The following is a 55390-nucleotide window of genomic DNA, read 5'->3' as shown; positions in this document are numbered from 1 at the left end:
ACGGCGGCGAGCTGAACGAGCGCCGCGTCGTTGTCGGGCCTCAGCGCCAGCGCGTATTGCAGATAGAGCCGCACGAACGGCTCGCCGCCGCCGCGGTTGAGCGCGGTGGCGAGATCGAGCAGGATTTCCGAGGCGCCGTCCGACGGGCCGGCAGCGAAGGGTTGGATCTTTTTTTCGCCCTTGTTGATCTTGTCGCGAAGCGCTGCAATCTCGACCTTGCCGGGCGCAAACGTCTCGGCCTTGTCGAGCACCGACAGCGCCTTGGCCTTGTCGCCTTTGCGGGCGAGGAAAGAGGCATAGGCCTGCGCGCTGCGCATCCATGTTTCGGGGGCGGCACCGCCTGCCGCCGTGTCCTGCAGGGTGGCGGTGTAGAGCGCATCCGCCCTGTCGGGCAGGCCCGAGGCGTCGGCAATCAAGGCGCGGTGGAAGGACTTGAACAGGCTGAACCAGTCGGGGCCCTGCAGCTTGTCGATGGAAGCCATGGCCTCGCCGGCGTCGCCCGCACCCTGCTTGGCCCAGCCGGTCATGACGCCGGAGATCAGGCGGTCGAGATCGGATTCGAGCGACAGCTTGAGCCAGTATTCGGCCTTGGAGAAATCCTTCTTGTGGAAGGAATCGATGGCCAGCGCCAGGCGCGAGAAGCGCTCGACGTCGGGAACCGCCTTGAGCTTGTCGGCATAGACCAGGGACTCGTCGAAGCGCCCCTGCGCGATCAGCGACAGCATCAGGCTTTGCTGCAGTCCCGTATCGTTCGGATCGAACGCAAGCGCCTGCTTGTAATAGGAAATGGCGCTGTCGAGGTCGTTGTCGCCTTCGGCAATCCGCGCGGCGAGATAGGCTCCCGAGAAGGATGTGATCCTGACCGGCTCGGCGGTCTGTTTGGCATGCGCCGGCAAAGCCGAGATCGCCATGCCCGTCGCGATTGCCAGCCCCGTCAGCCAGCGCGCATATCCTTGCCGCATCATATCCCTTTCAGCCAAACGCCATCTCCGCGTCAGCGGGATCGCCGTAGACTCGATCTTTACAGCTAAAGCATGGCCTTTTTGGGGTCGTGCTTCAACCCGGCCCGAATTCACAATCGGGTCAAGCAATTAATAAACCATGCCGAAAGAGGTCGCACGACCGCATTGCCACAATCCGGCAATGAGAAACAGGCGTCACGGCCCTGAAACTCAGGACGTTTGCGAAAGCCTTGCGTCGAGCGCTTGCATGGCGACGGTGACAAGATCGTGCAGCCGCTTTTTCGGCACGCCGTCGCGTGCCTGGACCGAAAGGCCGTGCATCAGCGTGGCGTAATAGTCACCCAGCGCCTCGGCATCGGTATCCGGCTTCAATTCGCCATCGCGCACGGCCTGCTTCAACCGCTCGACGATCGATGCGGTGCGCGCCAGCCGGTGCTCCGCCAGCCATTGCAGCACGGCGTCATTTTCGACGGCGCAATTGGTGGCGGCCGTCACCACCATGCAGCCCTGCGGCCGACCCGGCCTCGTATAGATTTCGACGGCGTCGCGAAGCATGCGCTCGATGACGCGCCGGACATTTGGTTCTTCCTCTAGCGCGCGCGTGGCGAAGCCGCCCTCATTGGCTTCGTAAAGCGCCACCGCTTCGCGAAACAGGTCCTCCTTCGAGCCGAAGGCGGCATAGATGCGCGCCGATGCGAGACCAAGTGCCGATACGAGATCGGCCATCGAGGTGCCCTCGTAGCCGCGTCTCCAGAAGGCGTCACGGGCTTTCTCCAGCGCCTGGTCGCGGTCGAATTCCCTTGGCCTGCCTGCCATGGCGGTCTCCAATTTTTTGTCGATCAACAAATAATCCGCTTGACTTCGGATTGCAAATTTCAATTCTTTGTCGATCATTAAATAATTGTCGACAAGGAGACCGGCATGAGTTCACTCGATCAAGGCGCGCCGCTCGGGGCGATAACGCAAGGAGCAAGCAGGGCGAAACACGGCGCAACTCTGGCGCTCCTCGCCTTCGCGCAGCTCATCATCTCGCTCGACCTCAACATCGTGTTCGTGGCGTTGCCGGAGATCGGCGCCGGCCTCGGATTTTCAGGCCAGACCCTGCAGTGGGTGGTCAGCGCCTATACCGTGTTCACCGGCGGCTTCCTGCTGTTCGGCGGCCGGGCTGCCGACCTGATCGGCCAGCGCCGCGTCTTCATCTTCGCGCTCTGGCTCTACGCGCTTTCGTCGCTTGTCGGCGGCCTCGCATGGTCGCCGGAAATCATCATCGCGGCACGCGCGGTACAAGGCATCGGCGCCGCGTTCCTGTTTCCTGCGACGCTGTCGCTGATCAACCGCCTGTTCGCCGAGGGAGCGGAACGCAACCGGGCGCTCGCGGTCTGGGGCGGCGCAGGCGCCAGCGGCCTGACGCTCGGTTCGCTTGCCGGCGGGTTTCTGACCAGCGCCTTCGGCTGGCCGTCGGTCTTCTACGTCAACGTGCTGCTGGCTGGGATCGCCATCATCGCGGCTTTCGCCATCATCCCGCGCGATCGCAAGCCGCACGAGCAGCGCAGCTTCGATCTGCCGGGCGCACTGACCGTCACCGCCGGCGCGACGCTGCTTGTCTTCACCCTGGTTCAGGGGCCCGAATATGGCTGGGGCTCGACCGCAATCATCGTCAGCGCGGCACTGGCGGCATTCTTCCTGATCGCCTTCACCGTGATCGAGGCCAACAGCGCCGATCCGCTGATGCCGCTGCGCCTGTTCCACAACCGCAGCCTTGTCGCCGGCATGACGATCACCTTCCTCTACATGGCGACCTTCGGCGCGCTGCCCTACTTCCTCACCGTGCTGCTGCAGAACGTGCACGGCTTCACCGCCTTGCAGACGGGCCTCGCCTTTCTCGTGCCGTCGGTCGCCATCGCCACCGGCACGCAAGCCGGCGAGCGTCTGGCAACGCGTTTTTCGACACGCAGCACGCTGGTCGGCGGCATGATCGTCGGCGCGGTCGGCACAGCATTGATGGTATCAGGCGCGAGCGCGGAGAGCAGCTATCTGTCCCTGGTACCTGGCCTGATCGTCTCCGGCGTGGGACAAGGCATCGTCTGGACCGCAATGTGGATTGCCGCCGCTTCCGGTGTTGCCCATGACCAGCAAGGCGTCGCCTCGGGGATGGCTTCGACGACGCTCAATGTCGGCAACGCCATCGGCATGGCCGTGCTGATTGCGATTGCGAACAGCCAAATCGGCGAATTGTCAGGCGATGCTTTGAAAATTGCCGTCGCCGACGGCATCCAAGTCGCCTTCTGGCTCGCGGCGGCGGGCATCGTCGTCAGCCTGCTGGCAGCAATGGTGCTTCCGGCAAAGGGGCGATGAGAACAGGCGCGGGGGCGCCGACGCCTCTCAGTTCACCCGGCTGATGCAGAAATCGATGACGTCGATCAGCGCCGATTTCTGCGGCGTCGCTTCGAGCGGCGCCAGCGCGTCGCGGGCGATTTCCCCGAAATGGCGGGCGCGCCCGATGGTGTCGGCAATCGCGCCGTGGCGGAGCATCAGGCCGATGGCCTTCTCCAGCCCGGCATCGTCGGCGGCATTGTCCTCGATGGCGCGTTTCCAGAAGCTGCGCTCGGCCTTGGTGCCGCGCCGATAGGCGAGGATCACCGGCAGCGTCACCTTGCCCTCGCGAAAATCGTCGCCGACATTCTTGCCGAGATCCTTGCTGGTGCCGCCGTAATCCAGCGCGTCATCGATCAGCTGGAAGGCAAGGCCGAGATTCATGCCGTAGGAGCGGAGTGCTGCGCGATCGTTGCGCGTCGCCTGGGCGATGACCGGGCCGACTTCGGCGGCAGCGGAGAACAGCGCTGCGGTCTTGGCCTTGATCACCGCGAAATGCTCGTCCTCGGTGGTCTCGAGGTTTTTGGCGGCGGCAAGCTGCATCACCTCGCCTTCGGCGATCACCGAGGCCGCACTCGACAGGATGTCGAGCGCTTCCAGCGAGCCGACATCGACCATCATGCGAAAGGCCTGGCCGAGCAGGAAATCGCCGACCAGAACACTTGCCTGGTTGCCCCAGATCATGCGGGCGGTCTTCTTGCCGCGCCGCATGCCGCTTTCGTCGACGACGTCGTCGTGGAGAAGTGTCGCGGTATGCATGAATTCGACCGATGTGGCGAGCTTGACATGGCCGTCGCCGGAATAGCCGAACATCTGGGCGGCGGCGAGCGTCAACATCGGCCGCAGCCGTTTGCCGCCGGATGAGATCAAATGGTTGGCAATCTCCGGGATCATCTCGACATCGGAGCCGGCCTTCGACAGGATCAATTTGTTGACGCGCCCCATGTCGGCCGCGGTCAGGTCCATGAGGTCCTTTATCGAGGCGGCTTCGCGCTTCCCGTTTTCAATATTGAGAACGACACCCACGGCAAAACTCCCAACCTCGATATGCACGACGGCAACATGGTCCCTGGACAAACTCTAGGGTGTCACCCACCGGCGCGGCAAGAGGCGAATTGGCGCGCCGGCTCTGGTACATGATCACGCCTACGTTTACATCAACGCCGCAAACTGCGAGTTTCATCCGATGATAGAGCTCATCCGCACCAACGACGCCGTCATCATTTCGTTTGTCGAATCGCTGATGCGCGATGCCGGTATCGGCTGTTTCGTCGCCGACCAGAACATGAGCGTGCTCGACGGCTCGATCGGCATCCTGCCCCGCCGTGTCATGGTGGACGCAGACAAGGCCGATGCGGCACGGCGCATCCTGACGGATGCCGGCATCGCCAACGAGATCCGCCAAAAATAATGTCCGCGTCGCCCGCTGCCCTTGTCCCGGACATGCCGGCTCATACGGTCGACGCCTTCCATCGCGGTCGCTTCTGGCTGGTGCAGCCGAGAAAGGCCGGCCACCGCGCCGGCATGGATGCGATGATGCTGGCGGCTGCCGTGCCGTCCTCCTTCGCTGGGCGGCTAGCCGACTTTGGCGCGGGTGCCGGTGCCGCCGGCCTGGCGGTACTGTCGCGCTGCCCCGCTGCCGAGGCCGTGCTTGTCGAGCGTTCCCCGGAAATGGCGGCCTTCGCCACCACCACGCTTGCCCATCCTGGCAATGCGCATCTCAGCGACCGCGCCTCGGTGCTCGTCGCCGATGTCGCGCTGTCGGGCCGGGCGCGAGCGGCCGCCGGCCTCGAGGACAACAGCTTCGATTTCGTCATCATGAACCCGCCGTTCAATGCCGCAGAGGATCGCGCGACGCCCGATCCGCTGAGAAAGGCCGCGCATGTCTCGGAGGACGGGCTGTTCGACAGCTGGATCCGCAGCGCGGCCGCGGTGGTCAGGCCGAGCGGCGGGCTGGCCGTCATCGCCCGGCCGGAACAGCTCGGCGCCATCCTCGATGCCATTGCCGGCCGCTTCGGCGACCCCGAGATGCTGGCCGTCCACCCTCGCCCGGAAGCGGCGGCGATCCGCATCGTCGTCCGGGCAGCACTCGGCGCACGCGGCAAATTGTCGATCCAGCCGCCGCTGATGCTGCATGCCTATTCAGGCAATGGCCCTTCGGAGCGGGCAGAGCTGATCAATAACGGGCTGGCGTCGCTGTTCGGAGACTGATCCATTCTGATTGCCAGGGCGACGGCATTGCCGTTGGCCGGCGAATTCCTACATGCCTCAAGCAAATCGACCGGAGACCGCCCCCTCGTGAAACGTCTTTTCAACCGCCTGCTGCCGAAATCCTGGCGCTCCACCGTCGTCACCATTCCAGTCATCCGGCTGCACGGCACGATCATGCCCGGCGGCGGTCAGTTCCGGCCCAGCCTGTCGCTCGCTTCCACCGCCGGCCTTCTCGAAAAGCTGTTTTCATTCGACGCGCCGGCGGTCGCCATCTCGATCAATTCGCCAGGGGGCTCGCCGGTGCAGTCGCGGCTGATCTTCAGGCGCATCCGCGACCTGGCGAGCGAGAAGAACAAGAAGGTCCTGGTTTTCGTCGAGGACGTGGCGGCATCTGGCGGCTACATGATCGCTGTCGCCGGCGACGAGATCTTTGCCGACCCGTCCTCCATCGTCGGCTCGATCGGCGTGGTGTCGGCCTCGTTCGGCTTTCCGGAGCTGTTGAAGAAAATTGGCGTCGAGCGCCGCGTTCACACCGCCGGCCAGAACAAGGCGGTGCTCGACCCGTTCAAGCCGGAAAAGAAGGAAGACGTCGAGCGCCTGAAGGCGCTGCAGCTCGAGGTCCACGAGACCTTCATCGATCTCGTCAAGGACAGGCGCGGCAGCAAGCTCAAGGACGATCCCGACCTGTTCACCGGCCTGTTCTGGACGGCCAAGAAGGGGCTAGAGCTCGGGCTGGTCGATGCGCTCGGCGACATGCGCAGCGTGCTGAAGAGCCGTTTTGGGCCGAAGACCCAGCTCAAGCTGATCACCGCGCCGCGCGGCCTGTTCGGCCGCTTCGGCCTGTTCGGCTCGAGCTTTTCGGCGCCCGATATCGCCGCCGCCGCGGCAAGCGGCGTCATCGATGCGGCGGAAGAGCGCGCGCTGTGGGCGCGCTTCGGGCTTTGAAAAGCCGGTGAAAACGTCTAGCATAAATCATCAACCGACCCGACCGGCCGCCTTGCCGGCCTTGCGAGGGAGGAGTTTGACATGCCGCAGATCATTTTCTTCGCCGTCGTCGGCATTGCCGCCTATTTCGGCTACCGCTCCTTCGTCAGGGAAGCCGAGCGGGTGACCGCCAAGGTACGTCGGGCCGAAAAGCAGACGGCCAACGGCACCATGGGAACACTGGTCAAGGATCCGAAGACCGGCGAATACCGTCTGGCCAAGGATTGACCGTCGTCCCCCTCGCGGCCGAGCCAATGAATTCCGGGGCCAGCATTCGGGCGTCGCATGCGCATGCCAAGATAAATCTCGCGCTGCACGTCACCGGCCGGCGCGCCGACGGTTATCACATGATCGAAAGCCTGGCTGTGTTCACGCGCTTCGGCGACCGCATCGAGACGGAACTTGCCGACAGCGATGGGTTTTCGGTGTCCGGCAAATACGCCTCCGCGGTGCCGGCCGACGATAGTAACCTGGTGCTGAAAGCGCGCGACGCGCTGCGGCGGGAGGCCGGTCCCCAGCACGCGCCGGCTGTCGCCATCAGGCTCGAAAAGAACCTGCCGGTCGCGTCCGGCGTCGGCGGCGGATCGAGCGATGCGGCGGCTGTGCTGCGCGCGCTGGTCCAGATCTGGGGACTTGATGTCGGCGATGCCGAACTGGCGCGGATCGGCCTGTCGCTCGGCGCCGACGTGCCGATGTGCCTCGCCGCCAAGCCGCTGATCGCCTGCGGCATCGGCGACGAGCTGACGCTCGTGCCGGGTTTCCCGGCGCTGGGTCTGGTGCTCGCCAATCCCGGCACTGCCGTCTCGACGGCCGACGTGTTCGAGGCGCTTGGCCGCCGCGACAATGCGGGGCTGCCGCCGCTGCCGCGCAACCTCGACTTCCACAGCATCCGCAACTGGCTGGAGATCACCCGCAACGATCTCGAGCCTGCGGCGCGCGCAATCCAGCCCGCCATCGGCAAGGCGCTTTCCGTGCTGAACAAGGCCGGAGCCGGTTTTGCCAGGATGTCCGGTTCCGGCGCCACCTGCTTCGGCCTGTTCGAGACCGGCAATGTGGCCAAGCGCGCGGCCGTCGATATTCGCAGCCGCCATCCAGGCTGGTTTGTCGCGGCGACGCGAAGCGTGACATCGGAGGCTGATGCCCATGGCCAGGATTGACGAGAGCCGCCCCTTCGTTCCCGTGCGCATCGCGGTACTGACCGTTTCCGATACGCGCAGCCTCGCCGACGACAAATCCGGGCAGACGCTGGCCGACCGCATTGCCGAGGCCGGCCATATCCTCGCCGCCCGCGACATCGTCACCGACGACCGCGACAAGATCCGCGACAAGGTCCTGGGCTGGTCGAAGGACGAAGCGATCGATGTCGTCATCACCACCGGCGGCACCGGCTTCACCGGCCGCGACGTGACGCCGGAAGCGCTGGAGCCGAGCTTCGAAAAGCGCATGGACGGCTTTTCCGAAGTGTTCCACCGCATCTCCTACGACAAGATCGGCACTTCGACGATCCAGAGCCGGGCAACCGGCGGCGTCGTCAATGCCACCTTTGTTTTCGTGTTGCCGGGCTCGCCGGGCGCCTGCAAGGACGCCTGGGACGGCATCTTGAAGCCGCAGCTCGACTACCGGCACATGCCCTGCAACTTCGTCGAGATCATGCCGCGCCTGGACGAGCATTTGCGGCGCGGCTGAAGCGAGCCAAGGGGGTCAGCCGGCTGATCCCTTCAGCGAATGACCGGCTCACCGTGAAACCGGCGGCGCGAGGGCGGCGACACGCCGAAGCCAACCTCCATCATCAGCCGCGGCGTGCGCGTCGGCACGGTGCCCATATGGAAGCCGAACGGGTCCTCGACAAAGCCGAGGCCGGCCTGCCCGGTCAGCGTAACCGGGCTCTGCTCGCCATAGACGCCCAGCACCTCTTCCGCCGAATGGCCGACTAGCAGCGTCAGCTGGTGCTTCAGGATGCGGCGGTTGTGGGAGCCGCGGACATAGACATGCGGCCCGGTGTCGGCGTCGACCGGCACCAGGTAGAAAAAGAACTTCAGCATGCGCCAGTCGTCGAGGTCGAAATGGTATTTGCCGAGCGAGGCCATGTTCTTGTCGGCGTCCGAGACGCCACCGGTCGGAAAGCTCCACCAGACGCGGGTGGTGATCAGCTTGGCCTGACTGCCGAGATAGTGCGCCGCGATGTCGAGAAGCAGCGGATCGCGCTGCACGGCGACCGCAGCGCTGCAGTCGAGGACCCGCTCGAAATAATGGCCGCTGAGCAGCGGACGGCCGAAATGCTTTTCGGCATCGGCGTGTTTTTCGGGCAGGAATTCCAGCCGGCGGTCGAAATTGCCGAAGCATGGCGTGTGCTCGGCGAAGCTGGCGATCTCCTCATGGATGGCGGCCGGCAGCATCAGGCCCGAATAGAGCCCCTCCGTTTGCAGCGCGCCAACGACGGCATCGCGATCGACGCCGGCGAACATCGTTTCACCGACATTGCGCGCCGGCGGAACGGGCTTCGCACCGCGCCAGTGCAGGCGCCGCGCCGGCATGGTGCGCGCCAGCATGAACATTGGCAGCCATGCCGGATTCTCGCGAAGGTCCGAAAGATAGGTCGGAATGCGGGCGGCGATGCGGCGCAGCGTACCGCCGTTGCGTGCGATCGCCTCGAGGCTTGCAGCGCCGGACTTTCCAGGGCTTGAAAGGGTCATCGGGGTCCTCAAAATGTCGAGGGAACAGCATCGACGTTAGCCGTCGCCGCTCCGGCACACCCCAAACCCTATTCGCCCATATCGCTGGGAATGGTAACGCCCGGCCAGATTTTGTGCAATGCACAATAAACGACGAGCCGCCAGAAAATTTGCTTGGGCCCCTGAACCGGGACGGTAAGCCGTCACTTCCGCGGCGCGACCCAGATCTCGGCGTGGAGCCTCCTGGTCGCCAGGCCGCGGGCGATCGCTTCGGCGCTGCGGGCGTTCTTCGACAGCGCCGCGGCCTGACGCTTGCTGATCACCAAGCCTTCGGCGAGAGCGCGATTTCCGGCAAAGACGCGTGACAGGAAGGGCGCGCGGCTGCCGCGAGCCCGCGAGAACCGCGCCGCCATGGTTTGCCTGGCGGTATGGGCGACGACCTCGTCGATCCAGCCCTCCCCCAGCCGCGCGCCTGGTTCTAGCAAAAGCAGCCAGTCGCCCTTGGCCTGCCTGATGCCGGCGGCGATGCCGCCGCTGACATAGTGGCAGCCGGCATGTTCGGCGACGCGGTGCGTCTGATCGGTCGAGCCGGTGTCACAGACGAGAACGTCGCGCACCACGCCTTCGACCGCGCCACCGATCAGCGAGGCGAGCGTGCGGGCAAGGCCCTCCTCGTCATTCAAGGTTTCGATCAGGACGCTGAGCATGTTTAGCCGAATAGCGGAAAGCGGTGGGCAGCGCCAGTTTTTGCGGCGCGCTGCGAGAAAGTTCTTGCTTTGTTCTCATCGATGCGATAGGAATACATTCATGAGCAGAGCGATTCGACAACGGGCGGACAGTCCCTGGGAAAGGGCCAAAATGGAACAGATCGTGCGTGCCGACATTGCCGCCTTCGGCGCTGGCAGGGCAGAGATGGCGAATGCGATGATCGAGCAGAGCGGCATGCGCGTCCGCCCGGACCGCAATCGCGGCAGGTCGGCGGGCATCAATCCGTCTGGCCGTTTCGAGCCGGTCAGCCGGCATGTGTTCGACGATGGCTGGAATTCGCTGGAGGAGCTGCCGCCGTTCAAGACCGAGGTACAGGTCGAGAAGCCGCGCACCATCATCACGCGCAACGAATCGCCGGACATCTCCTTCGACCGCTCGATCAATCCCTATCGCGGCTGCGAACATGGCTGCGTTTATTGTTTCGCGCGGCCGACGCACAGCTTCATGGGCCTGTCGCCGGGGCTGGATTTCGAATCGAAGCTGTTTGCCAAGCCGGATGCGGCGCGGCTGCTCGACAAGGAATTGTCCAGGGATAATTACCAGCCGCGCACCATCGCCATCGGCACCAATACAGATCCCTACCAGCCGATCGAGAAGCAATACCGGATCATGCGCGAGATCCTCGAAGTGCTGGAGGCGCGCGGGCATCCGGTCGGCATCGTCACCAAATCGGCGCTGGTGACACGTGACATCGACATTCTGTCGCGCATGGCGGAACGCGGGCTGGCCAAGGTGGCCTTGTCGGTGACGACGCTCGACCGCATGCTGGCGCGCACCATGGAGCCACGCGCGTCGACGCCGACTAAGCGGCTGGAGGCGATCAGGCAGCTTTCGGACGCCGGCATTCCGGCCTCGGTGATGGTCGCGCCGATCATCCCCGGACTGACCGACCCGGAAATGGAGCGCATCCTCGATTCGGCGCAGGCAGCGGGCGCGCGCGAGGCCGGCTATGTGCTGCTACGCCTGCCGCTGGAGGTCGCGCCGATCTTCAAGGACTGGCTGCTGCGCCACTATCCCGACCGCTATCGCCATGTCATGTCGCTGATCCGTTCGATGCGCGACGGCAAGGACTACGATTCGGAATGGGGCAAGCGCATGAAAGGCTCCGGCCCCTATGCCTGGCAGATCGGCCGGCGCTTCGAGATCGCTGCCAAACGGCTCGGCCTCAATGCCGAGCGGCGCTCGCTGAGGACCGACCGGTTCATCCCTGCTGCCAAGGCAACCGAGCAGCTGATGCTGCTGTGACAAAGCGTCTCGCGCCAGCCGATTGAAACGGCCGGCAGCAGGCGAAAAAATCCCGTCCGGCCTGTCCTGTCCCCGGGCTTGCAGACGGTAGCCCCCTCCTGGTCCGGTGCCCCGCCCGACCCGGAGGGACTTGCGGAGAATCGGAGCCGATGCGAACCTCGCCGCACCATGGCTCGCCCGCGTTCCGATTCTCCGCTTCTCTTCGAAATCGTCGAGAGACCCGACTTCTCCTTCGAGACGAAGGCGATGGCCGAAGGCCTGTGGCCGGTGGCGGGAACGGACGAGGCCGGCCGCGGCCCGCTCGCCGGGCCGGTCGTGGCGGCAGCGGTGGTTCTCGATCCCGCCAACATCCCCGACGGCCTCGATGATTCCAAGCGGCTGACGCATTTGCAGCGTGAGGCACTGTTCCTGAAAATCCTCGGCTCCGCGCTCGCCGTATCGATGGCCTCGGTCAGCGCCGAAGGCATCGATGCCTCCAACATCCTCAAGGCCAGCCTAGAAGCGATGCGCCGTGCCGTGGCAGGCCTGTCAATCCGGCCGAAGCTGGCGCTGGCCGACGGCCGCGACGTGCCGCCTGGCCTGCCCTGCGAGGGCAGAGCGCTGATCAAGGGCGACCAGCGCTCGCAGTCGATCGCCGCAGCCTCGATCGTCGCCAAGGTGATGCGCGACCGCATGATGTGCGGCTGCGGCAGCCATCATGTGCATTACGGCTTCGAGTTGCATATGGGCTACGCCACTGTCCGCCATCGCACGGCGATCGATCTGCATGGACCAGTGGCGCGGCTGCACCGCGCCTCCTTCGCGCCGTTCCGGTTCGGCGGCACCGAGGTGCTGGAGGAAGAGGGCCTTTCGGGCCTGGATTGAGCGATCCGGCCAGGCGTAATCTCCCCCCTCGAGGGGGAGATGTCGCCGAAGGCGACAGAGGGGGTCGGTACGTCCTGGCGCGACACCATGTTGAACGACAGAAATGGCTGGCGCTCCACGCGCGGCGACCCCCTCTGGCCTGCCGGCCATCTCCCCCTCGAGGGGGGAGATTACGCGCTCTGCTTTCGCTAACAAAAAAGCCGCCAGGTTTCTCAGGCGGCTTTCGATGACTTGTTGATGCAGCCGTTCAGTTCAGCTTCGACTTCAAATCCTGCAGCGAGGCGTTGAACAGGTCGGCGCCGGCCTTGGCGTCGATCTTGCCGGCCAGCAGCGCGCGCGCGGCTTCGACCGCGATGTCGACGGCGCTGGCGCGCACTTCGCCGATCGCCTCGCGCTCGGCCTGGCCGATCTTCTGCTCGGCCAAGGCGGTACGCCGGGCGACATAGTCCTCGGTCTTCTTGTGCGCCTCGGCGGCAAGCATGTCGGCTTCGCGCTTGGCGGCGGCGACGATGGCCGCGGCCTCCTGCTCGGCTTCCTTGCGCTTGCGCTGGTATTGGCCGAGCAGCTGCTGGGCCTCTTCGCGCAACCGGCGCGCTTCCTCGAGCTCGGAGCTGATCTTGTCGGCCCGCGCATCGAGCGCCTTGGCGATCATGCCCGGCACCTTGATGTAGATGGCAATGCCGAGGAAGATTACGAGGGCAACGGTTGCCCAAAGCGTCGCGAGAGATGTGGCGTCCATGATGCGCTCCTCACCCGGCCACGGATTTGACGGCGGCCGCGATTTCGGCCTTGCTGGCCTTGCCGCCGACAAGCGCCTCGACGATGGCCGAAGCGGTGTCCTCGGCGATGGTGCCGACTTCCTTCATGGCATTGGCCTTGATGGAAGAAATACGCGCCTCGGCCTCGCCAAGCTTCTGGTCAAGCGCTGCCTCGATCGTCTTGCGGGCAGCTTCGGCTTCCGCCTTGGCCGCATCGTTGGCTTGCTGGCCGATCGCATTGGCCTTGCCCTTGGCTTCCGCCAATTCCTGCTCATAGGCGGCAACGGCGGCATCGGCCTCGCTTTTCAGCCGGGCAGCATGATCGAGATCCTGCGTGATGCGGTCGTTGCGAACGTCGATGATGCCGCCGACGCGCGGCATCACTACCCGTTTCAAGAAGAGGTAGAACAGCCCGAAAGTGATTGCCAGCCACAGCAGCTGTGACGGGTACGTCGCCGGATTGAATGGCGGGAACGTGCCGTGCGCCTCGGCAGGCACGCCGGTGGCGGCGCTGCCGCCTTCGACGGCGGGCGCGGACTCTTGCGCAAAGGCAGATGTCACGAACATGGACTATCCCCGAAATTCAGGCCCGCCGCAAGATCGCGGCCGGCCTGTTCAATTCTTCCCAATGTTCAGCCGAACAAGTATTCAGCCGAACAGGGCGAGAAGCGCGATGAGAAGCGAGAAAATACCCAGCGCTTCGGTCACGGCGAAGCCGAAAATCAGGCGGCCGAACTGGCCGTCGGCGGCCGACGGGTTGCGCAGCGCGCCCGCCAGATAGCTGCCGAAAATGTTGCCGAGGCCGATGCCCGCGCCGCCCATGCCGAGGCATGCGATGCCGGCGCCGATGTACTTTGCTGCTTCTGCGTCCATTTGTTCAACTCCTTTGGATCTAAAATTCCGTTGCAAAATCGATCCGGCGGCAATGCCGGAAACCTTGTCAGTGCCCGGGATGCAGGGCGTCGTTGAGATACATGCAGGTCAGCACGGCAAAGACGTAGGCCTGCAGGAACGCGACCAGCAGCTCCAGCGCCGTCAGCGCCACGGCCATCGCCAGCGGCAGAACCGAGCCCGCCACGCCGACCGCGCCGAGCGCGCTCAGGCTGACGACAAAGCCCGAGAACACTTTCAGCGTGATGTGACCGGCGAGCATGTTGGCGAACAGGCGAACCGAGAGGCTGACCGGACGCGAGACGAAGGAAATCACCTCGATAAGCACCACCAGCGGCAGCAGGTAGATCGGCACGCCATGCGGGACGAACAGCTTCAGGAAGCCAAGGCCGTGCTTGGTGAAGCCGTAGACGACGACCGTTCCGATCACCAGCGCAGCGAGGCCGAAGGTGACGATGATGTGGCTGGTGATGGTGAAGAAATACGGGAACAGGCCAAGCAGGTTAGCGACAAGCACGAACATGAACAGCGAGAACACGAAGGGGAAGAACTTCATGCCTTGCGTGCCCGCGGCGTCCCTCAGCATATTGCCGACAAATTCATAGGCCATTTCCGAGACCGACTGAAGGCGGCCCGGGACGAGGCTGCGGCTCGACGTGCTGAGGTAGAGAAACGCCGCTGCGACAGCAACTGTTGCAAGCATGAACAGAGCCGAATTGGTAAAAGACAGGTCGTAGCCGCCGATGTGAATCGGAATGATCGGATGGATCTGGAACTGGTGAATCGGATCGACCTTGTCAGCAGCCACTTTAAATCCCCATCAAAGCCGCAGACGGCTTCAGTATCCTGTTCAATGCGCCGGCATGCGGCGCCTCAATTCATTCTTTCGGATCGCGCGGTTTGTCGCCCGTTCCGAAATCCGACACAAGCCCGGCTGAACGCAGGACATTTAGCACGCCGGCGCCAAAACCCAGCAGCAGCCCGACTATCAGACCCCATGGCGATGTCCCCGCCACGCGATCGATAAACCAGCCGAGAGCCGCACCGACCACTATCCCGGCGATGAACTCGCTGGACAGCTTGAGCGCCTGGCCGTACCCGGCCACACTGCCCGCTTTCGCGTCGTCTTTCCCCTCGAGCCGATCCGGCCGCCTTGTCGCAAGCGATGCTTCAAGGTCGCGCCGGCGGCGCTCAAGATCGTCGTCGCGGATGTCGGCTTCATGCTGCTTGCCGCGGCCGGTTTTTCCGGTTCCGTCTGGCCCATTCTTGTCGGCCACGCAACCCCCCTGCCCGGTCAGACCGTCACCGTCCGTCCGCTTCTTAAAGTCGCCGGCAACATAGTTAGAGGGTCCGCGCCCGTCAAGCCACGGGCGGACGTTCAAGCTCAAGTATTTTTTCGTTATAAATCAGCCGCTTGCCTGGGTGCGACATCGTGCCCGACGCCGTCCCCGACGGGCTGTGGCCGAATCCCCGCGGCGATGCGTCTTCGATCGGCCGCTCTCCCGCGAAAGATGCAAGGGCTGCCTGAGCACTCAGCTCCAGCCGCCGCCATAGGTGCGGTAGAAGATGTGCAGGCCGATCCTGGTCATTTTCTTCATCGTCCTCGCCCAGCCCGGATGGACGTAGTTGGCGTAATAATGCGTCGACGAGCCGACTTCCGGAATGAAGATCTTGCCGGCTGTGACGGCCATGGCGACATCCTGGGCGGTCTGGTAGGCGGCGGGGTTGTCGATGCGCTTCTTCCTGCCGTCGCAGGCGAAGGAAAACTGGCAGCGGTTGAACCAATTGTCGTTCTGGTAGACCACGCCGCAGATCGAGTTCGGATAGGCCGGGTTGCGGACGCGGTTGAGGATGACCTGGGCGACGGCGGCCTGGCCACGCACGGATTCGCCGCGCGCCTCGAAATAGATGCCGTTGGCGAGACAGGCCTGCTCCGGTTTGGAAAAGACGCTCGCCGGCAGCGGCGTCTGCATCCAAGAATGATCGCCCTTGCTCAGCGGCGGAATGAAGCGGCCATCGTTCGGGTCCTCGTCCTGCAGCAAGGCCTCGAAAGGCGACGCCTGTGCGTAATCGGGAGCCGACGAGGCATAGGCGGTTGCCAGCACGTCGGGATGATCGTTGTTGACCAGCGCGGCAAGCATCGCCGGCACGCCGGGATCCGGCTTCTTGTCGACGCGCGTGTGGAAGGCGGCGGCGATCTGGATTTCCTTGCCTTTGATCTCGGGCTTGGCGAAGGCCATCCTCAGCCCGCTGTCCATGCTTGGGCGGAGCAGCGAAGAGGTGCGCTCGAAGATCGAGCCGGCGTTGAAGTTCTTCGGCGGCGAAACGGGCGAGACCTGGATGATGCGGCCCTTCTTGTCGGCGCGCATGATGCGTTCCTCGTCCGGCGTCGTGCCGGCGCTGCCGCCCTTGCCGCGAAACGAAACGGTGCCGATGCCGGGCAGTTGGACACCGGAGCCGGACAGCGAGCCGGTGCTGCTGGAATCGAGGAAGGGCATTTCGGCGGCGTGAACGGAGCCGGCGACGGATTTCTCGACATAGGCGTTCCAGCGGACGCTCGGCGCCTCCAGGCCGGAGACCAGGCTGGTCATGTCCTGATAGGCAACGACCGTCGGAAAGCCGACCCAGATGCCAAGACCAATAATAAACGGAGACAGGAAGGAACGCTTTTTCTCACCGGCGGCGGCGACAAGCCGCGTCAAAACACGTCGATGCACGGAACTCTCCAGAAACGCGACGGACCCCACTGGAGAGCTACAATGATGCATTAACCTTGATGGGGCGTTAACAGCTTAGAACGTTGTTTTCCCATCTCGTGTCGAAGTCAGGCGCTTTTGCGGCTATCCGTTGACGGAAGAAAGATCGGCCAGGCGATCAGCGCGCAAATAGCCGCACCCAGCCAGACGCCTGCCCACGAGCCGAGCACGAGAAGCCCGGGAATGGCGATCGGCACCAGGAAGAAGGCAATGAAGACCAGACTGTTGGCGAGGCCGAGCGCCGTTCCGGCCTGGCTCGCGCCGGCCAGCGTCGCAAGCTCGGTGTAGGCGACGCCGTGCCAGGAGGAGACGCAGATGCCGGCCACGACCAGCACCGCAACGATCGCCAGCGAAAGCATCGGCACTTGGCCTGACAAGAATTGGGCCGCCAACAAGACGAGCGCGGCAAGCACGGTGAAGGCGACCACGCTCAGCATGCTGCACAGACGCAGGAACGGCCGGCGATTGCCATGACGGTCGGTGTAGCGACCGCTCCAGACGCGCATGACCATGGCGCCGACCTGCACGGCAGCCAGGCTGGCGCTGATCACGGCTGTGCCCATGCCGGCGAAATCATGCAGGAAGACGGAAGCAAAGGTGAGCACCGCCACCTGCGGAAAGCATAGCAGGCCGATGGCTGTTGCGATGCGCCAGACGGCCGGGTTGCGCAGCGGCGCCGGGCCGGCCGGCAATGCCGTGCTGCTCGAATGCGCGCCGTCATGCGCCGGCGGCTGATGCAGCCAGCGCCAGGCGAGCGAGGTCGAGACGGCGGATGCAGCCGCCAGAAGTCCGAAGACCGCCGTGAAGCCATGGGCTGAAGCGAGCGATGGCAGCACGAGCGCGCCAAGCCCGCCGCCAAGCGGCACCGCCGTCTGCCTGATGCTCATGGCAAAGCCGCGCTCGCCTTCGCCGAACCAGGCCATGATGGCGCGGCCGCTGGAGCCGTTGACGCTGCCGCCGAGCAATCCGGTGACCAGCAGGGCAGCGGCGAGAAGCGCGACGCCGGGAATATGGGCCGGTGACGGCACCACCAGCGCGGCCATGACAAGCAGCCAAACCGCGGTTGCGCCAAGCCCGGTCAGCAGCACGCGGCGGTCGCCCCAGCGATCGGTCAGCAGCCCCCACGGCAATTCGCTCAGCGCCACGCCCAGGCCGAGAAGGCCAAGCGCCAGGCCGAGTTCGCCATTGGAGAGATGATAGCCCGAGCGCAGGAACACCGCCGTCGCCGGAATGCCGGAGAAGGTCGCGGAAAAGCAGGTGTTGGCGGCGACGCCGATGCCCAGCACCTTCCAGCGATGATTGGCTCGAAGCGCCGCCGCTTCCGACGGGGCGGCAACGGCGCCTGGGCGAAGCGGTTTGCAATCTGGTCCTGTGGCGACAGCGGACATGGTTCAGCTCCTGCATGGGCTGGTTGCGTTCGGTCTTGACGCGCTGTCTCTACCGCCATAGCTTCGTACTGAATATCAGGAAATTTTGTACGAAATGTCCCAAATATCAGGACTATTGCCATGCGACGCGTGACATTCGATCTCGACGTCCTGCGCAGCTTCGTCACCGGCATGGAGCTGGGCAGCTTCGCCAAGGCAGCCGACCGGCTCGGCCGCTCGACCTCGGCAATCAGTGCGCAACTGAGGAAGCTGGAGGAGCAGGCGGCGACGCCGATCTTCCGCAAATCGGGGCGCGGCCTGGCGCTGACGGACGCGGGCGAGACCATGCTCGGCTATGCGCGGCGGCTGATCGAGCTCAATGACGAGGCCGCCTCCGCCATCCACGATGTCGAGCTGGAGGGTTGGGTGCGGCTTGGGCTACAGGAGGATTTCGGCGAGGCGGTGCTGCCCGAGGTGCTCGGGCGCTTCGCCCGCGCCCATCCCAAGGTCAAGATCGAAGCCAGGATCGCACGCAGCCATGAGCTCGCCGAACGGATCATTTCGGGCAACCTCGATATCGCGCTTGCCTGGCACAATGGCGCGACGCTGCCTTACAGCCGGCATGTCGCCGACGTCCAGATGCGCTGGATCGGCCCGGCAAAACAGATCGAGACCAGCCTGCGCGAAGGCGAGCCGTTACCGCTGGTGGCGCTCGAGGCGCCGTGCCTGCTGCGCAGTGTGGCGACCGAAACGCTGGACCGTGCCGGCCTGGCATGGCGGATGGCCTTCTCCAGCCCGAGCCTTGGCGGCATCTGGGCAGCCGTCGCCGCGGGGCTCGGACTGACGATCCGCACCGATATCGGCCTGCCGGCCACGGTCAGGGCGATGACGCCGGAGATCGCCGGGCTGCCCGCCTTGCCCAAGATGGCGCTGTTCCTGCACCGCAAGGAGGCCGAGCCCGACCCGGTAGCGGCGCGGCTTGGCGACATCCTGCTGCAGGCGGCGCTGGAAGCGTTGCCAGGAAGTGGCGACGCGGATGGTCTGAGGAAAGCGGCCTAGCGCAGACGAGCCGAAAGGGCCGCAGGGCGCTCTATGACTTAGTCGGTCGAAGAAGCAGTAATGCTGGCGATCCCTCGCGCCCCCCTCTGTCCTGCCGGACATCTCCCCCACGAGGGGGGAGATTAGCAGCTTCGCCGTCCCGCCCGTCTTTCGGCGTTGGAGATTGGCTAAAGCGGAGGGGACGGCCAATCTCCCCCAAGTGGGGGAGATGCCCGGCAGGGCAGAGGGGGGCGCTGTCCCGCCGACGTCTCGCAAGGTTCCGCGAATGATGATCTAACGGCGCTTCTTCGCCTTGCCGGCGAACGGGTTGTCCGAGGTGCGCAAGGCGATGCGGATCGGCACGCCGGGCATGTCGAAAGCCTCGCCTCTATGCTACCAACATGCTTAACGCCAGTCATCGGCGAGCGGTCTCTTGCTTCAACGAGCTTTTTCGGTGGCGTGCTGGTCCCGGTCAGGGGATAATTCCCCGAGGGCCCCGGCGTAGCTGAATCTGGCGGGTACCGCAGCATTTCTTGAACTTCATACCTGAACCGCAAGGACATTGATCATTGCCGCCGCGTTGCAGCCGGCCGACCAGGGGCAGCAGCGCTGCGGAAGGCAGGAGCGCCGCTGCAAGGGCAGCCAACTTGGCCGAGATTCCCGGTACGACGAGGCGACGACCGGATTTGAACCCTCGCCACGCCCGTTCGGCCACATACTCCGGATCCACCTTGGGCAAGATGTTGAAGAGCACCGTCTGATTGGCGCCTGACCTTGCGAGAAACTCCGTCGACACCGGGCCTGGTGCAACGCATGTGACCGTCACACCGGTTCGGCGCAATTCCTGGTGAAGCGCCTCTGAGAAGAAGCGCACGAAAGCTTTGCTAGCGAAGTACAGAGCCATATAAGGCCCGGGAACGAACCCGGCCACGGAACTGAGATTGAGCACCCCGCCCCGTCGGCGCGCCACCATCCCCGGCAGAAAATGGAGGGTCAGTTCTGTGAGGGAATGTATGTTGAGATCGATGATGCCGAGTTGACTATCAATAGGCAGCGCCGTCGTCGCGCCCCGCAGGCCATAGCCGGCGCTGTTGACCAGGACATCACAGACCAGGCCGTGTGCGGACAGGAAGCCCTCCAGGCGCGTTGGCGCATCGCCTGCCACGAGATCCAACTCGAGCGTGAATGCCTCGCCACCCCTCTCCCGAACCTCAGACGCCGCAGCGGCCAAACCCTCGGGCGAGCGGGCAACCAGCACAACCGCACCGCGCTCCCGTGCAGCGACGCTCGCAATTGCCCGGCCAATTCCACCCGAGCCGCCAATCACGACGACGGCGGGCCGGAATTCACAGTGCGAAATCATGTCGCGTTCCTCTGTCCTGCAGGAGCGGCAACACTTGGATCGAGCAGCATCACTTCATCGGCGACAATGCCGTTCAGGATCTTTTCGAATCTCTCCAGTGCTCGTGCAACGTTCGCTCCATCCATGACCCGGTGATCGTAGTGGATGCGGACATTCACCGATCCGTCTTTGCCGATCGGACCGTAGTTGAGAAGCGTGGTCAATGGTGTCAGCGGGTTGAGTGATTCGGCACCGAGACCAGAATAGACGGACAGTTGGAAGGTACCGAAGTAATTTGCCCTTTGCCGGGCGATGTTCAACCCTAGCCACATAAGCAGCCACCTGACTGGCGCGGGCGCACCTGCCATCCGCAAGGCACGCCGGAACTCCGGGACCTCCAGGATCGGCCGTGATCGAGCCGCGTGGATGGATCCCTCAAGTTCCGTGATGGAGTAGCGCTCCGGGCGCTTGATGCAGCTCAGCAGAACCGCCGGCTCGCCATCATATTCGCGCTCGTGGGCAATCGAGGCTACGCTTGCCGGATACTCGTAAAGCTGCGGCCAGGGCAACTTGACATAGGCGCGCCGCAGTTCCGGCATCTCTAGGGCGAGAAGCGCATATCCTTTCAGGAAGATCGCGGTCCACGAGGGCCTGGTCTGCTGCCCCATTCGAGCCGTTACGAGGGGGCCGAGGTTCATCTGACGCTGTACCGCGACCCGTGGCACGCCGATCGAAAACCTCATCAGGTCGCCAACAAGGCGCCGGGGCGCGGAAAGCTTGAGGGCTCGGCCTCGCATCAAACGTACCTCTAATCTCTAATAAAGATAAGGGAGTATTCGCTTGGTCTTTTCCATATAGGCACGGTATTGCGGGCCGAAATTCTCCAGCATCATACGCTCTTCCTTGTCCACTCTCAGCAGGAAAAGGACTGCGAACCCAATCAAACCCGATATGCCCGCAATCCAGTTCGGCAGCAGAAAGACCTGGCCGAGGCCCATGAGCAGGAACGAGGTATACATCGGGTGGCGGACCAAGGCGTATGGTCCGGCGCAGATGAGTTCATGCCGTTCGCGGATCTCCAGCGTAATCGACCAGTTCCGGCCAAGTTCCTTGTGGGACCTGCGAAAAACCCATAGCGCGGAGCAGAAGATGATTGTGCCGAGAGCCACGGCCCACGCGCTGGCCGGGTGGTCAGCCGCTGCGGGCATGCCGGTGACAACATAGAAGGCAGGCAGGATTGCGAGGCCAAACAGAGCAGATGCAAGCCCGACGATCTCTGAACGTGAGCGGTAGCCAGTTACAATTCGCACGCGCCTTGCCCGGCGCTCGAAGGGATACCGGATCACGTACCAAGCAACGATGCCGATCACCCAAATGACCTCGCCAAGTGAGGCTGCCGCAATGCTCACTTCAGGTCACCAGCGCCCTTTCTGCGATCGCGACTGTAGCAGCTGCCCCTGGGTATGGCCACTTCACCCATCGCCCTCGATTTCGTCACCGGCCGACCTTCAGGCGCAGCGATCCTCTCCGAGTTAGTCCGCAGACGCGAAAGCAGGAGGGGCAGTACCGATCGCATTCGGTCCCATTCATCCCTCGAATCTTGGTTATGTATTCATCTCCCGAAGCTCGGTTATGAATTGTTGCGGCCGGAGCTGAATGGCGGGAGTCTTATATCCCATGGAATGAGCGATGTTCGCCACGAACCCGTTGCAGTTCAAGACCGTCGCCTGCCAGACATGCGAACTCGCCTGCAGCTTGCGGATGTAGGCAACGACTTTGTCGTATTCGGCCCGGGTCAGTATGATTTGCCAGCTTGCGGATCTGTATGGTTCTTCCAGATCACCGTCGCTCCACCCGGTTTCGGCTGGCACCGGCACGACATGGCCCAGAACATAGGGAACCGCACTGTTCGAAGCCGGGTGAAGGCCCGCGACTTGGGGATCGATCATTCTCCCGGCCCGGTCCACGCGCCCAAAAACTGCGTAGGTGTGGCCGTAGCTTAGGGCGTAGCGGGAGCGGAACTCGATGAAGTACCGCTCGTCGTTTTTTTGAGGCGCAGCTCCGCCATCGGCATAAGATATGAAATTCGGCTGGGGCGGCAGGTCTTTCGTCTGACATGCCGCTGCCGGGAGGGCCACCAACGCCACAAGCAAGAGACGGCTATTTACAAGCGTCATCGCCGCGTCCATTCCCGAACTTCACAAAGCACAGACTTAATAACGGCCTATGCCCGCCAACCGCGCCCTAGGCTATGAAGCCGGCCAAAGCCCCGGCTGCGTATGTATGGGGAAGGGCTTGGCACCCCTTCCCCATACAAGCCGGTCCTTACTTAATCACTGGTTGCTCTACCGGAGCGGGCGCCGGAGCTTTACCCTTTCCTTTGCCGATCCAGTCGTTCGCGCAGCCGCTCAGGCTGGCAACGGCGAGCACAGCAACCATTGCAATCAATATCCTGCTCATCAAGCAATCCTTTCCCCGGGGGCGGAATAGCCTATAGAATCGCCACAAATAAAACGATATGCAGCCCCACGAAGTTAGCTGCGATCTACACCAACGCCTAGTGCAGAAATGACACAGTTGGCACCCGGTTGTCGGCGGCACCTTTGCGGTGACGTGCTGGCAGGGTTCACCGTCCAACGGAGATCAGGCCTGCCCACCATCAAACAACCACCACCGTCGTGCCCAAAGGAGTACGGTCGTAGAGGTCAATGACGTCGTCATTTATCATACGGATGCACCCGTTCGATACCGCTGTGCCTATCGTGTATGGCTCGTTTGTACCATGTATCCGGAAGTGGGTGTCGCGCCCGTCGCGATAGAGATAAAGGGCACGCGCACCAAGCGGGTTGTTTGGTCCGCCAGGGACCCCCCCTGCATACTGCACCAGGCGCGGCTTGCGCTGCATCATGCTGGCGGTGGGTGTCCACGACGGCCAGTCCGCCTTGCGGCCGACGGTCGCTGTACCCTTGAACGAAAGTCCCTGCTCGCCGACGCCAACGCCGTAGCGCGTCGCCCACCCGTCCGTCTCGACGGCATAGAGAAAACGTTGCGAAGTATCGACGACGATCGTTCCGGCCGGCTCGTTTCCGTCGTACCGCACATGCTGCCGTCGGTAACGAGGATTCAGGCCACGCCTTGGTCCGAACGCGGATGAAATCGACGTGCATCCGGAGATCATCAGAGCCAGACTACCCAGCACGAGCCCCCGGCGCGCAATGTGGTGTTCTTCCATTTGTACCTGCTAGGAAACTGGTCATCTACCGCCGCCCTCGTCTCTACCATTCCAAGGCCTGCGGGCCAAGTCTCGCTGTGTGGTGGCAAAAATGAATTCACAGGATTAACAAGCGAATTGGAGCGAAACTTCTTGCGATAACCGTCTGCCTCTGTTCGGTTATGTCAAATGGGCATAGGACAGAGACGATGAAGCCTGACTTCCACGGTAAAGTCGCGATTGTGACCGGCGCAGGCTCCGGAATAGGGGCGGCTGTTTCACGGCAACTCGCGCAAGAAGGAGCCGAGGTTGTTGTCGCCGACCTTGATGCCGAGGCCGCGCACTGCAAAGCCGCCGAAATAAGCTCGCAAGGAGGCCGGGCCTACGACTTTGCGGTAGATGTCACGGATGCGGCAGCCGTGGAAAAGCTGATCGAGTTCACTGTCCAGAAATGCGGCGGACTGGATATGGCGGTAAACAATGCAGGTATCGACGGCGTTCGAAAAGCAACAGCAGACTATCCGCTCGACAACTGGCACAAGCTGATAAACGTCAATCTTAATGGCGTTTTCTACAGCATGAAGTACGAAATCGCCGCCATGCTGGATCGAGGCGGAGGCGCCATCGTGAACATGTCCTCCGTTCTCGGTTCCGTCGGCTTGCCAACTGCGTCCGCATACACGGCAGCGAAACACGGAGTCGTTGGACTAACCAAAGTTGCGGCGATCGAATATGCGAGGATGGGCATCCGGATCAATGTAGTCGGCCCCGGCTTGATCGAAACGCCTCTTTTATCGGAGCAAATGGAGGCATTAGCCACCCGGCGCATGGCAGGCCTGCAGCCGATGGGCAGGCGCGGGAAACCGGAAGAAGTAGCGGCTCTTGTGTGCTTCCTCTTGTCCGACCAGGCCAGCTTTATCACTGGGAGCTACCATCTGGTGGACGGAGCTTACACCGCCCATTAGGTGCAGTGGCTGTCCCCACTCGTGCTGGCTATTGTCAGGGCAATGACGCAGATCGCCGGACTGCCCACACTGCCTGAGATGGCACTGTTCCCGCGTCGCAAGGGAGGCCGAGCCAGACCCGGTGGCGGCGCGACTTGCCGACATCCTGCTGCAGGTGGCGGTGGAATCGCCTGCCCGAAAATGTGCAGGCGCTGCCCGCGAGCGGCCGGCGGAGCGTACCTGATGCGGGCGCCCAGAAGACGTGGCGGTCAGTGGCGCTTCTTCGCCCTGCTGGCAAAAGGATTGTCCGAGGTGCGCAAGGCGATGCGGATCGGCACGCCGGGCATGTCGAAAGCCTCGCGCAGGCTGTTCGAGAGATAGCGGACGTAGGATTGCGGCATCGCATCGGGGCGTGAGCAGGAGACGACGAAGCCCGGCGGCCGCGTCTTGGCTTGCGTGACATATTTGATCTTCAGCCGACGCCCGGCGACGGCGGGCGGCGGATGATGTGCCAGGATGCCTTCCAGCCAGCGGTTGAGCTTGCCGGTCGAGACACGACTGTTCCAAACGCGATGCGTCCTGATCACCGCATCCATCAGCTTGTCGAGACCGCGCCCGGTCTCGGCTGAGACCGGCACCGCCTGCATGCCGCGCGCCTGCGGAAGAAGCCGCTCGGTTTTTTCGCGCAGTTCGGCCAGCAACTCCTGGGGATGATCAACAAGGTCCCATTTGTTGAAGGCGATCACCGGGGCACGGCCCTCGCGGATGATCAGGTCGGCGATCTGCAGATCCTGCTTCTCGAAGGGAATGGTGGCGTCGAGCACGATGATGACGATCTCGGCAAAGCGGATGGCGCGCAAGCCATCCTGCACCGACATCACTTCCAGCTTTTCGTGGATCCTGGCCTTACGGCGCATGCCGGCGGTGTCGAACAGTTTCAACCGGCGGCCATGCCAGTCCCAGTCGACCGAGATGGAATCGCGGGTGATGCCGGCCTCGGGGCCGGTCAACAGCCGCTCCTCGCCGATCAGCGCGTTGATCAGCGTCGACTTGCCGGCATTGGGGCGGCCGACGACGGCGATGCGCATCGGCTTGGTGTCGTCATAGCTCGGCTCGGCGTCCGGGTCGGTGATGTCCTCGCCGATCAGCACCTCGCTGGCGGCGACCTCCTCCTCGCCGGCCTCTTCGTCCTCGCCGAAGGCGCGCGCCTCGCCAAGTGCCGCGATCACGGCGTCGCGCAAATCAGGCAGGCCCTGGCCGTGTTCGGCCGAGACCGGGATCGGCTCGCCAAGGCCGAGCTCCCAGGCCTCCAGCATGCCGCCCTGGGCGCCCCGCGCCTCGGCCTTGTTGGCGACGACGACAACTGGCTTGCCGGACTTGCGCACGATCTCGGCGAAGGTCTTGTCGTCGGGCATCAGCCCGGACTTGGCATCGATTGTGAAAAAGATCAGGTCGGCCTCGCGGATGGCGATCTCGGTCTGGGCGCGCATGCGGCCGGGCAGCGTCGAGGCCGCCGCATCCTCGAAGCCGGCGGTATCGATGACGTCGAAATGCAGATCGTAGAGCTTGGCGGCATGGACGCGACGATCGCGGGTGACGCCCGGCGTATCGTCGACAAGCGCCAGCTTCCTTCCCACCAGCCGGTTGAAAAGGGTCGATTTGCCGACGTTAGGCCGGCCGATGATGGCGACTTTGAAGGTCATCCGTTGTTACGATACACCGCCCGAGCCGCGGATCAGCTCCGACATCAAAGTCGCCCGCTCGCGCGTGTTGCGCGGGGCGCCGTCATCGGCGGCGATCTGGTCGAACAGCTTCAATGCATCCGCCGCCTTGCCTTCCTTCCAGGCAGCAAGGCCAAGCGCTTCGCGCGCCGTATGGCGCAGTGTGTTGGTGTCGGCGGTGAGCGCCTCGACGCGGCTGGAGACATCGGCGAAAGAGCCGTGGTCGACCAGAAGCAGCGCTGCCCTGAGACGAGCCATGTCGCGAATACCGGAGGGGATCTTGGTGTCGGCGGCGACCTCGTCGAAATCCTTGACGGCGGCGTCGACGTCGCCCTTGTCCGCCTTGACGGTTGCCGCACGCATGCGGGCGAGCAGCGGATAGGCGCCGTAGCCGTCCTTCTCCAACGCCTCCAGAGCGGCAAGCGCCTCGTCGTTCTTGCCGTCATTGGCGAGCTTGAGCGCCTGCGAAAAAGCATCGCCCGAGCGGTTGGCGCGGGTCTCGTCCCAATAGCGGTAGCCGACGACAGCAGCAGTGCCAAGCACCACCAGCACGGCCAGCACGAGCAAGGCGGGACCGAAACGGTCCCACAGCGCATGCGCCTGGTCGCGACGAATCTCTTCGTTGACTTCGCGGATAAAACTGTCGTCCGACATGGATCAAAACCATTCATGCCCCGGCCGGGGCGGTTGATGAGCCCGCGTTTTAGCGAAATTTTGCCGGCATGGAAGGGGTTCGGCAGGAAAATCGCCTATTCACGAGGCAGTCGCCGCCAAAGGCGGCCGCACGGGTCGATCGTATCCGTGCCATATTTCACCGGTAGGCGGTGCTTCTACATTCCTTGATCCGGTCAGATGCCTTTGCCCCGTTTGTCCCGCGTTGTTGCGTTTTCGATTGCCGCGCTTGCAACCGGCGCGGCTTTTGCCGACCCGCCGGCGGCGCCGGCAAAACCGAAGCAGATCATCATCATCTCGTTCGACAGTGCCCGGGACATTTCGCAGTGGCAGCGCAGCCGGGCGCTGGCCCAGCGCACCGGTGCGCATTTCACCTATTTCGTCTCCTGCGTGTTCCTGCTGTCGCCCGAGACACGCAAGGAATACACCGCGCCGGGCAAGACAGAAGGCAAATCGAATATCGGCTTTGCCGCCTCCAGACAGGAAGTCGCCGACCGGCTCGAGCAGATCGACCTCGCCGCCTCCGAAGGCCACGATATCGGCAGCCATGGCTGCGGCCATTTCGACGGCAAGGACTGGAGCAAAGCCGACTGGCTGAGCGAGTTCGGCTCATTCAGGCATATTCTCGAAAACGCCTATTCGATCAACGGCATTGCTCCTGAACCGAAGGGCTGGCGCGATTTCGCCCGCAAATCGGTGGTCGGGTTTCGCGCGCCTTATCTGTCGGCAAACAAGGCGCTCTACGAGGCGCTGCCCGCGGCCGGCTTCCTACTCGACGCAAGCGGCGTCTCGCGTGGGCCGGTCGAGCCGCCGACCGTCAACGGCGTCACGCGCTTTTCGCTGCCGCAGATTCCGGAAGGGCCGAGCTCAAGGCGGGTGATCGCCATGGATTACAATCTCTATGTCAGGCATTCCGGCGGCTTCGAGCGGCCGAGCATGGCGGCCGAATTCGCCGAGCGGACCTACGCCGCATTCCGCGCCGCCTTCGATGCGCAATACCGGGGCAAGCGTATCCCGCTGCAGCTCGGCTTTCATTTCACCCTGATGAACGACGGCGCCTACTGGAACGCGCTGGAACGCTTTGCCGGCGAGGTCTGCGTGATGAAACAAGTCGAGTGTATCAGCTTTCGCGATTATGTTTCGCGGCGAGGCGAACGGCAGGCAGCGGTGGGCGGCTGAGCGGAAGCGCTCGCCGCCCGCTACTCTTTAGCTTACCGGCTGATCCTCGGGGCGCAGGCCGGCTTGCTCACGCTCCAGATAGCGCTGGTCGATTTCAGGCAGCGGTTCCCCTTCCAGCGTCGCCTCGAAGGCGCGTAGGCGTTTGTGCACCGACTGCAATTCAACGATGGTCGACCAGGATGTGAGCAGGAACTGGAGCGACCCTGTTACTCGGCCGAAGGCGTTGGAAATCTGCTGGAAGGGTCCGAAAGTTATCCTGTGAGCCACGAAGGATGGCCCAAGGATCAGCATGGCGAAGATATTGTCGGCCTGCAGGTAGGTGTAACGCACCACATTGAAATAGATATAATGAAAATACAGCCGGAAATAGTTTTGACGGACCTTGGAAAACAGCTCGGCAGTGGTTGCAGGCTGAGCCCTGTCCGCATGATCCTCGCCGTAGACGAGCTCCTTGCGATAAGCAGCCTCGACACGTTGATTGCGAAATTGCAGCCCAGGCAACTTCAAACCCGCAACCATAACCGAAATCGTTCCGAACAGGCACCAGGCAAGCGCGGCAACGACCAGTGGCTGCGGAATCGCACCGACGATTGGCAGTTCGCTGATATGGCTCTGCAGTTGAATCATCACCGGCAGGAATGCGATCAAGGTCATGATCGACTGGACAAAGCTGGAACCCAGATCTTCCATGATCTGCGAGAACCGCATCGTATCCTCCTGAATACGTTGTGAGGCGCCCTCGATGTGGCGGAGCCTGCTCCAGTTCTCCACGAAGTAATTGTTCATCGCGGTGCGCCAGCGGAATATCCAGTGGCTCACGATGAAGGCATTGACGACCTGCACATTCATTCCTATCAGCGCGAGCCATGAAAAGCTGGCCAATCCGGCATAAAACTCTGCGTCGGTGGATTTAATGGTCCCCGACATCAATCCCTGGATATAGTCGAAGAAAGGCCCATACCAGGCGTTGACCGCGACACTGACCTGTACATTGAAATAGATGAGGAACAGGATGACCGCGCTGATCAATATCGACCAGTTTTGCCACGGATGCGGCGCATACCAGCTCCAGAATGCATAGAAGACGGCAACGCAAAAAGCGAAATAGAGATAGAACCACAGAAACGGGTTCGACCAGAGTACGGCGATACCGATAATGGGCGGTGCATCAGCCGCAGCCGGCGGCAAGCCGAACACAGCGCCCAGCTGTTCGCCACCGAAAAACCAGAACAGGATAGCGGCAAGGCTCCAGACGGCTACCGAAGAGAAGAAGAGCTTCGGCTGCGGGAAGAAGGATATAAACACTGTGGGGAAATCCTCGGTCGATGCGCAAATCAGCGGGGTTCAACGCGCATAAAGTCACACATTAGTGGGAAAGAAAATGCCCGCTACCCAATGCCGGTCGTCGAGCAAGACCATAATCATGGCGATTTTGGCGCAGCCGACCAGGCGATCGCACCCGAGGCCAGCAGCACGGCTGCGGCCACGATCGAGGCAAGGAAAAAGTTACCCGAGGCCTGCGCGAGCAGCCCGGCGACGATCGGGCCGATGATCTGGCCGAGGCCGAAGGCGGCCGTCATCACCGCCAGCATCCGGCGTGGTGCTTGCGGGGCAAGCTGCCTGCCGGCCTGCAGACCAAGCGCGGTGATGGCGATGAAGGTGCCGCCGCCGAGAAGGCCACCGAGCAGCGGCCCGGTGCGCGCGCCCATGACGACACTGGCGCTGACGCCGACCACCTCGACCAGGCACCCCAGGGCGTAGGTGGCATAGAGCCCGATTTTAGCCGCGAGCTTCTGCCACAGCCAGACCGAAGGAAAACCGGCAAGTCCGGTGACCATCCAGACCACAGCCTCGAAGACGCGGCCGCCGCCGCCCTGACGGACGATCGCGACCAGGAACGTTGCCGTGACGATGTAGCCGAAGCCGAACAGGCCGTAGGCGACGATGATCTTCACCAGCGACCGGTCTTTCGGCAGTGCCGGCTCGCTCCCGGTGGTGCTGTTCGCGGCCGAGGTGCCGCCGGCCAGCAAGGCAACGGCGGCAAAGCCGCAGGCTGAAATTACCGCGGACCACAGCCAGCCCGCAGCCCAGCCGGCATGTTCGGTGACGAGGACTGCCAACAGCGCCGAGGACGCCGCGATGCCGAGGCCGACACCGCCGAAATACAGCGCCTGCAGGTCGTTTCGCCCGGCCGCGGCGAGGTGGCCGAAAACGATGCTGGTCATGAAGACCAGCACGAAGGCGCTGGCGAGGCCGGCAAGAAAGCGGATGAGGAGGAAGGCGGGCATGGTGCCGGTCAGGCCCATCAGGCCGGTGAGGATCGCGGTGGCGGCAAGGCCGGCCAGCATCAGCTGGCGCTCGCGGCCTTGCGCCCAGCCGCCGGTGGCGGCAAGCGCGCCAACGAGGTAGCCGAGATAATTGGCCGATGCGATCCAGCCGGCATCGGCCGGCGACAGGCCGAGCTCTTCCATCATGCCGGGCAGGATCGGCGTATAGACGAAGCGGCCGATGCCCATGGCGACAGCCAGGGCAATCATGCCGGCGATTGCCAGGCGCAAAGGCGAAGCGATGTTCATCGCGGCGCACCATAGGTGCGCCTGCCGGTGAGACAATCCGCCTTTTATTGGGCCAGAAGGGCTGCGCAGCCACGTCGGCGGCCGGCTCACCTAAAGTGCCAGCAAGTCCTTGTTCAGCCGCAGCAGGTCCTTGGCGGGGCCGTCTCGAAGCGGGTACGACGCGCAGTCAGCCTGAATGGCATGTCGGCGAGCTCGCGCTCCGACATGGTGTCGAGCACCGGATGCGACAGCGGATCAGTCCCCCAGCTGGCGGCCCCGCTGTCATGCCGGTGTGGCTGCGTTCCGATCGGGGAAAAGGCGCTGAGCCATGATAAAATCTTCATCAGGTTTGCCTCCTCACTCTGAGTAACCCACTTAGAATCCGGCATCCGGCAGTGTCTGGCAATTGAGATTTCAGCCGTTCGAGTTTAGAAAAACTGTATGGCTATGCTGAACCGCGTCCATCTCAACGGCTTGCGCGCCGTCGAAGCCGTCGCGCGCCTGGGCTCGCTTGCGGCTGCGGCCAGCGAGCTCAACGTCTCGGTCAGCGCCGTCAGCCAGCAGATCAACCGGACCGAAAAGCAGCTTGGCCGGGCGCTATTCGACCGAACGGCGGCTGGCCTGGTAGCGACCGAATTCGGTGCCATCTTCACAACGCGGCTCAGCGCAGGCTTTCGCGAACTTGCGCAGGCGATGGCGCTTGCCGATGAAAGCTCGGAGTGCACGCTGGTGGTTTCGGTAGCGCCGGCCTTCGCCTCGAAATGGCTGCTGCCGCGGCTGTCGCGGCATTTTGCCCGGCATCCGAACGTGCTCCTGCGCATCGACGCCTCGGTACGGCTTGCCGATCTCGATCGTTCGGACATCGATGTCGCCATCCGGCTCGGCGACGGCAAATGGCCGGGCGGGCGGGCCGAATTGCTGCTGGCGCAGGAGGTGTTTCCGGTCTGTGCACCGGTGATCGCCAGCAAGCTGAAATCGATAGACGACCTTGCTTTGACCTGTGCGATCACCGACGAAAGATCGATGATCAGCTGGGAGAGCTGGTTCGAAGCGGCCGGGGTGGAGCCGGTCACCTTCATGAAAGGCGCGCGCTTCACCGATCCGATGCTGTGCCTGGAATCGGCGATTGCCGGTCACGGCGTCATGCTCGGCTGGCAGTTGCTGGCCGCCGACGCGCTGGCCGACGGCCGGCTTGTCGCGCCGTTCGGCATACGCGCGCAGAGCGGCCTCGGCTATTGGCTGGTGACTTCGGCCAGCAAGAGCGAAAGCCGCAAGGTCAGGGATTTCAAGACCTGGGTGCGCGAAGAGATCGAGGCGACGATGGCGCAGTTCAGGTCGCTCGAGAGCGCCAGCTGAGCCTGCCGGCATCATCACGGTGGAAAGGTCGGTAGCGCCGGTCTATGTAAGAAACAGTCCCCAATCACGGCAGGCAGGATCATGACCACACATTCGCGCGGCGTTTCCGCAACTATCGACCCGGTGAAGCTCGACAGGCTGGCGGAGGTCGCCGTCAAGGTTGGGCTGCAATTGCAGCCGGGGCAGGATCTGGTGCTGACCTCGTCTATTGCAGCGCTGCCTTTGACGCGGCGGATCGTCGAGCACGCCTACAAGGCGGGCGCCGGCCTGGTGACGCCGATCTTCAACGATGACGAGATCATGCTGGCGCGCTTCCGCTATGGCGCCGACGCTGGTTTCGACCGCGCCGCCGGCTGGCTCTATGAAGGCATGGCAAAAGCCTTCGCCAGCAATGCGGCGAGGCTTGCCGTGCGCGGCGAGGATCCGTCGCTGCTTTCTTCTCAGGACCCGGCAAAGGTGGCGCGTGCCAACAAGGCGAATTCGATGGCCTACCAGCCGGCGCTGGAGAAGATCACCGGCTTCGACATCAACTGGAACATTGTGGCTTATCCCGATCAGGCCTGGGCCAAACAAGTGTTTCCGAACGACGCCGAAGACGTCGCCGTGGCCAAGCTTGCGGACGCCATCTTTGCCGCCTCGCGGGTGGACGTCGAAGACCCGATCGGCAACTGGACGGCGCACAATGCGGCGCTTAAGAGCCGCACCGAATGGCTGAACGGCCACAATTTCCATGCGCTGCATTTCACCGGCCCCGGCACCGACCTGACCGTCGGGCTGGCTGACGGCCACGAGTGGATGGGCGGCGCCTCGACCGCCAAGAACGGCATCACCTGCAACCCCAACATCCCGACCGAAGAGGTTTTCACCACGCCGCATGCAAGGCGCGTCGAAGGCCATGTCACGAGCACCAAGCCGCTGTCCTACCAGGGCACGCTGATCGACGGCATTGCGGTGCGTTTCGAGGCGGGCCGTATCGTCGAGGCAAAAGCTTCGAAAGGTGAGGATGTACTGCAAAAAGTGCTGGACACAGACGAAGGCTCGCGCCGTCTCGGCGAGGTGGCGCTGGTGCCGCATTCCTCGCCGATCGCCAAGAGCGGGCTCTTGTTCTTCAACACGCTGTTCGACGAGAACGCCGCCTGCCACATCGCGCTTGGCCAGTGCTATTCGAAGTGCTTCGTCGACGGCGCCTCGCTCAGCCAGGACGAGATCGCGGCGCGCGGCGGCAACAAGAGTTTCATCCACATCGACTGGATGATCGGCTCGGACAAGATCGACATAGACGGCGTCCATAAGGATGGCAGCCGCGTGCCGGTGATGCGCAAGGGCGAGTGGGTCTGACAGGACTGCGCGGCGTTCCCGGATCCCATGGGCGTAGATATTGAGATCAAGCGCATCTATGAGCCGCCGGCGCCCGCTGACGGGCAGCGGGTGCTCGTCGACCGGATATGGCCTCGCGGCGTCCGTGGCAAAGACGCCGCGCTAACGGTCTGGCTGAAGGACATCGCGCCGAGCAATGCGTTGCGCAAATGGTTCGGCCACGACCCGGCGCGCTGGGCGGAGTTCCAGCGGCGATACCGCGCCGAGCTCGACAGCAATGGCGAGGCGGTCGGGCAGCTGCGCGCCTTGCTGGGCAAAGGCCGGGTGACGCTGATCTACGGCGCGCATGATGAGACGCATAACAATGCGGTGGCGCTGGCGGAATATCTACTTCGTCATCCTCGGGCTTGACCCGAGGATCCATGCCGCAACTTCAGCCGAAGGATGCGGCGGAGTAGAACCTGCAAGGTTGCAATGCTCAAACGTCACGGCATGGATCCTATGGTCTGCGCCGCGTCGCTTCGCTCCTTGCTCCGCCATAGGATGACGACAGGATAGGCACCGCGACTTCACTTCCGCCCAACCGTCTGCTGATAAACATCAGGCTTGAAGCCGACGAGAATCCTGTCACCAAATTCCAGCACCGGCCGCTTGATCATCGTCGGTTTGGCCAGCATCAGCGCCTTGGCCTTCTTCTTATCCAGGCCCAGCCTGTCCTCGTCCGACAATTCGCGAAACGTCGTGCTCGCCTTGTTGAGCAGGATTTCCCAGCCGACCTTGCCTGACCAGCCGTTCAGCCGATCCGCATCCAGTCCGTCTACCCTGTAGTCATGAAAGCGATAGGCAACATCATGGCTCGCCAGCCAGACACGCGCCTTCTTGACCGTGTCGCAATTGGTGATGCCGTACATGGTGATCGTCAAAACGGATCCTCGGACCGGTCGAATCTGACGGCACCCTAAAACCGCACCTCTTAGTTTTCCAGCGGCCTTGCCGGGCATCGCGATTTTCGCGCTTGCCAATAGTAAAGGAATTTTCCTAAGTGTTGTCCCGAGCCAACTTTGGTCATGCGGATGGCCGAGGCAAGGAAATGACCATGACGAGCCTGCAGACCGAAAGCCCCCCGCCGATCGACGGCATTTTCCGGGCGCTCGCCGATCCTACCCGGCGGCGCGTAGTCGAGCGGCTGAACCGAAGCCCCGCCTCGGTCAGCGAGCTTGCCCAGCCGTTCGAGATGGCCCTGCCCTCCTTCATCGAACATCTCAGGGTTCTGGAAGGCTGCGGGCTGGTGCATTCGGAGAAGGCAGGCCGCGTCAGGACCTACCGGCTCGCGCCGGAGCCGTTGAAGCTCGCGGAAAACTGGTTGGCCGAGCAGCGTGCGCTGTGGGAGCGCCGCCTCGACCAGTTCGACGACTACGTGCTGAAACTCAAGGAGAAAGACAGATGAATATGGTCCCGTTGTTCCAACCCGATCCGAAGCTCGACCTCGTGCTCGAACGAGCGATCCAGGCGCCGCGAGAACTGCTGTGGACGGCATTGACGAAGCCCGAGCATGTCCGCCAATGGTTCACGCCGAAGCCGTGGATCATCACCGATTGCGAGATCGACCTTCGGCCCGGCGGCCTGTTCCGCACCCGCATGCAGTCGCCCGACGGCAAGGAGGTCAACGACAGGCGTTGCTGCTACCTCGAGATTGTCCCGAACGAGCGGCTGGTGTGGACCGATGCGCTGCTGCCAGGCTACCGGCCGTCAGGCGACCCATTCATTACAGCGGTCATATCGCTGCAATCGTATGGCGAGACGACGCGCTACACCGCCACCGCCATCCACCGCGACGAAGCCACGCGCAACAGCCACGAGGAGATGGGCTTCTACGACGGCTGGGGCACAGTGGCGGATCAGTTGGCCGGCTATCTCAAGACGATCTGAGGCGACCCTGCTTCGCACTCACATTGCGGCCACGGAGCCGTCGTGGCCGTTCAACCGAACGCCGGTGCCGAAGGAACCAACGCTCGCAACAAACTTGACGGTTGGCATAATGCCAATGTCGAAGGCTCAGGCGCCGTAACCGATGATACCCTTGATCTCAAGGAAATCATGGATCGCCCAGTCGGCGTATTCGCGGCCGTTGCCGGACTGCTTGTAGCCGCCGAAGGGCGCGAACGTGTCCCATTCCGGATAGTTGATCGAGACCTGCCCGGCACGCAGCCGGCTGGCAATCTTGCGGGCGTGGTCGATATCCCCCGACTGCACATAGGCGGCCAGGCCATAGACGGTGTCGTTGGCGATCTTCACCGCATCATCATCGTCATCGTAGGAGATGACAGACAGAACCGGCCCGAAGATCTCCTCCTTCTCGATGGTCATGCCGGGCCTGACGTGGCCGAAAACGGTCGGCCGCACATAGTAGCCACGGTTGAGGTGCTCCGGCCGGCCGGGGCCGCCGGTGACCAGCGTTGCGCCCTCGGCGATACCGGCCTCGATCAGCCGCTGGATCTTGTCGAACTGGATGTTGCTGACCACCGGCCCGAGCTTGGTCTCTTCCGAGCGCGGGTCGCCAACCTTGTGCGCTTCGGCCGTCTTCTTGGCGATGGTCAGCGCTTCGTCGTGGCGGGCGGCCGGCACCAGCATGCGGGTCGGCGCGTCGCAGGACTGGCCGCTATTGCCGAAACACGCCTTGACACCCTTGCGCACCGCCGCCTCGAAGTCGGCGTCGGGCAGCACGATGTTGGCCGATTTGCCGCCCAGCTCCTGCGCGACACGCTTGACCGTATCGGCGGCCGTCTTGGCGACGATGATGCCGGCCCGGGTCGACCCGGTGAACGAGACCATGTCGACGTCAGGATGGCCGGCCATGACCTGGCCGACATCCGGGCCGGTGCCATTCACCATATTGTAGACGCCCTTCGGCGTGCCGGCGGCGTCCATCACCTCGGAAAAGATGATGCCGCTGATCGGCGCGATTTCGGAAGGCTTTAAAACGACGGTGCAGCCGGCGGCGATCGCCGGCGCCACCTTGCAGACGATCTGGTTGAGCGGCCAGTTCCACGGTGTAATCAGCGCGCAGACGCCGATCGGCTCCTTTACCACCATGGTGGTGCCGCGCTTCTCGCTGAATTCGTAATCCTCAAGCGCCTTGATGGTAGCTTCCATATGCGCCCTGCCCGCCCAGGCCTGCGCCTCGCGCGCCAACCTGATCGGCGCGCCCATTTCATGGCTGACCACCTGGGCGATGTCCTCGTAGCGCTCATTGTAGACTTCGAGGATACGCTTCAGCAGCTTCAGGCGCTCGGTCTTGCTGGTTTGCGAGAAGGCCGGGAATGCCGCCTTGGCTGCCGCCACGGCCTTGTCGACATCGGCTTTCGAGCCGACCGAGATTTTGGTGTAGGCCTCTTCGGTGGACGGATCGATCACATCCAGCGTTGCCGGAACCACGGGGCCGACCCATTTGCCGCCGATGAAGAAATTGAGATGACTGCCCATGGGTGCTCCGGTTTTCTAGGAATGAGTGAGACTAGCTTGGCAGCATAGGGCAGTTGGCGCCACGGCGCAGGCTGATATGCGCCACGTCGCCGACGCTGAATTGAAAACCCTCCGCCCGGCGCGGCGCGTCGATCACCACCTGTGTCCCCTGCCCCAGCTCTGCATGAAGGCGCAAGGTGCGGCCGTGAAAGACGATGCTGTTCACCCGCACCGGTGCGGTACCGGCCGCGGCCTCGGTCGTGGCCAAAAGGTCCTCCGGACGCACGCCGATGGTGCGCACAGTGCCCTCGCCAGGCAGCTCGCCTTTATCCGAAATCGCTTCCAGCGGCAGGACGCCGGCGATGAACCGCAAGCGCTCGCCGTCACGGCCGACAAAGCGCGACTGCAGAAGGTTCATGGTTCCGATGAAGCTGGCGACGAATTTGGTGGCGGGCCGGTCGTAAAGGGTCGCCGGCGGCGCGATCTGCTCGATGTGGCCCTTGTTCATGACGACGATGCGATCGGAGATCGACAGCGCCTCGGTCTGGTCATGCGTGACCATGACGAAGGTGGTGCCAAGCCGCGACTGCAGCCGCTTCAGTTCGACCTGCATCTGCTCGCGCAGATGCGCGTCGAGCGCCGACAGCGGCTCGTCGAGCAGCAGCACACGCGGTTCGCAGACGATGGCGCGGGCAAGCGCGACGCGCTGGCGCTGGCCACCCGACAATTCGGACACACGGGCGCCGAGCTTTTCAGCAAGGCCGACCATGTCGAGCGCTGCGCCGACGCGCCTTGCCTGTTCGGCACCGGAGAGCTTGCGCAGCGACAGGCCGAAGCCGACATTTTCGGCAACGTTCATGTGTGGGAACAGCGCGTAGTCCTGGAACACGGTATTGACGGGACGGTCGAAGGGCCTGAGCGCCGTGATGTCGCGGCCTTCGAGCAGGACCCTGCCGTTCGACGGGCTCTCGAAGCCGGCGATGACCCGCAGGCTGGTGGTCTTGCCGCAGCCGGACGGTCCGAGCAGGGTCAGGAACTCGCCGCGCCAAATATCAAGATCGACGGCGTCGAGCCCTATGATGCCGCCGGGAAAAATCTTGGAGACCTTGTCCAGCCGGACGAGCGGATCAGGCGCCATCGCGAACCTCGGACGGCTTGGTGGTGTTGACCCACAGGATCTGGCAGCGCTCGCTGCCCGGATTGCGGAAGGCATGCAGCAAGGTGCTCTTGAAGGCGAAGCTGTCACCGGCCTTCAGCCCGTATCTGGTCGAATCGACCACCAGCTCGACCTCGCCCGACAGGACGAAGCCGAATTCGTGGCCGGCATGGGCGTAGGCTTCGGCGGTGCCGCCACCGGCTTCCACGGTCACCAGCATGCCGGTCAGCGTGGCGGCCGGCGGCGACAGCAGCGCCTTGGCGATGCCTTCCGACTTGACCGGGATCTGACGCCGGCTGTTGGCGCGCACGCAATAAAGATCGTTGCCGGCATCGTTGCCGTCAACGATCAGTGCCGACGGCTCGATGTCGAGTGCGGCGGCGAGCGGCCAGATCACTCGCACCCGCAATGACGACATGCCGCGCTCGATCTGGCTCAGCGCACCGATCGAGACGCCGGCTTTGGCGGCAAGTTCGGCCAGCGAGAGATTGCGCTCCAGCCTGAGCGCCCGCACGCGCCGGCCGACCCTGACGTCGGCGTCGTCCTTCGGCTTCTCAGCCGCTTCGTCCAGCATGTCCATCCATTCGTCCTCGTTTGGTAAGGTCTCCCCTTCTCCCCTTGTGGGAGAAGGTGGATCGGCGCGAAGCGCCGGGACGGATGAGGGGTGTTGGCCGGAGTGCCGTCGGTGCCATCTGGAACACCCCTCATCCGTCGTCTTCGGCGACACCTTCTCCCACAAGGGGAGAAGGGAAAACAAACTCAGCCGCCTGCCTTGACCTTCTCGAACATCTTGGCGAGTTCGTCATTCTGTTTCATCGGCCCGGTGAAGATGGTGGTCTTCAGCATCACCTCGGGATCGGAAGGCAGCTGCAGTTTCTCCAGCTCCTCCTTCGGCACGGCGGCGAAAGCCGAGCTGGTCGAGCTGCCATAGCCGTAGGCCTGGATCAGGTATTTTCCGGAATCCGTCTCAAGCCGGCTGTTGATGAAGTCATAAGCGAGGTCGACGTTCTTGGCGTCCTTGAGCATGACAAAGCCGCAAGCCCAGGTCAGCATGCCTTCCTTCGGCTTCATGAACTCGACCGGCACGCCCTGTTTCTTCAGCGAGGTGGCCGAGGCGTTCCAGGTCATGGCCGCGACCAGCTGGCCGCTCGCCAACGCCTGTTCGACCGAGGTCATGTCGGTGGTGTAGTTCGAGAGCAGCGGGCGCTGCTCGCGCAGTTTCTCCGCCACCTTGTCCATCTGTTCCGGCGTCATGTCGAATGGATTGACGCCGGCGAGAAGGGCCGCCACCACCGGTGTGTCGTGGACGGCATCGATGGTCGCCATGCGCCCGGCATATTGCTTGTCCCAGAGCAGGTTCCAACTGGCTTCCGGGTTCTTCACCAGATCGGTGCGGTAGAGGATCGAGGTGTTGCCCCAGTCCCACGGCACCATCCAGACCTTGCCGTCGCCGGCCTGCAGGTCGGGCAGGTTCTTGAAAACCGGGAAGATCGAATCCCAGTTCTTGATGCGCTTGGTGTCGATCGGCTGCAGCAGGCCTTCCTTGTTCCAGCGCGCCACCTTGTCATAGCAGGGATGCGCGATGTCGGGGCGGAAGCCAGCCTTGACCTTGGTGAAAGCGTCATCGTCGTCGCCAAACATCGAGGCTTCGACACCATCGGGGTGCGCGGCGAGGAAGCTCTTGTTGAAGTCGGGCAGTTCATAGCCCGACCAGGTGAAATATTGCAACTTGTCGCCGGCAAAGGCGACAGTCGACGCAAGCGCCAGCGCGAAGGCAGCCAGTCCGGTTTTCGCTGTCTTTGCCGTTATCGATTTCAGGTCGAATGCCATTGCAGTTCTCCTCTTTCGGTTTCTTCTGGTTTTGACAGGCTGGCGGGCGCTGGCCGCCGGGTGGCGGCAAGCCCGCGATGGCGCAGGATTTCGGCGAGTGCGGCGATGAGGAACGACACGGCCAGGATCGCGGTGCCGAGCGCCATGACGGTCGGCAGCGATTTCGGGAAGCGCAGCTGGCTCCAGATATAAAGCGGCAGCGTCGGCTCGGTGCCGGCAAGGAAGAAGGCGACGATGAACTCGTCGAACGAGGTCAGGAAGGCCAGCATGAACGCCGAAATAATGGCGGGCAGGCTGAGCGGCAGCATCACCCGTCTGAAGGTCGTCCAGTCCGAGGCGCCGAGGTCGAGCGCTGCCTCACGGATGGTCTTCGGAATGGCGGCGAAGCGGCTGCGCATGACCACCACCGTCGTCGGCAGCGCCACCAATATGTGACCGAGCACGATGGCAATGCGCGACGGCCCGAAACCGGCAAGATTGACCAGGATCAGCAGCGATATGCCGACGATGACGCCGGGGATCAGGATTGGCAGCCGCGCTATGGCACTGATCGTGGCCGCCAGCGGCGAACGGCCGTAGAGGTCCATATAGGACACGGTGATGCCGCAGAGTGTTGCGCCGATGGCGGCAATGGCGCCGATGACGAGGCTGGTGGCAAGTGCGCCGGAGAGCGCCGAATTGCCGTAAAGCGTGCCGTACCATTCCAGCGTGAAGCCTTGCAGCGGAAATGCCGCCTGGATCGAATTGTTGAAGGAAAACAGCGGGATCAGCAATATCGGCAGATACAGGAACACCAGATAGGCAAGGACGTAGGCTCCCAGCCAGCCGCCGCCCTGCCTTGCATCGATACGCGCCGTGTTCATGTGCGGCTGCCGTATCGGCGGTCGGCGAAGCGCACCACCAGCACCACGGCGAGAATGACCAGCATGACGGCGACGGCGAGTGCGGCGCCGAACGGCCAGTCATTGGCCTTGCCGAACTCGGCCTGGATGAGCGTGCCGATCATGGTGCTGGCAGGGCCGCCGACCAGCGCCGGCGTCACATAATCGCCGACGGTCGGCACGAAGACGACGAGAGCAGCCGCCAGCACGCCCGGCATCGAATTAGGCAGCACGATGCGACGGAAACTGGTGAACGGTTTTGCGCCGAGATCGGAAGCAGCTTCGAGCAGCGATTTCGGGATCGTGTCCAGCGCCACATAGATGGGCAGGATGGCGAACGGCGCATAAGCGTGGGCAAGCGTGACGACGACCGCTGCCGGCGTATTCAAGAACGCCAATGTCGGCTCCGACCAGATGCCGCTTTCGATCAACGCGGAGTTCAGCACGCCATTATAGGCAAGCACGATCTTCCAGGCGAAGACGCGCAGCAGATAGCTGGTCCAGAACGGCAGGGTCAGCAGGAACAGCAGCAGCCCACGCTGCCGCCCGGCATGGAAAGCCAGGTAGTAGGCAACGGGATATGCCGTGACGACGGTTGCCAGCGTCACCAGGCCGGCGATGCCCAGCGAGCGCAGCGTCACCGTCCAGTACAGCGGATCGGTGGCCACCGTGACGAAATTCGCAAGGGTGAAACCGGCCCCCAGCAGCGAGCCGTCATTGCCGCGAAAGGCCAGGAAGAACACCAGGCCAAGCGCGAAAAGGATCAGCAGAAAGGTGACCAGCCCGCCGGGCAGCAGCATGGCGAAGCGAAAACCCGGCGAAGACCGGGTTTCCGGCAGCGGCTGCGTTGCGGCGATAGTCGACATCGACGGCCCATCATAATTTGAAATCGACCAAGCTTTTTTCATATTCGTGAAGCTGTCAAGCTGTTTCACGCTTGGGCATGACGTCAGCGTTCGAAGGCGTCCAGCATCCGGTACCAGGCGATGGTCGCGGCAACGCCGACCTGCCGAAAGGCGTGAAACGGGATCGGCCGGATCGGCGATATCGGGAACGGCAATTGCCTGGTGTCGCCGCTCGACAGGTAGGAGGCGATGCGCTCGCCAAGCGCGGTCATCAGACCGATGCCGCGGCCCTGGCAACCGACGACCGCCAGCAGACCCTTCTCTGGCTCGTGGATATGCGGGAGATGGTCCGGCGTCATTGCCACCCGACCGAACCAGCGCTTTTCAATGGCCATATCGGACAGCGCCGGGTAGAGCCGCAGCAGCGCGCGTTCCAGATGCGCCCAGTCGGCCGGGCCGTTCGGCAGGGCCATGCGGCCGCGCCCGCCGAGCACCAGTCGGCCATCGGCACTCTTGCGATAATAGACGAGGATGCGGCGCGAATCCGACACTGCCTGCCCGTCCGGCAGGATCGCTGCCGCGACATTGGATGATAGCGGCGCCGTCGCGATCTGGAAGGAATGCAGCGGAACGAACGTCTCGGCGAGGCCCGGGAGCAGGCCGCCGGTATAGGCGTTGGTCGCCAGAACGACCGCCTTGGCCTTGAGTTCGGCGCCGCTTTCGGTTGAAACGTGCCAACTGCCAGCATCCTTGCTGATCTGCATCACGTTCTGGCGCTCGGCGATCTTCACGCCCGCCGCTGCAGCGACGCGCGCCAGTTCCGACGTGTAGGCGAGCGGATCGATGACACCGGCACGGCGATCGAGCCAGCCGCCGAGATAGCCCTGCGCGCCGGTCATCGTCGCGATCTCCGTCGCGCTCAGCAGCCGGACATCGGCGCCGCGCGCCCGCCACTGCCGATCCCGGTTTGCCGCCGCTTTCAGCGCGGTCTCGGTATGCGCCGCCTGGATCCAGCCATTGCGGACGAACGGCACCGCCAGTCTTTCGTCACGGATCAATTCGAAGACGGTGTCAGCGGTCGAGGCGGCAAAGTTGACGAGCGCTTCGCCGTGTTCGAGACCAAAATGCTCCAGCAGCCAGTCCGGATCGTATTTCAGGCCGGGAATGACCTGACCGCCGTTCAGGCCGGATGCGCCATTGCCAATTTCGCCGGCGTCCAGCACCTGGACGGCAAGGCCGAGCCGGGCGGCGTGCAAGGCCGTCGACAGCCCCATGATGCCGCCGCCGACGATGACGACATCGACGCGTCGGCCGGCTGGAAAAAGCGACTGGAACGCGGTGGCTGTCCGCGGCTTCTGCCAGATTGGATCGGAAAACCGTAAGAGCAAGCGTCACCTGGAGATTTTCAGTAGGTGAAAACCCTAGCGACGGTTTCATTATTTTGAAAGAGCGTTTTCCCTCGCCATTGGCGCACGCCAGGCTCGATCAAGGTCCAGCGATGCGAAGACCGCTTGAAAGAATTGACAAAGCTCGCCCTGCAAGCGGGATAGACCTTTGGCGGGAATTTGTTGAAAGTGCCGCGGCCGAAGGACAAGACAACAGGAAATGTAAGCCATGACGAACGCCACACATTTGCCCGCCGAAGGGCTCTTCGTTGGCCGCGCCCGGGCGAGCGATGCTTCCCATCCGCTGGTGGTCACGGTGCGCGACGGTACCGTCTTCGACATCACGTCAAATATGGCGCCGACCGTACGCGACGTTTGCGAATTGCCTGATCCGGCAGGACACGTCCGCTCGGCCACGGGGCGGCCGATCGGCCCGCTCGATGCCATTGCCGCCAACAGTTTCGAGACAGCGCGCGATCCGGGGAAACCGTACCTGCTGTCCCCCGTCGACCTGCAGGCGATCAAGGCATCTGGCGTCACCTTTGTCGTCAGCCTGCTCGAACGGGTGATCGAGGAGCAGGCGCGCGGTTCGGCCGAAAAGGCCGACGCCATTCGCGCCGACATTGCCGGCCTGATCGGCCACGATCTGTCCAAGCTCAAACCCGGCTCGCCGGAAGCGATGGAGATCAAGGCCAAGCTGATTGCGCGCGGCGCCTGGTCGCAATATCTGGAAGTCGGCATCGGCCCCGATGCCGAGATCTTCACCAAATGCCAGCCGATGGCCTCGGTCGGCTTCGGCGCCGATGTCGGCCTGCATCCGGTTTCGACATGGAACAATCCGGAGCCGGAGATCGCCATGATTGCCGCCAGCAGCGGCAGGATTGTCGGGGCGACGATCGGCAACGACGTCAATCTGCGCGACGTCGAGGGGCGCTCGGCGCTGCTGCTCGGCAAAGCCAAGGACAACAACGCTTCGGCAGCACTTGGCCCCTTTATCCGGCTGTTCGATGAGACATTTTCCATCGGCGACGTGAAGCAGGCGATCGTACGGTTGAAGGTCGAGGGCGAGGATGGGTTCTCGCTGGAGGGCGCCAGTTCGATGGCCGAGATCAGCCGCTCGCCGGAAGAGCTGGTCGCCGCCGCCATGGGGTCGCACCACCAATACCCGGACGGGCTGGCGCTTTATCTCGGCACGATGTTCGTGCCGTCGAAGGATCGCGGCGAACAAGGCAAGGGCTTTACCCACAAGGTCGGCGACATCGTCACCATCTCTTCAGAGAAGTTCGGTGCCTTGGTCAACCGCGTGCGGCTGTCGCCCGACTGCCCGCACTGGACCTACGGCGCCAGCCACCTGATGCGTGACCTCGCAAGGGCCGACCTCATCTAGTCCCCCAGCCTAACATCCGATAGATTCTAGAATTCTCTGATTGGAAATTACCTGCTCGTCGGCATTCGGGAGAGTCCATTGATCGTCGCTCTTGAGGGCAAGACCCTTGTCGTTACCGGCGGAACGCAAGGGCTTGGCGAGACCATCGCCCGGCTGGCCTCAGCCGACGGCGGCGAAGGGATCGCCATTGTCGGCCGCAATACCGAGCGTGGCAGACGCATCGCCGAAGAGCTTTCACGACCAAGCCGGCCCGTCGTCTTCATCCAGGCCGACCTTGGAGATCCGGCCGCGCCTGCAGCTGTCATGGCGGAAGCGACCAAAAGACTCGGCCGCATCGATTGTCTGGTGAACGCCGCGGCCCTCACCGACCGGGCCTCGCTGGAAACTGGCACAATCGACGACTGGGACAGGTTGTTTTCCGTCAATGCGCGCGCGCCGTTCTTCCTCATGCAGGCGGCCGTAGCCGACATGAAGACACGGCGGGCGGCGGGCGCCATCGTCAACATACTGTCGGTGAATGCGCATTGCGGTGCGCCGGACCTTGCCATCTATTCCGCAACCAAGGGCGCGCTTTCGACGCTGACCAGAAACATTGCCAACGCGCATCTTTCCGATCGCATCCGCGTCAACGGCATCAACATGGGCTGGGTAGCGACGCCGGCCGAACAAGAGATGCAGGCGCGCACGCTGGGCAAGGGCGAAAACTGGGCAAAGATCGCCGCCGCCGGCCTGCCGCTTGGTCGATTGCTGACCATGGACGAAGTCGCCCAGCTAACGCTGTTCCTGCTCAGCGACGCCTCCGGGCTGATGACCGGGACGCTTATCGACCTAGAGCAATCCGTGCTCGGCGCGCCGCCGCGCGGCATTGCATGACGGTCGCAAGGCCGATCGTCGGCCGCCTGGAAAATATCAGCCAAACTGATGCAATCTGATGGGATTGCTGATGGCGTGGTGCCTTGCGCCAACGTCCACTGGCGGATGGAGGCTTGCCATCGATCGAAAAAGGGAATGCTCTAATGCGCCAGGTCGACGCTGGCAAAATGCGACCACCGTTTTGGCCGCGCACGGCTTTTCGCGGTGATCGTCGTCGGAGGAGGAGTTCGGTTCAAATGGGAGGAAATCAAATGCTGACGAGGCTAAGACTGCTTGCACTCGGCTTGGTGGTGGCGCTGGCTATTCCGGCCGCGGCACAGGCCAAGACGTTCTACTGGATTTCGCATGGCGGCCCGGCCGATCCGGTCTGGACCTACTTCCTTGCCGGCGCCAAGCAATGGGCGGCGGATACCGGCAACACTGTCAACACGTCGTTCCACAATGGCGACGTGGCGTCACAGCAGGAGGCTGTTCGCGCCGCGATCGCCGCCAAGGCCGACGGCATCACCACGACCAGCCCTGATCCGGGCAGCCTTGTCGAGATCGTCAAGGAAGCGCGGGCGGCGAACATCCCGATCATCAACTTCAACACGCCCGATCCGAAGGCGGACTTCAACGCCTATGTCGGCGGCGACAACGTCACCTTCGGCAAGCATTGGGCTCAGTATTTGGTCGACAAGGGCCTGGTGAAGAAGGGCGACTTCGTCTGGATGCCGGTCGAAATTCCCGGCGCTACCTATGGCGTCCAGGAAGAGGAAGGCATCAAGAGCGTCTTCGAGCCGCTCGGCATCACCTATGAAATCACCGAAGCGACGCTCGACCAGGCCGAAGTGATCAACCGCATGGTCGATTACCTCACCGCCAACAGGGCCAAGGTCAAGGCGATCATCGGCCTTGGCGACCTTGTCACCGGTTCGATCAAGCGGGTGTTCGACCAGGTCGGCGTCAAGCCGGGCGAAATCCCGGTCGTCGGCTGGGGCAACTCGCTCGACACCACCCAGGAAGTGCTGAACGGCTACGTCAATGCCGGCCAGTGGCAGGATCCGCAGGCGACCAGCTACGTCGCGCTCTCGCTCGCCAACATGGCGGCGAGCGGTATTCCGCCCGGCTTCGACGTGATCACCGGCGCGCTCTACGAGAAGGACACCGCGGCAGTCTACGACAAGATCCTGTCCGGCAAATAAATCCGCGATCGAGTTGGTCACGGCCGCTTCAGCGGCCGTGACTGTCTCATCATTCCGCCGAAGCCGGTTGCGGTCTCGGCCAAATCCAATCCTATCGCGGGTCCAAGGTGGAAAATCGTTCTCTTATCCAACGCTCGATCGCGCGGCCCGAGTTCGGGCCGTTCGTGCTGCTCGTCGTCGAGATCGCCGTGTTCTGGGGCATCAACCACGACTTCCTGTCGCCGCAAAACATCTCGAACACGCTGGCCTTCACGGTTGAGCTCGGGCTGATCGCGCTGGCGATGACGCTGTTGATGACATCAGGCGAATTCGACCTCTCGGTCGGCTCGGTGTTCGGCTTCTCGCCGGTCCTGATGTGGACGTTGTTCAACAGCGGCGTCGCCTCGCTCGAAGCCGCCTTCGTCATGGCGCTGGTGGTCGCTGCGTTCATTGGACTGGTCAATGGCTGGTTCGTGACGCAGCTCAAGATCCCGTCCTTCCTGGTGACGTTGGGCATGCTGCTGGTGGTGCGCGGCACCGCTTTGTTCGTCACCAACGGGTTTCCGCAGCGGACCTGGAGCGCCGAGGGCAGCTGGCTGGCGGAAGCGCTGGTCGGCGATTTCTTCATCGGGCCGTTCCGTATCTATATGTCGCTGTTCTGGTTCATCGCCGCCGCAACCGCGCTCGGCTACGTGCTGACGCAGAGCCGGACCGGCAACTGGATCCAGGCGGCCGGCGGCAACCCAAGTGCTGCAAGGGCGCGCGGCGTCAATGTCAGCGGCGTCAAGATCGGCCTATTCATCCTGTCGTCGATCCTGGCCTCGCTTGCCGGCGTCATCAGCTCGCTGCGCACCTCGGCGGCCAACCCCAACAGCGGCACCGGCTACGAGCTCGAAGTCATCGCCATGGTTGTGATCGGCGGCACGGCGCTGACCGGTGGGCGCGGCACAATCATCGGCACGGTGCTCGGTATCCTGATCCTGCGCGTGATGCGCAACGGCATCGTGCTGATCGGCGTGCCCGGCCTTGCCTATAATATTTTCATCGGCGCCATCATCCTCGGCATGATGGCGCTCCACTCATGGCTGGAACGCCGGCATCAGGCAGGGACTTGAACCATGGCCGAACCGCTTGTCCGCATGGAAAATATCCGCAAGTCCTACGGCCGCGTGCAAGCGCTGGTGGACGCCAATTTCCATGTCAATGAAAGGGAGATCGTCGGTCTGCTCGGTGACAACGGCGCCGGCAAGTCGACACTGATCAAGGTGCTGTCGGGCGCGGTCCCGCTGACCAGCGGCGACATCTTCATCCGCGGCAAGAAGGTGAATTTGCGCAGCACCAGCGACGCCATCGCCCACGGCATCGAGACGATCTACCAGGACTCGGCGCTGGTGACGCAGCTGTCGATCGCCCGCAACCTGTTTCTCGGACGCGAGCCGATCAAGCCGCCGCGTTTCCTCAACCGCATGGACCAGGAGGCGATGAACGTGGTTGCCCGCGACCTGCTCAAGCAGGTCGGCATCTCGAAGAACATCCCGCCCACGACGCCGATTGGCTCGCTCTCCGGCGGCGAGCGGCAGGCGGTGGCGATTGCACGCGCCATGCATTTCGACAGCGACCTCATCATCCTCGACGAGCCGACCAACAATCTCGGCGTCGCCGAAACGCAGGGCGTGCTGAGCTTCGTGCGTAGCGCCCGCGATTCCGGCCATTCCTGCATCTTCATCGCCCACAACATCCATCATGTCTTCCAGGTGGTCGACCGCATCGTCGTCATGCGCCGCGGCAAGGTCGTCGCCGACGATATCGACCCGAAGAAGACCAGCGTCGCCGAAGTCGAACGCGTCATCACCGGCATGTCGGACAAGGAGATCCATGAGGCGCTGGTCGAGGGCACGAAACGGCCCGGCTGAGCGGCCGGGCCGGGCTTATCGTCGAAGCACTGGATCGCATCGCCACATGGTTGCGATATGAAAGCCACCGTTTCGGATATTGCCAGAAGCTGCGGCCTGTCGACCGCGACGGTCGACCGTGTGCTCAACAATCGGCCGGGGGCGAGTGCCGCCAACCGGCAGCGCGTAATGGAGGCGGCCAAGCAGCTCGGCTATCTGCCGGTTGTCGACCAGGTCGCGTTGCCCTCGCGGCCGGCACATCTCGAATTCTTCCTGCCGATCGGCAGCAATGCCTTCATGGCCGATCTGGCCAGACACATCGAGGATTATGCGGCGCGCCTGCCGCTGGTCGCCTCCTGCCGCATCCACAAGCTCGCCGGCATTTCGCCGAGTGCCTTGCAGGTGGCCGTCGAAAACCTCTCGCTCAAGGCGAACGGGGTCGGCGTCATCGCCATCGATCATCCGAGAACGCGCAACATCTTGCGCGAGATCGTCGAGGCCGGCATCCGCCTGGTCACGCTGGTGTCCGACGTTCCTGGCGCGCCCCGCTCAGCCTATGTCGGCATCGACAACCGGGTGGCCGGCCGCACCGCGGCGCTGCTGATGGGACGGTTCCTCGGTGGCCGCCAGGGCCATCTGGCGATGGTGGTCGGCTCACGTTCCTATCGCGGCCACGAGGAACGCGAAATGGGCTTTCGCTCCGTGCTCGGCGAAGAGTTTCCCAATCTGACCGTCACCAGCGCCGTCGAGATCAACGATGAGCCGGAGGTCAGCTATACCGCGACCATGAAGGCGCTGCACAACGAGCCGGAGCTGCTCGGCATCTACTGTATCGGCGCCGGACGCTCGGGTGTGGCAAAAGCGTTGCTCGAAGTCAGGCCGCGGAAGAAGCCGGTGTTCATCTGCCATGATCTGACGCGCGAGACGCGCGGCTATCTCGTCGACGACCTGCTCGACGTCGTCATCGACCAGAATGCGCGGTTGATTGCCGAACAGTCGGTCATTCGCCTGCTCGGCTCGATCGCCTCGTCGGCGCCCTATCTGACGCGGAAATTCATCGAGCCGCGCCTGATCTTCAAGGAAAATGTCCCGGTGCAGTGATGCCGCGCGAGGGCGATGGCGCTCGGGCCTCGATCGTTAAAATTCGGTTGATACCGCAAATCTGCACATCAGCTATGCAACTTTTGTGGTTGCCGAATCATTGGGCAATCGATAGTTTCGCAGGTGTCGGCCATCTACTCCTCCCAGATGCGATGCCGACGCTGAGTGCGGTACACCTCCTCCCGTGCCGTATTCGAAATCGAGCCCGCTGCCACCTCCTCCCGGCAGCGGGCTTTTTTTATTCCGGCTCCGGGATAGCGGCCGACGCTTGGGATCGTGACTAGCACCGGACACGACTGTTGATCCGCGGATCGATGAGCTTCGCTGCGATCGCCGCGGCTTGTCGGGCAGAATCCTGTCACACTTGTCACTCTCACCGGTTCGCCGGCGGCCCTATCCTGCCTCACGACCAGCAAACAACGCCGCGCCGGCAATGGTGCGGGGGATCGGCAAGGGAGACGCGAGATGGCACATCCGGATAGGACGAGACATCACCCGGCGGCGCGGCGCGCAATCGAAACGCCACGGATCGTTTCGCCGCTTGCGAGATTATCTGGCCCTGAAAGAAGTGATCAGGCCTTCCGCCATGCGGACGAACTGCGCGCTCGGGCCCTCGGCGCCGACGCTTTGCAGGCTGACACGGGCGCCCTCGAGCAACAGCGACAGCGTGTCCGCAAGAAGTTCGGCCTGTCCGATGCCGGCATCGCGACACAGGGAGACCAGCCGCTCGCGCTGCGCTTCCTTGAGTTCCTTGATCACTTGCCTTGCCGGATGATCGGCCTCGCTCAGCTCGATGGCGGCGTTGGCCATGTCGCAACCGCGACGGTCGGACATCAAGCAATCGGCCGCCATTCGGACCCAGGCGTGCAGCTGCGCCAGCTTGTCGCCCGGATTCTCGGCCTCGAACTTTTCCCACATCGCGTTGGCGCTGCAGGCGGTCGCCCGCAGACATTCGATGATCAGGTCGTCCTTGGACTCGAAATGCCGGTAGAGCGTCATCTTGTTGGTGCCGGCGGCCTCGGTGATGGCGTCGATGCCGACGCCGCGAATGCCATGCTTGTGAAACATGTCCCGTGCCGTCTCCAGGATCCTGTCCCGGGGGCGAACACGCTCCACAACACCGTCTGTCATCAAAACCTCCGTGATTGCGTTTCCCGAAATTCCCTCGGTGCACCTCTTGACTAGGGTGTTACCGGTCTGTAACGTTAGAGATGTTACTTACCTGTAACACCCGCATTGCATCATGTCAAACTCGCAAGTGCCGGCCATCAGCCCCGCCCCGATCGGCAAGGGGACGAACCGCACCTTACGGCCTCGGCCGGCGAGCAAGAGAACACCCGATCCGCGGCCTGCCGCGGATCACCAAAAACCAGGAGCCGCTTCGATGTCGCAGCGCAATGATCTGACGATCGATGAAGTCGTGAGGGATCCGATGATCCGCATGCTGATGAAAGCCGACCGCGTCGACCCGCGGTCTTTCGAGGCGATGCTGCGTGCGCTGGCGGATGAGCAGGCCGAGCGCCGCAATGCGCCGCGCCGCCCTCTGCAAGATTTCGGTTTTCTCGAAGATTCCGGCTCAATGCGCAGCCGGCGGCTGTCCAGGGTGGCCAAGGCCTTTGGCCGGGCCAGAGCATCGGGCGAGGCGTGCATCTCATGGTAAACTTCTTCATCCATCGCCCGATCTTTGCGTCGGCGATCGCCATCATCATGGTGCTCGCCGGGGGGATCTGTTATTTCCTGCTGCCCGTCTCGCAATTTCCCGACATCACGCCGCCCCAGGTCGTGGTCAGCGCCCATTACCCGGGCGCCAGCGCGCAGGTCGTCGCCGACACGGTGACGACGCCGCTCGAACAGCAGATCAACGGCGTCCAGGGCATGACCTATATGTCGTCGTCGAGCTCCAATGACGGCTCCTCGACGATCACCATCACCTTCGACGTTGGCTACGATCTGAGCACCGCGGCCGTCGACGTCCAGAACCGCGTTTCGCAGGCGGCTTCCTCGTTGCCGGCCATCGTCAATCAGGGCGGCGTGACGATCAAGAAGCAGAACCCGAACTTCGTCCTGATCGTCGACCTCACCTCGCCGGACGGTTCCGTCAACCCGGTCGCGTTGAGCAATCTCGCCTATCTGCAGGTGGTCGATCCGCTGAAGCGCCTGCCCGGCGTTGGCGACGTGCAGATCTTCGGCGAGCGGCGCTATTCGATGCGCATTTGGCTCGACCCCGACAAGCTAGCCAATCTCGGCATTACTGCCGTCGACGTGCAGAACGCCGTCGCCGAGCAGAACGTCCAGGTGGCGGCCGGCAAGATCGGGCAGTCGCCGGCTCCGGCCGGCACTGCCTTCGAGATGCAGGTCAACGCCGTGGGCAGGCTGAGCGATCCCAAGGAGTTCGGCGACATCGTCGTGCGCGCCAATACCGCAAACGGCTCGCTGGTCAGGCTGCGCGACGTTGCGCGCATCGAGCTCGGCGCGCTGCAATATTCGTCGTCGGCCTTCTTCGGCAAGGACCCGACGGTGGTGCTGGCGGTCTACCAGATGCCGGGCTCCAACGCGCTCGATCTGCAGCAGCGCGTCAAGGACAAGATGCAGGAGCTGTCGGCCCGTTTCCCGAAGGGCGTCAGCTACGCCATGCATTACGATACGACACGTTTCGTTTCGGCCTCGATGCACGACGTGCTGATCACGCTCGGCGAAGCGCTGGTCCTGGTCGTCGCCGTGGTGTTCATCTTCCTGCAAAGCTGGCGCACCACGATCATCCCGACGATCGCAATTCCGGTGTCGCTGGTGGCGACGCTGGCCGTCATGAATATGCTTGGCTTCTCACTGAATATGCTCAGCCTGCTCGGCATGGTGCTGGCGATCGGCCTCGTCGTCGATGATGCGATCGTCGTCGTCGAGAATGTCGAACGCCAACTTGAGGCCGGCCTCAAACCGCTGGCTGCCACGCGCACGGCGATGGCTGAGGTCACCGGCCCGATCATCGCCACGACCGCCGTGCTGATGGCCGTGTTCGTGCCGGTCGCCTTCATTCCCGGCGTGTCCGGCCGGCTCTACAACCAGTTTGCCCTGACGGTGGCGATCTCCTTCGGCATTTCGGCCTTCGTCTCGCTGACGCTTACCCCGTCGCTCAGCGCCGCCTTCCTGCGCCACCGGCCGGAAACGCAGTTCGTGCTGTTCCGCTGGTTCAACATGGGCTTCGAACGGCTGGCGCATGCCTATGCGAATGGCGTGCGCATTCTCATCCGCCTGCGCTGGATCATGCTCGGCGTGTTCGCGGCCGGACTTGTCGCGACCTATTTCGTCTGGCAGCGCCTGCCCTCGACCTTCCTCCCGGTCGAGGACCAAGGCTATTTCTTCGTCGTCATCCAGCTCCCCGACGGGGCCTCGCTGGAACGCACCGACGCCGTGGCGCAAAAGGCACGCGACATCCTGCAGAATACCCCCGGCGTCGACATCGTCGGCTCGATCAGCGGCTTGAACTTCCTGACCAGCGCCGCGCAGTCGAACTCGGCGGTCGAATTCGCCATCCTGAAGCCATGGGACGAACGCGGCCCCGACCAGAGCGCTTCGAAGCTCGTCGCCGACGTGCGCAACAAGCTGCTGCAAATTCCGGAGGCTTTTGCGCTGAGCTTCGACCCGCCGTCGATCCCGGGCATTGGTACCACCGGTGGCTTCGAGTTCCAGGTCGAGGACCTGACCGGCCGCGGCAGCGTGGCGCTCAACGATGCGACGCAAGCGGTGATTGCCGAGGCGCGCAAGCAGCCCGAGCTCAACCCGCAGCAATTGTTCTCGTCGTTCTCGACCTCGACGCCGCAGTTCAACTACGATCTCGATCGCGCCAAGGCGAAGCTGCTCGGGCTCAACCTGCCGGACGTCTTCAATACGCTGCAGATCTATCTCGGCTCGCTCTATGTGAACGATTTCAACCTGTTCGGCCGCACCTTCCGGGTGACGATCCAGGCCGACAAGGACTCTCGTGCGGGTCCGGCCGACATTTCGCGGCTCTATGTCCGCAATGCGTCGGGCGGCATGGTGCCGCTGAGCACGCTGGGCAAGCTTGTGCCCATCGTCGGCCCAGAGACCGTGCCGCATTATAACAACAATGCGTCGGCCCTGATCAATGGCGGCGCCGCCCCCGGCTTTTCGTCCGGCCAGGCGGTGGCGGCAATGGAGCGTGCCGCTGCCACGGCGTTGCCGAGAGATTTCGGCTACGAATGGACTGGCATCACCTATCAGGAGCTCAAGGCGGGATCGATCGCATCCGTCGTCTTTGGTCTCGCGATCGTCTTCGTCTTCCTGATCCTCGCCGCGCAATATGAGAGCTGGGCGATGCCGTTCATGGTGCTGCTGGCGGTGCCGCTTGCATTGTTCGGTGCGTTCGTCGTGCTGTGGCTGCGCGGCATGCAGATCGACGTCTATTCGCAGATCGGCTTCGTCATGCTGATCGGACTGGCGGCCAAGAACGCGATTCTGATCGTGGAGTTTGCCCGGCGCCGGCGCGAAGAAGGCCTCAGCATCGTCGACGCCGCGATGGAAGCGGCGCGGCTGCGGCTGCGACCGATCCTGATGACCGCCTTCGCCTTCATCCTCGGCGTGCTGCCGCTAATGTTCGCTACAGGTGCAGGTGCCGCGAGCCGGCAGTCGATCGGCACCACCGTCTTTGGCGGCATGGTCGCGGCGACGATCCTGTCGCTGGTGTTCGTGCCGGTCTTCTATGCGGTGATCGAGCAGCTGCGCGAGCGCCGCAGCGAGAGCGGACCGGTCTCCGAAGCGACTGAACAACCAACTGCCGAATCCGCCTTCGAGCCATTGGCCGAAGCGGCTGAATAGGACTGGAGAATTGATCATGCGTAAATGGAAAATCGCGCTGGGAACGGCCGTCGCCCTTGGGGCGATTTCAGTGGCGAGCGTTCACCTGCTCGACATGGGCAGCCTCAGCCTCAACGCCGGCACAGCCGGGGCGGCGACCCCCAAGCCGGAAGCCTTTGTCATGCCGGTGCCGGTGGTGAGCGTCGTCAAGAAGACGATCCCGATCTATCTCGACTATGCCGCCCGGGTGGAGCCCATTCGCAGCATCACGCTGCAGGCGCGCGTGCCGGGGTATCTGCAGGAGCAGGTCGCCACCGACGGCAGCGACGTTGCCAAGGGCGACCTTCTCTACAAGATCGCCCCGGAGGATTTCCAGGCTGCCCTCGAGCAGGCGAAGGCGCTTATCCAGCGCGACACGGCAACACTCGACTATGCACGCTCCAGTCTCGGGCGCGGCAGCGAGCTCGCCAAGAGCGGCTATCTCGCCAAGGACGTGTTCGACCAGCGCACCAGCACCTTGCGCGAGGCTCAGGCCTCGCTCGCCGTGAACCAGGCCGCTTTGCGGACCGCCGAGCTCAATTTGAGCTATACCGAAATCAGCGCCCCGTTCGCGGGACGTATCGGACGCAGCCAGGCTTCCGTTGGAACGCTGGTCAGCGTCGCCGGCACCGTGCTCAACTCGCTGGTGCAGCTCGATCCGATCTACGTCACGTTCAATCCGAGCGAAACGGACCTGACCCAGATCGAGGAAGCTCGGGCTGCGGGACCGATCAGTGTCGATGTCCTGCTTCCTGGTGAAACCGAACCGCGCCAGAAGGGCGATCTTACCTTCATGGACAACACGATCGATCGCTCGACCGGCACGATCACGGCACGGGCGACGGTCGGCAACGGCAAATTCACGCTGCTGCCCGGCCAGTATGTCCGCGTCAGACTGCACGTCAAAGAGCAGCCCGATGCGCTGATGGTGCCGCAGACGGCACTCGGCTCAGGCCAGCTTGGCAAATACCTCTATGTCGTCGGCAAGGACAACACCGTCGACCAGCGCATCGTTTCGCTCGGACCGACCAATGGCGATCAGGTTGCCATCTTGAGCGGTGTGGCCGAAGGCGACCGGGTGATTACCGGCAATCTGCAGAAGATCGGCCCGGGAATGCCGATCTCGCCGCTGCCCGAGAAACCGGCCACCTGATAACCCCCATCAGGTCCGGTCCCGCGGCGCCCTCGGCTCCCACGCCAAGGGCGCCGTTTTTGCTGATAGTTTCGACACGGTCGATTCAAGCCGTAGCGCGAACGGCGGCTCTGGCGACGATGGCAGCATAGAGGCGCTCTCTAGAGTCTTTCACGTTTTGACGGAAGCGTATCCGGCGTTTGCGAAGTAGTTTTTGCATTCGCCGGGTTCGATCGTCGCAACGAG

58 protein-coding genes (1 of these 58 cut by a window edge) are annotated in these 55390 nt (G+C 63.4%); 26 read left to right on the top strand and 32 right to left on the bottom strand.

The features are described from left to right. Both NKH70_RS27815 and NKH70_RS27810 read right to left on the bottom strand, forming a co-directional pair. Window positions 1–962, bottom strand: partial view of a tetratricopeptide repeat protein gene (locus tag NKH70_RS27815; protein WP_352720695.1) — the 5' portion only. Its footprint begins 817 nt before the window's first position; the window shows 962 of its 1779 coding nt (coding positions 1–962); the start codon lies at window positions 960–962; its stop codon lies beyond the left edge, outside the window. 210 nt (window positions 963–1172) lie between these two features. Then, on the bottom strand, window positions 1173–1778 hold the full coding sequence (locus NKH70_RS27810) for a TetR/AcrR family transcriptional regulator (RefSeq protein ID WP_352720615.1): 606 nt from the start codon (window positions 1776–1778) through the stop codon (window positions 1173–1175). Between the two features lie 105 nt (window positions 1779–1883). On the opposite strand from NKH70_RS27810, the gene NKH70_RS27805 reads away from it, so the two are divergent. Continuing rightward, the gene (locus tag NKH70_RS27805; RefSeq protein WP_352720617.1) at window positions 1884–3317 is read left to right on the top strand and encodes an MFS transporter; all 1434 of its coding nucleotides are present in this window, start codon (window positions 1884–1886) and stop codon (window positions 3315–3317) included. Between the two features lie 27 nt (window positions 3318–3344). On the opposite strand, the gene NKH70_RS27800 is transcribed toward NKH70_RS27805, so the two are convergent. After that, on the bottom strand, window positions 3345–4361 hold the full coding sequence (locus tag NKH70_RS27800; RefSeq protein WP_352469050.1) for a polyprenyl synthetase family protein: 1017 nt from the start codon (window positions 4359–4361) through the stop codon (window positions 3345–3347). A gap of 160 nt (window positions 4362–4521) precedes the next feature. Between NKH70_RS27800 and NKH70_RS27795 the strand changes: the two genes are divergently transcribed. The 6 genes from NKH70_RS27795 to moaB all read left to right on the top strand — a co-directional run bounded on the left by NKH70_RS27795 (window position 4522) and on the right by moaB (window position 8216). Beyond that, window positions 4522–4746, top strand: coding sequence for a putative signal transducing protein (locus NKH70_RS27795; protein ID WP_023674082.1), 225 nt, complete (start codon window positions 4522–4524; stop codon window positions 4744–4746). Then, window positions 4746–5546 (top strand): tRNA1(Val) (adenine(37)-N6)-methyltransferase, encoded by an 801-nt coding sequence (locus NKH70_RS27790; protein WP_352720619.1) that lies wholly within the window; start codon window positions 4746–4748, stop codon window positions 5544–5546. Before NKH70_RS27795 ends, NKH70_RS27790 begins: the two co-directional genes overlap by 1 nt. Window positions 5547–5633: 87 nt before the next feature. After that, a complete protein-coding gene (locus NKH70_RS27785; RefSeq protein WP_352456850.1) occupies window positions 5634–6491 on the top strand; it encodes a S49 family peptidase in 858 nt (285 codons plus the stop codon). 81 nt (window positions 6492–6572) lie between these two features. Next, window positions 6573–6758 carry a hypothetical protein gene (locus NKH70_RS27780; protein WP_292665400.1) on the top strand — a complete coding sequence of 62 codons (186 nt, stop codon included), beginning with the start codon at window positions 6573–6575 and terminating at the stop codon, window positions 6756–6758. 26 nt (window positions 6759–6784) lie between these two features. Next, a complete protein-coding gene (locus tag NKH70_RS27775) occupies window positions 6785–7687 on the top strand; it encodes a 4-(cytidine 5'-diphospho)-2-C-methyl-D-erythritol kinase (RefSeq protein ID WP_352720621.1) in 903 nt (300 codons plus the stop codon). After that, a complete protein-coding gene (gene moaB / locus NKH70_RS27770) occupies window positions 7674–8216 on the top strand; it encodes a molybdenum cofactor biosynthesis protein B (protein WP_352720623.1) in 543 nt (180 codons plus the stop codon). The genes NKH70_RS27775 and moaB overlap by 14 nt, the downstream gene beginning before the upstream one ends. A 32-nt stretch (window positions 8217–8248) precedes the next feature. On the opposite strand, the gene NKH70_RS27765 is transcribed toward moaB, so the two are convergent. Both NKH70_RS27765 and NKH70_RS27760 read right to left on the bottom strand, forming a co-directional pair. Then, complete coding sequence (locus NKH70_RS27765) at window positions 8249–9223, bottom strand: phytanoyl-CoA dioxygenase family protein (protein ID WP_353026655.1); 975 nt, start codon at window positions 9221–9223, stop codon at window positions 8249–8251. A 182-nt stretch (window positions 9224–9405) separates the two neighbouring features. Then, the gene (locus NKH70_RS27760) at window positions 9406–9909 is read right to left on the bottom strand and encodes a glycosyltransferase (protein WP_292664385.1); all 504 of its coding nucleotides are present in this window, start codon (window positions 9907–9909) and stop codon (window positions 9406–9408) included. Window positions 9910–10060: 151 nt separating this feature from the next. Here NKH70_RS27760 and NKH70_RS27755 point away from each other — a divergent pair, with 151 nt between their 5' ends. Both NKH70_RS27755 and rnhB read left to right on the top strand, forming a co-directional pair. After that, a complete protein-coding gene (locus NKH70_RS27755; protein WP_352720627.1) occupies window positions 10061–11215 on the top strand; it encodes a PA0069 family radical SAM protein in 1155 nt (384 codons plus the stop codon). 168 nt (window positions 11216–11383) lie between these two features. Further along, the gene (rnhB, locus tag NKH70_RS27750) at window positions 11384–12079 is read left to right on the top strand and encodes a ribonuclease HII (protein WP_352720629.1); all 696 of its coding nucleotides are present in this window, start codon (window positions 11384–11386) and stop codon (window positions 12077–12079) included. Between the two features lie 247 nt (window positions 12080–12326). On the opposite strand, the gene NKH70_RS27745 is transcribed toward rnhB, so the two are convergent. The 7 genes from NKH70_RS27745 to NKH70_RS27715 form a co-directional block, all read right to left on the bottom strand. Further along, window positions 12327–12818, bottom strand: coding sequence for a F0F1 ATP synthase subunit B (locus tag NKH70_RS27745; protein WP_023674071.1), 492 nt, complete (start codon window positions 12816–12818; stop codon window positions 12327–12329). 10 nt (window positions 12819–12828) lie between these two features. Next, entirely contained in the window at window positions 12829–13404 is a 576-nt protein-coding gene (locus NKH70_RS27740; protein WP_352720631.1) for a F0F1 ATP synthase subunit B, read from the bottom strand. Window positions 13405–13485: 81 nt separating this feature from the next. Continuing rightward, window positions 13486–13710, bottom strand: a complete 225-nt coding sequence (locus NKH70_RS27735) for a F0F1 ATP synthase subunit C (RefSeq protein WP_006206606.1) — start codon at window positions 13708–13710, stop codon at window positions 13486–13488. A 67-nt stretch (window positions 13711–13777) separates the two neighbouring features. Beyond that, complete coding sequence (locus NKH70_RS27730) at window positions 13778–14536, bottom strand: F0F1 ATP synthase subunit A (RefSeq protein ID WP_352469059.1); 759 nt, start codon at window positions 14534–14536, stop codon at window positions 13778–13780. Window positions 14537–14606: 70 nt separating this feature from the next. Then, a complete protein-coding gene (locus NKH70_RS27725; protein WP_352720635.1) occupies window positions 14607–15005 on the bottom strand; it encodes an AtpZ/AtpI family protein in 399 nt (132 codons plus the stop codon). 255 nt (window positions 15006–15260) lie between these two features. Beyond that, a complete protein-coding gene (locus tag NKH70_RS27720; RefSeq protein ID WP_352720637.1) occupies window positions 15261–16445 on the bottom strand; it encodes a cell wall hydrolase in 1185 nt (394 codons plus the stop codon). Between the two features lie 107 nt (window positions 16446–16552). Further along, window positions 16553–17872 (bottom strand): MFS transporter, encoded by a 1320-nt coding sequence (locus NKH70_RS27715; protein ID WP_352720639.1) that lies wholly within the window; start codon window positions 17870–17872, stop codon window positions 16553–16555. 120 nt (window positions 17873–17992) lie between these two features. On the opposite strand from NKH70_RS27715, the gene NKH70_RS27710 reads away from it, so the two are divergent. Next, window positions 17993–18910: a LysR substrate-binding domain-containing protein gene (locus tag NKH70_RS27710; protein WP_352915797.1), complete on the top strand. Its 918-nt coding sequence runs from the start codon at window positions 17993–17995 to the stop codon at window positions 18908–18910. 451 nt (window positions 18911–19361) lie between these two features. Here the strand turns inward: NKH70_RS27710 and NKH70_RS27705 are convergent, their stop codons facing one another. The 6 genes from NKH70_RS27705 to NKH70_RS27680 all read right to left on the bottom strand — a co-directional run bounded on the left by NKH70_RS27705 (window position 19362) and on the right by NKH70_RS27680 (window position 23463). Further along, on the bottom strand, window positions 19362–20252 hold the full coding sequence (locus NKH70_RS27705; RefSeq protein WP_352915800.1) for an SDR family NAD(P)-dependent oxidoreductase: 891 nt from the start codon (window positions 20250–20252) through the stop codon (window positions 19362–19364). Beyond that, window positions 20249–21028 carry a hypothetical protein gene (locus NKH70_RS27700; protein ID WP_352720645.1) on the bottom strand — a complete coding sequence of 260 codons (780 nt, stop codon included), beginning with the start codon at window positions 21026–21028 and terminating at the stop codon, window positions 20249–20251. Before NKH70_RS27700 ends, NKH70_RS27705 begins: the two co-directional genes overlap by 4 nt. Before the next feature lie 18 nt (window positions 21029–21046). Then, the gene (locus tag NKH70_RS27695; RefSeq protein ID WP_352720697.1) at window positions 21047–21634 is read right to left on the bottom strand and encodes a protein-S-isoprenylcysteine O-methyltransferase; all 588 of its coding nucleotides are present in this window, start codon (window positions 21632–21634) and stop codon (window positions 21047–21049) included. Between the two features lie 201 nt (window positions 21635–21835). Beyond that, window positions 21836–22408, bottom strand: a complete 573-nt coding sequence (locus NKH70_RS27690) for a hypothetical protein (RefSeq protein WP_352720699.1) — start codon at window positions 22406–22408, stop codon at window positions 21836–21838. A 148-nt stretch (window positions 22409–22556) separates the two neighbouring features. Beyond that, complete coding sequence (locus NKH70_RS27685) at window positions 22557–22691, bottom strand: ABC transporter (protein WP_292659957.1); 135 nt, start codon at window positions 22689–22691, stop codon at window positions 22557–22559. A gap of 199 nt (window positions 22692–22890) precedes the next feature. Continuing rightward, entirely contained in the window at window positions 22891–23463 is a 573-nt protein-coding gene (locus tag NKH70_RS27680) for a L,D-transpeptidase (RefSeq protein WP_353026650.1), read from the bottom strand. A 188-nt stretch (window positions 23464–23651) separates the two neighbouring features. On the opposite strand from NKH70_RS27680, the gene NKH70_RS27675 reads away from it, so the two are divergent. Further along, window positions 23652–24407 (top strand): SDR family NAD(P)-dependent oxidoreductase, encoded by a 756-nt coding sequence (locus tag NKH70_RS27675; protein WP_352720648.1) that lies wholly within the window; start codon window positions 23652–23654, stop codon window positions 24405–24407. A 248-nt stretch (window positions 24408–24655) separates the two neighbouring features. Here NKH70_RS27675 and der read toward each other — a convergent pair whose 3' ends face one another. Both der and NKH70_RS27665 read right to left on the bottom strand, forming a co-directional pair. After that, window positions 24656–26089, bottom strand: a complete 1434-nt coding sequence (gene der, locus NKH70_RS27670) for a ribosome biogenesis GTPase Der (protein ID WP_352720650.1) — start codon at window positions 26087–26089, stop codon at window positions 24656–24658. Between the two features lie 6 nt (window positions 26090–26095). After that, window positions 26096–26761, bottom strand: a complete 666-nt coding sequence (locus NKH70_RS27665; protein WP_023674063.1) for a tetratricopeptide repeat protein — start codon at window positions 26759–26761, stop codon at window positions 26096–26098. Window positions 26762–26965: 204 nt separating this feature from the next. Between NKH70_RS27665 and NKH70_RS27660 the strand changes: the two genes are divergently transcribed. After that, a complete protein-coding gene (locus tag NKH70_RS27660) occupies window positions 26966–27958 on the top strand; it encodes a polysaccharide deacetylase family protein (protein ID WP_352720701.1) in 993 nt (330 codons plus the stop codon). Between the two features lie 27 nt (window positions 27959–27985). On the opposite strand, the gene sbmA is transcribed toward NKH70_RS27660, so the two are convergent. From sbmA to NKH70_RS27645, 3 genes are all read right to left on the bottom strand, one after another. After that, a complete protein-coding gene (sbmA, locus tag NKH70_RS27655) occupies window positions 27986–29263 on the bottom strand; it encodes a peptide antibiotic transporter SbmA (RefSeq protein WP_352720653.1) in 1278 nt (425 codons plus the stop codon). A 116-nt stretch (window positions 29264–29379) separates the two neighbouring features. Then, window positions 29380–30534, bottom strand: coding sequence for a YbfB/YjiJ family MFS transporter (locus tag NKH70_RS27650; protein WP_352720655.1), 1155 nt, complete (start codon window positions 30532–30534; stop codon window positions 29380–29382). A 113-nt stretch (window positions 30535–30647) separates the two neighbouring features. Further along, window positions 30648–30857 carry a hypothetical protein gene (locus NKH70_RS27645; protein WP_352720657.1) on the bottom strand — a complete coding sequence of 70 codons (210 nt, stop codon included), beginning with the start codon at window positions 30855–30857 and terminating at the stop codon, window positions 30648–30650. Between the two features lie 97 nt (window positions 30858–30954). Here NKH70_RS27645 and NKH70_RS27640 point away from each other — a divergent pair, with 97 nt between their 5' ends. The 3 genes from NKH70_RS27640 to NKH70_RS27630 all read left to right on the top strand — a co-directional run bounded on the left by NKH70_RS27640 (window position 30955) and on the right by NKH70_RS27630 (window position 33597). After that, entirely contained in the window at window positions 30955–31869 is a 915-nt protein-coding gene (locus tag NKH70_RS27640) for a LysR substrate-binding domain-containing protein (RefSeq protein ID WP_352720659.1), read from the top strand. An 81-nt stretch (window positions 31870–31950) separates the two neighbouring features. Then, entirely contained in the window at window positions 31951–33207 is a 1257-nt protein-coding gene (locus NKH70_RS27635; protein ID WP_352720661.1) for an aminopeptidase, read from the top strand. Between the two features lie 27 nt (window positions 33208–33234). Then, on the top strand, window positions 33235–33597 hold the full coding sequence (locus NKH70_RS27630; RefSeq protein WP_352915806.1) for a DUF488 domain-containing protein: 363 nt from the start codon (window positions 33235–33237) through the stop codon (window positions 33595–33597). Between the two features lie 158 nt (window positions 33598–33755). Here NKH70_RS27630 and NKH70_RS27625 read toward each other — a convergent pair whose 3' ends face one another. Next, window positions 33756–34109: an ArsC family reductase gene (locus NKH70_RS27625; RefSeq protein ID WP_353026665.1), complete on the bottom strand. Its 354-nt coding sequence runs from the start codon at window positions 34107–34109 to the stop codon at window positions 33756–33758. A gap of 173 nt (window positions 34110–34282) precedes the next feature. Between NKH70_RS27625 and NKH70_RS27620 the strand changes: the two genes are divergently transcribed. Further along, a complete protein-coding gene (locus NKH70_RS27620) occupies window positions 34283–34633 on the top strand; it encodes an ArsR/SmtB family transcription factor (protein WP_352720665.1) in 351 nt (116 codons plus the stop codon). Further along, the gene (locus NKH70_RS27615; protein WP_502908406.1) at window positions 34630–35115 is read left to right on the top strand and encodes an SRPBCC family protein; all 486 of its coding nucleotides are present in this window, start codon (window positions 34630–34632) and stop codon (window positions 35113–35115) included. The genes NKH70_RS27620 and NKH70_RS27615 overlap by 4 nt, the downstream gene beginning before the upstream one ends. A gap of 126 nt (window positions 35116–35241) precedes the next feature. Here NKH70_RS27615 and NKH70_RS27610 read toward each other — a convergent pair whose 3' ends face one another. From NKH70_RS27610 to NKH70_RS27580, 7 genes are all read right to left on the bottom strand, one after another. Beyond that, window positions 35242–36669, bottom strand: coding sequence for an aldehyde dehydrogenase family protein (locus NKH70_RS27610; protein ID WP_352720667.1), 1428 nt, complete (start codon window positions 36667–36669; stop codon window positions 35242–35244). A 31-nt stretch (window positions 36670–36700) separates the two neighbouring features. Further along, on the bottom strand, window positions 36701–37786 hold the full coding sequence (locus tag NKH70_RS27605; RefSeq protein WP_352720669.1) for an ABC transporter ATP-binding protein: 1086 nt from the start codon (window positions 37784–37786) through the stop codon (window positions 36701–36703). Further along, window positions 37776–38384: a cupin domain-containing protein gene (locus NKH70_RS27600; RefSeq protein ID WP_254820400.1), complete on the bottom strand. Its 609-nt coding sequence runs from the start codon at window positions 38382–38384 to the stop codon at window positions 37776–37778. The genes NKH70_RS27605 and NKH70_RS27600 overlap by 11 nt, the downstream gene beginning before the upstream one ends. Before the next feature lie 179 nt (window positions 38385–38563). Next, window positions 38564–39634: an ABC transporter substrate-binding protein gene (locus tag NKH70_RS27595; RefSeq protein ID WP_352660843.1), complete on the bottom strand. Its 1071-nt coding sequence runs from the start codon at window positions 39632–39634 to the stop codon at window positions 38564–38566. Next, window positions 39619–40497, bottom strand: coding sequence for an ABC transporter permease (locus NKH70_RS27590; protein ID WP_352720671.1), 879 nt, complete (start codon window positions 40495–40497; stop codon window positions 39619–39621). Before NKH70_RS27590 ends, NKH70_RS27595 begins: the two co-directional genes overlap by 16 nt. Continuing rightward, a complete protein-coding gene (locus NKH70_RS27585) occupies window positions 40494–41381 on the bottom strand; it encodes an ABC transporter permease (RefSeq protein WP_292659959.1) in 888 nt (295 codons plus the stop codon). Before NKH70_RS27585 ends, NKH70_RS27590 begins: the two co-directional genes overlap by 4 nt. A gap of 83 nt (window positions 41382–41464) precedes the next feature. After that, window positions 41465–42748 (bottom strand): NAD(P)/FAD-dependent oxidoreductase, encoded by a 1284-nt coding sequence (locus NKH70_RS27580; protein WP_352915811.1) that lies wholly within the window; start codon window positions 42746–42748, stop codon window positions 41465–41467. 226 nt (window positions 42749–42974) lie between these two features. On the opposite strand from NKH70_RS27580, the gene NKH70_RS27575 reads away from it, so the two are divergent. The 6 genes from NKH70_RS27575 to NKH70_RS27550 all read left to right on the top strand — a co-directional run bounded on the left by NKH70_RS27575 (window position 42975) and on the right by NKH70_RS27550 (window position 49161). Further along, complete coding sequence (locus NKH70_RS27575; protein WP_352720675.1) at window positions 42975–44132, top strand: fumarylacetoacetate hydrolase family protein; 1158 nt, start codon at window positions 42975–42977, stop codon at window positions 44130–44132. 78 nt (window positions 44133–44210) lie between these two features. Next, a complete protein-coding gene (locus NKH70_RS27570; protein ID WP_352720677.1) occupies window positions 44211–45005 on the top strand; it encodes an SDR family oxidoreductase in 795 nt (264 codons plus the stop codon). A gap of 251 nt (window positions 45006–45256) precedes the next feature. Then, window positions 45257–46189, top strand: a complete 933-nt coding sequence (locus tag NKH70_RS27565) for a substrate-binding domain-containing protein (RefSeq protein ID WP_352720679.1) — start codon at window positions 45257–45259, stop codon at window positions 46187–46189. A gap of 107 nt (window positions 46190–46296) precedes the next feature. Continuing rightward, complete coding sequence (locus tag NKH70_RS27560) at window positions 46297–47283, top strand: ABC transporter permease (RefSeq protein WP_352720681.1); 987 nt, start codon at window positions 46297–46299, stop codon at window positions 47281–47283. A gap of 3 nt (window positions 47284–47286) precedes the next feature. Further along, window positions 47287–48081, top strand: a complete 795-nt coding sequence (locus NKH70_RS27555; RefSeq protein WP_352720683.1) for an ATP-binding cassette domain-containing protein — start codon at window positions 47287–47289, stop codon at window positions 48079–48081. Between the two features lie 57 nt (window positions 48082–48138). After that, window positions 48139–49161 carry a LacI family DNA-binding transcriptional regulator gene (locus tag NKH70_RS27550; RefSeq protein WP_352720685.1) on the top strand — a complete coding sequence of 341 codons (1023 nt, stop codon included), beginning with the start codon at window positions 48139–48141 and terminating at the stop codon, window positions 49159–49161. Between the two features lie 549 nt (window positions 49162–49710). Here the strand turns inward: NKH70_RS27550 and NKH70_RS27545 are convergent. Next, window positions 49711–50292 (bottom strand): TetR/AcrR family transcriptional regulator, encoded by a 582-nt coding sequence (locus NKH70_RS27545; protein ID WP_031211029.1) that lies wholly within the window; start codon window positions 50290–50292, stop codon window positions 49711–49713. Window positions 50293–50545: 253 nt separating this feature from the next. Between NKH70_RS27545 and NKH70_RS27540 the strand changes: the two genes are divergently transcribed. Genes NKH70_RS27540 through NKH70_RS27530 form a run of 3 tightly spaced genes read left to right on the top strand, consistent with a single transcriptional unit; the run spans window position 50546 to window position 55165 of the window. Further along, entirely contained in the window at window positions 50546–50821 is a 276-nt protein-coding gene (locus NKH70_RS27540) for a hypothetical protein (protein WP_352720687.1), read from the top strand. After that, window positions 50815–53994 carry an efflux RND transporter permease subunit gene (locus tag NKH70_RS27535; RefSeq protein WP_352720689.1) on the top strand — a complete coding sequence of 1060 codons (3180 nt, stop codon included), beginning with the start codon at window positions 50815–50817 and terminating at the stop codon, window positions 53992–53994. The genes NKH70_RS27540 and NKH70_RS27535 overlap by 7 nt, the downstream gene beginning before the upstream one ends. A 16-nt stretch (window positions 53995–54010) precedes the next feature. After that, the gene (locus tag NKH70_RS27530; RefSeq protein WP_352720691.1) at window positions 54011–55165 is read left to right on the top strand and encodes an efflux RND transporter periplasmic adaptor subunit; all 1155 of its coding nucleotides are present in this window, start codon (window positions 54011–54013) and stop codon (window positions 55163–55165) included. The last annotated feature ends 225 nt before the right edge of the window (window positions 55166–55390 follow it).

Source organism: Mesorhizobium sp. M0991 (genome assembly GCF_040318915.1).
Taxonomy (GTDB): domain Bacteria; phylum Pseudomonadota; class Alphaproteobacteria; order Rhizobiales; family Rhizobiaceae; genus Mesorhizobium.
Note: the sequence above shows the minus strand (reverse complement) of the source record. Positions and strands in the feature narration are given on the sequence as shown.

What these genes read in the sequence shown, in the direction of transcription:
- NKH70_RS27620 (WP_352720665.1), top strand. Translation starts at nt 34,283, where the DNA reads ATGACGAGCCTGCAGACCGAAAGCCCCCCGCCGATCGACGGCATTTTC.
- NKH70_RS27735 (WP_006206606.1), bottom strand. Translation starts at nt 13,710, where the DNA reads ATGGACGCAGAAGCAGCAAAGTACATCGGCGCCGGCATCGCATGCCTC.
- NKH70_RS27600 (WP_254820400.1), bottom strand. Translation starts at nt 38,384, where the DNA reads ATGGACATGCTGGACGAAGCGGCTGAGAAGCCGAAGGACGACGCCGAC.
- NKH70_RS27635 (WP_352720661.1), top strand. Translation starts at nt 31,951, where the DNA reads ATGACCACACATTCGCGCGGCGTTTCCGCAACTATCGACCCGGTGAAG.
- NKH70_RS27610 (WP_352720667.1), bottom strand. Translation starts at nt 36,669, where the DNA reads ATGGGCAGTCATCTCAATTTCTTCATCGGCGGCAAATGGGTCGGCCCC.
- NKH70_RS27640 (WP_352720659.1), top strand. Translation starts at nt 30,955, where the DNA reads ATGGCTATGCTGAACCGCGTCCATCTCAACGGCTTGCGCGCCGTCGAA.
- NKH70_RS27590 (WP_352720671.1), bottom strand. Translation starts at nt 40,497, where the DNA reads ATGAACACGGCGCGTATCGATGCAAGGCAGGGCGGCGGCTGGCTGGGA.
- NKH70_RS27775 (WP_352720621.1), top strand. Translation starts at nt 6,785, where the DNA reads ATGAATTCCGGGGCCAGCATTCGGGCGTCGCATGCGCATGCCAAGATA.
- NKH70_RS27795 (WP_023674082.1), top strand. Translation starts at nt 4,522, where the DNA reads ATGATAGAGCTCATCCGCACCAACGACGCCGTCATCATTTCGTTTGTC.
- NKH70_RS27575 (WP_352720675.1), top strand. Translation starts at nt 42,975, where the DNA reads ATGACGAACGCCACACATTTGCCCGCCGAAGGGCTCTTCGTTGGCCGC.
- NKH70_RS27685 (WP_292659957.1), bottom strand. Translation starts at nt 22,691, where the DNA reads ATGAGCAGGATATTGATTGCAATGGTTGCTGTGCTCGCCGTTGCCAGC.
- NKH70_RS27550 (WP_352720685.1), top strand. Translation starts at nt 48,139, where the DNA reads ATGAAAGCCACCGTTTCGGATATTGCCAGAAGCTGCGGCCTGTCGACC.
- rnhB (WP_352720629.1), top strand. Translation starts at nt 11,384, where the DNA reads ATGGCTCGCCCGCGTTCCGATTCTCCGCTTCTCTTCGAAATCGTCGAG.
- NKH70_RS27810 (WP_352720615.1), bottom strand. Translation starts at nt 1,778, where the DNA reads ATGGCAGGCAGGCCAAGGGAATTCGACCGCGACCAGGCGCTGGAGAAA.
- NKH70_RS27705 (WP_352915800.1), bottom strand. Translation starts at nt 20,252, where the DNA reads ATGATTTCGCACTGTGAATTCCGGCCCGCCGTCGTCGTGATTGGCGGC.
- NKH70_RS27595 (WP_352660843.1), bottom strand. Translation starts at nt 39,634, where the DNA reads ATGGCATTCGACCTGAAATCGATAACGGCAAAGACAGCGAAAACCGGA.
- NKH70_RS27700 (WP_352720645.1), bottom strand. Translation starts at nt 21,028, where the DNA reads ATGCGAGGCCGAGCCCTCAAGCTTTCCGCGCCCCGGCGCCTTGTTGGC.
- NKH70_RS27745 (WP_023674071.1), bottom strand. Translation starts at nt 12,818, where the DNA reads ATGGACGCCACATCTCTCGCGACGCTTTGGGCAACCGTTGCCCTCGTA.
- NKH70_RS27780 (WP_292665400.1), top strand. Translation starts at nt 6,573, where the DNA reads ATGCCGCAGATCATTTTCTTCGCCGTCGTCGGCATTGCCGCCTATTTC.
- NKH70_RS27790 (WP_352720619.1), top strand. Translation starts at nt 4,746, where the DNA reads ATGTCCGCGTCGCCCGCTGCCCTTGTCCCGGACATGCCGGCTCATACG.
- NKH70_RS27675 (WP_352720648.1), top strand. Translation starts at nt 23,652, where the DNA reads ATGAAGCCTGACTTCCACGGTAAAGTCGCGATTGTGACCGGCGCAGGC.
- NKH70_RS27805 (WP_352720617.1), top strand. Translation starts at nt 1,884, where the DNA reads ATGAGTTCACTCGATCAAGGCGCGCCGCTCGGGGCGATAACGCAAGGA.
- NKH70_RS27715 (WP_352720639.1), bottom strand. Translation starts at nt 17,872, where the DNA reads ATGTCCGCTGTCGCCACAGGACCAGATTGCAAACCGCTTCGCCCAGGC.
- NKH70_RS27760 (WP_292664385.1), bottom strand. Translation starts at nt 9,909, where the DNA reads ATGCTCAGCGTCCTGATCGAAACCTTGAATGACGAGGAGGGCCTTGCC.
- NKH70_RS27665 (WP_023674063.1), bottom strand. Translation starts at nt 26,761, where the DNA reads ATGTCGGACGACAGTTTTATCCGCGAAGTCAACGAAGAGATTCGTCGC.
- NKH70_RS27650 (WP_352720655.1), bottom strand. Translation starts at nt 30,534, where the DNA reads ATGAACATCGCTTCGCCTTTGCGCCTGGCAATCGCCGGCATGATTGCC.
- NKH70_RS27530 (WP_352720691.1), top strand. Translation starts at nt 54,011, where the DNA reads ATGCGTAAATGGAAAATCGCGCTGGGAACGGCCGTCGCCCTTGGGGCG.
- NKH70_RS27765 (WP_353026655.1), bottom strand. Translation starts at nt 9,223, where the DNA reads ATGACCCTTTCAAGCCCTGGAAAGTCCGGCGCTGCAAGCCTCGAGGCG.
- NKH70_RS27710 (WP_352915797.1), top strand. Translation starts at nt 17,993, where the DNA reads ATGCGACGCGTGACATTCGATCTCGACGTCCTGCGCAGCTTCGTCACC.
- moaB (WP_352720623.1), top strand. Translation starts at nt 7,674, where the DNA reads ATGGCCAGGATTGACGAGAGCCGCCCCTTCGTTCCCGTGCGCATCGCG.
- NKH70_RS27740 (WP_352720631.1), bottom strand. Translation starts at nt 13,404, where the DNA reads ATGTTCGTGACATCTGCCTTTGCGCAAGAGTCCGCGCCCGCCGTCGAA.
- NKH70_RS27545 (WP_031211029.1), bottom strand. Translation starts at nt 50,292, where the DNA reads ATGACAGACGGTGTTGTGGAGCGTGTTCGCCCCCGGGACAGGATCCTG.
- NKH70_RS27690 (WP_352720699.1), bottom strand. Translation starts at nt 22,408, where the DNA reads ATGACGCTTGTAAATAGCCGTCTCTTGCTTGTGGCGTTGGTGGCCCTC.
- NKH70_RS27615 (WP_502908406.1), top strand. Translation starts at nt 34,630, where the DNA reads ATGAATATGGTCCCGTTGTTCCAACCCGATCCGAAGCTCGACCTCGTG.
- NKH70_RS27540 (WP_352720687.1), top strand. Translation starts at nt 50,546, where the DNA reads ATGTCGCAGCGCAATGATCTGACGATCGATGAAGTCGTGAGGGATCCG.
- NKH70_RS27535 (WP_352720689.1), top strand. Translation starts at nt 50,815, where the DNA reads ATGGTAAACTTCTTCATCCATCGCCCGATCTTTGCGTCGGCGATCGCC.
- NKH70_RS27755 (WP_352720627.1), top strand. Translation starts at nt 10,061, where the DNA reads ATGGAACAGATCGTGCGTGCCGACATTGCCGCCTTCGGCGCTGGCAGG.
- der (WP_352720650.1), bottom strand. Translation starts at nt 26,089, where the DNA reads ATGACCTTCAAAGTCGCCATCATCGGCCGGCCTAACGTCGGCAAATCG.
- NKH70_RS27585 (WP_292659959.1), bottom strand. Translation starts at nt 41,381, where the DNA reads ATGTCGACTATCGCCGCAACGCAGCCGCTGCCGGAAACCCGGTCTTCG.
- NKH70_RS27645 (WP_352720657.1), bottom strand. Translation starts at nt 30,857, where the DNA reads ATGAAGATTTTATCATGGCTCAGCGCCTTTTCCCCGATCGGAACGCAG.
- NKH70_RS27630 (WP_352915806.1), top strand. Translation starts at nt 33,235, where the DNA reads ATGGGCGTAGATATTGAGATCAAGCGCATCTATGAGCCGCCGGCGCCC.
- NKH70_RS27605 (WP_352720669.1), bottom strand. Translation starts at nt 37,786, where the DNA reads ATGGCGCCTGATCCGCTCGTCCGGCTGGACAAGGTCTCCAAGATTTTT.
- NKH70_RS27555 (WP_352720683.1), top strand. Translation starts at nt 47,287, where the DNA reads ATGGCCGAACCGCTTGTCCGCATGGAAAATATCCGCAAGTCCTACGGC.
- NKH70_RS27565 (WP_352720679.1), top strand. Translation starts at nt 45,257, where the DNA reads ATGCTGACGAGGCTAAGACTGCTTGCACTCGGCTTGGTGGTGGCGCTG.
- NKH70_RS27680 (WP_353026650.1), bottom strand. Translation starts at nt 23,463, where the DNA reads ATGGAAGAACACCACATTGCGCGCCGGGGGCTCGTGCTGGGTAGTCTG.